Annotated in this window: 39 protein-coding genes and 10 pseudogenes (1 of these 49 running past the window's edge); 27 read left to right on the top strand and 22 right to left on the bottom strand. The window is 67.7% G+C overall.

Translation table 11 applies throughout. The features are described 5' to 3' along the window. Positions 1–757, bottom strand: the 5' portion of a protein-coding gene (locus ACIA8E_RS35710) for a maleylacetate reductase (RefSeq protein ID WP_399304588.1). The gene continues 299 nt to the left of window position 1, outside the view; only the first 757 of its 1,056 coding nucleotides appear in the window; it begins with the start codon at positions 755–757; its stop codon lies off the left edge, out of view. Between the two features lie 210 nt (positions 758–967). Here ACIA8E_RS35710 and istA point away from each other — a divergent pair. The 3 genes and pseudogenes from istA to ACIA8E_RS35695 form a co-directional block, all read left to right on the top strand. Continuing rightward, positions 968–2,616 (top strand): annotated as a pseudogene (gene istA, locus ACIA8E_RS35705) (IS21 family transposase). Further along, positions 2,613–3,362 (top strand): ATP-binding protein, encoded by a 750-nt coding sequence (locus tag ACIA8E_RS35700; RefSeq protein WP_399304586.1) that lies wholly within the window; start codon positions 2,613–2,615, stop codon positions 3,360–3,362. The pseudogene istA and the gene ACIA8E_RS35700 overlap by 4 nt, the downstream one beginning before the upstream one ends. Continuing rightward, positions 3,362–3,544 (top strand): annotated as a pseudogene (locus ACIA8E_RS35695) (CoA-transferase); the annotation flags it as partial. The gene ACIA8E_RS35700 and the pseudogene ACIA8E_RS35695, both read left to right, overlap by 1 nt. A 268-nt stretch (positions 3,545–3,812) precedes the next feature. Here the strand turns inward: ACIA8E_RS35695 and ACIA8E_RS35690 are convergent. Further along, positions 3,813–6,314: a SpoIIE family protein phosphatase gene (locus ACIA8E_RS35690; RefSeq protein WP_399304584.1), complete on the bottom strand. Its 2,502-nt coding sequence runs from the start codon at positions 6,312–6,314 to the stop codon at positions 3,813–3,815. A gap of 493 nt (positions 6,315–6,807) precedes the next feature. Between ACIA8E_RS35690 and ACIA8E_RS35685 the strand changes: the two genes are divergently transcribed. Together ACIA8E_RS35685 and ACIA8E_RS35680 are read left to right on the top strand one after the other, a co-directional pair. Continuing rightward, a complete protein-coding gene (locus tag ACIA8E_RS35685; protein ID WP_399304583.1) occupies positions 6,808–6,957 on the top strand; it encodes a hypothetical protein in 150 nt (49 codons plus the stop codon). Then, the gene (locus tag ACIA8E_RS35680; protein ID WP_399304581.1) at positions 6,954–7,136 is read left to right on the top strand and encodes a hypothetical protein; all 183 of its coding nucleotides are present in this window, start codon (positions 6,954–6,956) and stop codon (positions 7,134–7,136) included. The genes ACIA8E_RS35685 and ACIA8E_RS35680 overlap by 4 nt, the downstream gene beginning before the upstream one ends. Positions 7,137–7,254: 118 nt before the next feature. Here the strand turns inward: ACIA8E_RS35680 and ACIA8E_RS35675 are convergent. Then, a pseudogene (locus ACIA8E_RS35675) lies at positions 7,255–7,400 on the bottom strand (transposase); the annotation flags it as partial. 75 nt (positions 7,401–7,475) lie between these two features. Next, positions 7,476–8,225, bottom strand: coding sequence for an SDR family oxidoreductase (locus ACIA8E_RS35670; protein ID WP_399304613.1), 750 nt, complete (start codon positions 8,223–8,225; stop codon positions 7,476–7,478). A 269-nt stretch (positions 8,226–8,494) separates the two neighbouring features. Here ACIA8E_RS35670 and ACIA8E_RS35665 point away from each other — a divergent pair, with 269 nt between their 5' ends. From ACIA8E_RS35665 to ACIA8E_RS35655, 3 genes are all read left to right on the top strand, one after another. Then, a complete protein-coding gene (locus ACIA8E_RS35665; protein ID WP_399304579.1) occupies positions 8,495–8,698 on the top strand; it encodes a hypothetical protein in 204 nt (67 codons plus the stop codon). A 1,001-nt stretch (positions 8,699–9,699) separates the two neighbouring features. Next, complete coding sequence (locus ACIA8E_RS35660) at positions 9,700–10,281, top strand: alpha/beta fold hydrolase (protein ID WP_399304577.1); 582 nt, start codon at positions 9,700–9,702, stop codon at positions 10,279–10,281. 28 nt (positions 10,282–10,309) lie between these two features. Continuing rightward, on the top strand, positions 10,310–10,447 hold the full coding sequence (locus ACIA8E_RS35655; RefSeq protein WP_399304575.1) for an alpha/beta fold hydrolase: 138 nt from the start codon (positions 10,310–10,312) through the stop codon (positions 10,445–10,447). Positions 10,448–10,624: 177 nt separating this feature from the next. On the opposite strand, the gene ACIA8E_RS35650 is transcribed toward ACIA8E_RS35655, so the two are convergent. Further along, positions 10,625–11,395: an ABC transporter ATP-binding protein gene (locus ACIA8E_RS35650; RefSeq protein ID WP_399304573.1), complete on the bottom strand. Its 771-nt coding sequence runs from the start codon at positions 11,393–11,395 to the stop codon at positions 10,625–10,627. A 348-nt stretch (positions 11,396–11,743) separates the two neighbouring features. Between ACIA8E_RS35650 and ACIA8E_RS35645 the strand changes: the two genes are divergently transcribed. The 3 genes from ACIA8E_RS35645 to ACIA8E_RS35635 are packed head-to-tail and all read left to right on the top strand — an operon-like array spanning position 11,744 to position 18,844. After that, complete coding sequence (locus ACIA8E_RS35645) at positions 11,744–15,112, top strand: FtsX-like permease family protein (RefSeq protein WP_399304611.1); 3,369 nt, start codon at positions 11,744–11,746, stop codon at positions 15,110–15,112. A 1-nt stretch (position 15,113) separates the two neighbouring features. After that, on the top strand, positions 15,114–17,897 hold the full coding sequence (locus ACIA8E_RS35640; protein WP_399304571.1) for an FtsX-like permease family protein: 2,784 nt from the start codon (positions 15,114–15,116) through the stop codon (positions 17,895–17,897). Continuing rightward, positions 17,894–18,844 carry an ABC transporter ATP-binding protein gene (locus ACIA8E_RS35635; RefSeq protein ID WP_399304569.1) on the top strand — a complete coding sequence of 317 codons (951 nt, stop codon included), beginning with the start codon at positions 17,894–17,896 and terminating at the stop codon, positions 18,842–18,844. Before ACIA8E_RS35640 ends, ACIA8E_RS35635 begins: the two co-directional genes overlap by 4 nt. Positions 18,845–18,986: 142 nt before the next feature. On the opposite strand, the pseudogene ACIA8E_RS35630 reads toward ACIA8E_RS35635, so the two are convergent. The 3 genes and pseudogenes from ACIA8E_RS35630 to ACIA8E_RS35620 form a co-directional block, all read right to left on the bottom strand. After that, a pseudogene (locus tag ACIA8E_RS35630) lies at positions 18,987–19,247 on the bottom strand (S9 family peptidase); the annotation flags it as partial. 379 nt (positions 19,248–19,626) lie between these two features. After that, positions 19,627–20,217: a hypothetical protein gene (locus tag ACIA8E_RS35625; protein WP_399304567.1), complete on the bottom strand. Its 591-nt coding sequence runs from the start codon at positions 20,215–20,217 to the stop codon at positions 19,627–19,629. Between the two features lie 1,505 nt (positions 20,218–21,722). Beyond that, entirely contained in the window at positions 21,723–25,445 is a 3,723-nt protein-coding gene (locus ACIA8E_RS35620; protein ID WP_399304565.1) for a S8 family peptidase, read from the bottom strand. A gap of 891 nt (positions 25,446–26,336) precedes the next feature. On the opposite strand from ACIA8E_RS35620, the gene ACIA8E_RS35615 reads away from it, so the two are divergent. Next, positions 26,337–28,232 carry an N-acetylmuramoyl-L-alanine amidase gene (locus ACIA8E_RS35615; RefSeq protein WP_399304563.1) on the top strand — a complete coding sequence of 632 codons (1,896 nt, stop codon included), beginning with the start codon at positions 26,337–26,339 and terminating at the stop codon, positions 28,230–28,232. Positions 28,233–29,501: 1,269 nt separating this feature from the next. On the opposite strand, the gene ACIA8E_RS35610 is transcribed toward ACIA8E_RS35615, so the two are convergent. The 8 genes from ACIA8E_RS35610 to ACIA8E_RS35575 form a co-directional block, all read right to left on the bottom strand. Then, positions 29,502–30,410, bottom strand: a complete 909-nt coding sequence (locus ACIA8E_RS35610; protein ID WP_399304561.1) for an RNA polymerase subunit sigma — start codon at positions 30,408–30,410, stop codon at positions 29,502–29,504. Positions 30,411–31,171: 761 nt separating this feature from the next. Beyond that, entirely contained in the window at positions 31,172–31,417 is a 246-nt protein-coding gene (locus tag ACIA8E_RS35605) for a hypothetical protein (RefSeq protein ID WP_399304559.1), read from the bottom strand. Between the two features lie 905 nt (positions 31,418–32,322). Further along, positions 32,323–32,502: a hypothetical protein gene (locus tag ACIA8E_RS35600; RefSeq protein WP_399304557.1), complete on the bottom strand. Its 180-nt coding sequence runs from the start codon at positions 32,500–32,502 to the stop codon at positions 32,323–32,325. 378 nt (positions 32,503–32,880) lie between these two features. Then, entirely contained in the window at positions 32,881–33,279 is a 399-nt protein-coding gene (locus ACIA8E_RS35595) for a YceI family protein (RefSeq protein WP_399304555.1), read from the bottom strand. A 253-nt stretch (positions 33,280–33,532) separates the two neighbouring features. Further along, on the bottom strand, positions 33,533–34,279 hold the full coding sequence (locus tag ACIA8E_RS35590) for an SDR family oxidoreductase (RefSeq protein WP_399304553.1): 747 nt from the start codon (positions 34,277–34,279) through the stop codon (positions 33,533–33,535). A 292-nt stretch (positions 34,280–34,571) separates the two neighbouring features. Beyond that, complete coding sequence (locus ACIA8E_RS35585; RefSeq protein WP_399304609.1) at positions 34,572–36,272, bottom strand: L-aspartate oxidase; 1,701 nt, start codon at positions 36,270–36,272, stop codon at positions 34,572–34,574. A 203-nt stretch (positions 36,273–36,475) separates the two neighbouring features. After that, positions 36,476–36,790 (bottom strand): oxidoreductase C-terminal domain-containing protein, encoded by a 315-nt coding sequence (locus ACIA8E_RS35580; protein ID WP_399304551.1) that lies wholly within the window; start codon positions 36,788–36,790, stop codon positions 36,476–36,478. 482 nt (positions 36,791–37,272) lie between these two features. After that, on the bottom strand, positions 37,273–38,169 hold the full coding sequence (locus ACIA8E_RS35575) for an RNA polymerase sigma-70 factor (RefSeq protein ID WP_399304607.1): 897 nt from the start codon (positions 38,167–38,169) through the stop codon (positions 37,273–37,275). A 413-nt stretch (positions 38,170–38,582) separates the two neighbouring features. Here ACIA8E_RS35575 and ACIA8E_RS35570 point away from each other — a divergent pair, with 413 nt between their 5' ends. Further along, positions 38,583–38,711 (top strand): hypothetical protein, encoded by a 129-nt coding sequence (locus ACIA8E_RS35570; RefSeq protein ID WP_399304549.1) that lies wholly within the window; start codon positions 38,583–38,585, stop codon positions 38,709–38,711. Between the two features lie 60 nt (positions 38,712–38,771). Here ACIA8E_RS35570 and ACIA8E_RS35565 read toward each other — a convergent pair whose 3' ends face one another. Continuing rightward, complete coding sequence (locus ACIA8E_RS35565; RefSeq protein ID WP_399304605.1) at positions 38,772–39,695, bottom strand: alpha/beta hydrolase; 924 nt, start codon at positions 39,693–39,695, stop codon at positions 38,772–38,774. A 190-nt stretch (positions 39,696–39,885) separates the two neighbouring features. Between ACIA8E_RS35565 and ACIA8E_RS35560 the strand changes: the two genes are divergently transcribed. Genes ACIA8E_RS35560 through ACIA8E_RS35550 form a run of 3 tightly spaced genes read left to right on the top strand, consistent with a single transcriptional unit; the run spans position 39,886 to position 41,816 of the window. Continuing rightward, positions 39,886–40,800, top strand: a complete 915-nt coding sequence (locus ACIA8E_RS35560) for a helix-turn-helix domain-containing protein (RefSeq protein WP_399304547.1) — start codon at positions 39,886–39,888, stop codon at positions 40,798–40,800. 34 nt (positions 40,801–40,834) lie between these two features. After that, a complete protein-coding gene (locus ACIA8E_RS35555) occupies positions 40,835–41,605 on the top strand; it encodes a polysaccharide lyase family 8 super-sandwich domain-containing protein (protein WP_399304546.1) in 771 nt (256 codons plus the stop codon). Next, positions 41,532–41,816 carry a polysaccharide lyase beta-sandwich domain-containing protein gene (locus tag ACIA8E_RS35550; RefSeq protein WP_399304545.1) on the top strand — a complete coding sequence of 95 codons (285 nt, stop codon included), beginning with the start codon at positions 41,532–41,534 and terminating at the stop codon, positions 41,814–41,816. The genes ACIA8E_RS35555 and ACIA8E_RS35550 overlap by 74 nt, the downstream gene beginning before the upstream one ends. A gap of 224 nt (positions 41,817–42,040) precedes the next feature. Here ACIA8E_RS35550 and ACIA8E_RS35545 read toward each other — a convergent pair whose 3' ends face one another. Beyond that, a complete protein-coding gene (locus tag ACIA8E_RS35545) occupies positions 42,041–42,223 on the bottom strand; it encodes a hypothetical protein (RefSeq protein WP_399304544.1) in 183 nt (60 codons plus the stop codon). A 378-nt stretch (positions 42,224–42,601) separates the two neighbouring features. Between ACIA8E_RS35545 and ACIA8E_RS35540 the strand changes: the two genes are divergently transcribed. The 6 genes and pseudogenes from ACIA8E_RS35540 to ACIA8E_RS35515 all read left to right on the top strand — a co-directional run bounded on the left by ACIA8E_RS35540 (position 42,602) and on the right by ACIA8E_RS35515 (position 50,213). Further along, complete coding sequence (locus tag ACIA8E_RS35540) at positions 42,602–45,712, top strand: alpha-N-acetylglucosaminidase (protein ID WP_399304542.1); 3,111 nt, start codon at positions 42,602–42,604, stop codon at positions 45,710–45,712. A gap of 36 nt (positions 45,713–45,748) precedes the next feature. After that, positions 45,749–46,542 (top strand): annotated as a pseudogene (locus tag ACIA8E_RS35535) (IS5 family transposase); the annotation flags it as partial. A 167-nt stretch (positions 46,543–46,709) separates the two neighbouring features. After that, positions 46,710–47,534, top strand: a complete 825-nt coding sequence (locus ACIA8E_RS35530) for a glutamate racemase (RefSeq protein ID WP_399304540.1) — start codon at positions 46,710–46,712, stop codon at positions 47,532–47,534. Positions 47,535–47,847: 313 nt separating this feature from the next. Next, positions 47,848–48,071: pseudogene (locus ACIA8E_RS35525) on the top strand (IS5/IS1182 family transposase); the annotation flags it as partial. A gap of 662 nt (positions 48,072–48,733) precedes the next feature. Continuing rightward, entirely contained in the window at positions 48,734–49,693 is a 960-nt protein-coding gene (pip, locus tag ACIA8E_RS35520) for a prolyl aminopeptidase (protein ID WP_399304538.1), read from the top strand. Between the two features lie 4 nt (positions 49,694–49,697). Beyond that, positions 49,698–50,213, top strand: coding sequence for a hypothetical protein (locus ACIA8E_RS35515; RefSeq protein WP_399304537.1), 516 nt, complete (start codon positions 49,698–49,700; stop codon positions 50,211–50,213). A gap of 197 nt (positions 50,214–50,410) precedes the next feature. Here ACIA8E_RS35515 and ACIA8E_RS35510 read toward each other — a convergent pair. Together ACIA8E_RS35510 and ACIA8E_RS35505 are read right to left on the bottom strand one after the other, a co-directional pair. Next, positions 50,411–50,569, bottom strand: a pseudogene (locus ACIA8E_RS35510) (RidA family protein); the annotation flags it as partial. 260 nt (positions 50,570–50,829) lie between these two features. Continuing rightward, positions 50,830–51,071 (bottom strand): annotated as a pseudogene (locus ACIA8E_RS35505) (GNAT family N-acetyltransferase); the annotation flags it as partial. A gap of 18 nt (positions 51,072–51,089) precedes the next feature. On the opposite strand from ACIA8E_RS35505, the pseudogene ACIA8E_RS35500 reads away from it, so the two are divergent. Both ACIA8E_RS35500 and ACIA8E_RS35495 read left to right on the top strand, forming a co-directional pair. Beyond that, positions 51,090–51,376 (top strand): annotated as a pseudogene (locus tag ACIA8E_RS35500) (esterase); the annotation flags it as partial. Positions 51,377–51,513: 137 nt separating this feature from the next. Further along, a complete protein-coding gene (locus ACIA8E_RS35495) occupies positions 51,514–53,712 on the top strand; it encodes a glycosyltransferase family 4 protein (RefSeq protein WP_399304535.1) in 2,199 nt (732 codons plus the stop codon). Between the two features lie 186 nt (positions 53,713–53,898). Here the strand turns inward: ACIA8E_RS35495 and ACIA8E_RS35490 are convergent, their stop codons facing one another. Next, entirely contained in the window at positions 53,899–54,261 is a 363-nt protein-coding gene (locus tag ACIA8E_RS35490; protein ID WP_399304533.1) for a nuclear transport factor 2 family protein, read from the bottom strand. Positions 54,262–54,499: 238 nt separating this feature from the next. On the opposite strand from ACIA8E_RS35490, the gene ACIA8E_RS35485 reads away from it, so the two are divergent. From ACIA8E_RS35485 to ACIA8E_RS35475, 3 genes and pseudogenes are all read left to right on the top strand, one after another. Continuing rightward, positions 54,500–55,084, top strand: a complete 585-nt coding sequence (locus tag ACIA8E_RS35485; protein ID WP_399304531.1) for a DinB family protein — start codon at positions 54,500–54,502, stop codon at positions 55,082–55,084. Positions 55,085–55,127: 43 nt separating this feature from the next. Continuing rightward, positions 55,128–55,340 (top strand): annotated as a pseudogene (locus tag ACIA8E_RS35480) (transposase); the annotation flags it as partial. Positions 55,341–55,366: 26 nt separating this feature from the next. Beyond that, the gene (locus ACIA8E_RS35475) at positions 55,367–55,957 is read left to right on the top strand and encodes a TetR/AcrR family transcriptional regulator (protein ID WP_399304529.1); all 591 of its coding nucleotides are present in this window, start codon (positions 55,367–55,369) and stop codon (positions 55,955–55,957) included. A 217-nt stretch (positions 55,958–56,174) separates the two neighbouring features. On the opposite strand, the gene ACIA8E_RS35470 is transcribed toward ACIA8E_RS35475, so the two are convergent. Beyond that, complete coding sequence (locus tag ACIA8E_RS35470) at positions 56,175–57,317, bottom strand: FAD-dependent monooxygenase (RefSeq protein ID WP_399304527.1); 1,143 nt, start codon at positions 57,315–57,317, stop codon at positions 56,175–56,177. Positions 57,318–57,671: the final 354 nt, after the last annotated feature.

Here is a 57,671-nt window from a genome sequence, read left to right as displayed (position 1 = left end):
GCGGAAGCCCGAACGTGCCGCCCAGCACATGGCACACCTTGTGATGCAGTGCCATGCCCACCGTGCCGAGACACGTGCCCGCCAGCCACGCACCGTACAACGCATCCGCCCGCGCCTCGCCGTCGTCCGGACGCCGCGCGATGACCGGAAGGGATCGTGTAAGAGCATCGAGGGCCTCACCGGCCATCAGGAAGGCGACCGGGTCCTGGTCCTGTGCGTAGAGGGCTTCCACGGCGTGCGCCATCGCGTTGATGCCGCTGACCACCGATACCGCCACGGGAAGCGTGAGCGTCAGGTCGATGTCGTACACCACCGTGTCGAGCAGCACTTCCGGCAGCCGCCGGGTCGTCTTTCTGCGGCCTTCGGTCTCTCCGAGGACCGGGGTCATTTCCGAGCCGGCATAGGTGGTGGGCAGCGCCAGCTGCGGCAGACCGGTCCGCACGGCGATCGCCTTGCCGAGGCCGATGGTCGATCCACCGCCCAAGGCGAGCACGGAGTCCGCTCCCACGGTTCCGGCGTACGCGACCGCCTTCTCCGTGACCTCGACAGGGGTATGGGCGGCCGCTTCGGCGAAAGTTCCCACTGCTGCGGCACCGAGCAGATCGCGCGTCCTTGCCGCCTGGTCCACTTGGCCAGGTGTGCACAAGATGAGCACTCGATGGCAGCCGAGAGCATCGACCTCTTCAGGTATACGGCCGGACGTACCGCTGCCGAAGACCACCTTGGTGACCTGTCCCCGATGCACGAATGTCTTCATGAGGATTTCCTCGGTCCCGCCGCTCCTCTTTTCATGGAAGAAAGCGTCAGGACTCGGATGATTGGCTTTGTAGGTGAGAGTTGAGGCCAGGTGTTGGTGGGTTGTGACTCCAGTGCTGTCGGCGGAGAGTTGATGTCGGTGAGTTTTGACTCCGCTGAGGGCCTTGCGGTGGGAGTATCGGGGTGCATCAGCTAGCCCTGGGTGGCTCAAGTGCCCCTTTCGAAGGTCGAGTTGTACGCGGCGATACGCCATGACGCTCGGGTCGAAGGGCTGTCCAGCAGGGCTTTGTCGGCCAAGTACGGGGTGGGCCGCAGGACGGTGGCGCTGGCGCTGGAGTCGGTGTGGCCGGCGCCGCGCAAGCAGCTTCCGCCCCGGATCTCGCGCCTGGATCCGTTCAAGGCGACAATCGACGAGATCCTGCGGGAGGACCTGGACGCGCCGCGCACACCGTCAAGCGGGTCTTCGACCGGCTGATCGACGAGCACGACGCCCGGGGCATCACGTATTCGATGGTCCGCGCCTACATCGCCGGACGCCGTCCGGAGATCCGGGTGGAGGAGGGCCGGGGGCCGCCGCAGGCGTTCGTGCCGCAGACCCACCGTCCCGGGGATGAGGCGGAGGTCGACTTCGGGGACGTGTGGATCCACCTGGACGGCGTGTCGACCAAGGTGTTCCTGTTCTCGCTGCGCCTTTCGTTCAGTGGGAAGGCCGTGCACAAGATTTTTGCTTCGTGCGGGCAGGAAGCTTTTCTGGAAGGCCACGTCCACGCGCTTCAGGTGCTGGGCGGCGTGCCGCGCGGCAAGGTCCGCTACGACAATCTGCGGGCCGCGGTCAGCCAGGTTCTGGGCCGCACCCGGGGCCGGGTGGAAAGTGACCGCTGGACGGCGTTCCGCTCGCATTTCTCGATCAACAGTTTCTACTGCAATCCCGGCATCGAGGGCGCCCACGAGAAGGGCGGCGTCGAGGGCCAGATCGGCTGGTTCCGCAGGAACCACCTGGTCCCCGTCCCGAAGGTCGCCTCGCTGGCCGAGCTGAACGCGATGGTGGAGCGCTGGGACGCGGAGGACGACGCCCGCCGGATCATGCAACGGGCGCTGACCATCGGCGAGATGTTCGCCGTCGAGCGCCCGCTGCTGGTCCCGCTGCCCGAGGAGGAGTTCGAGACCGGGCTGGTGTCCTCGCTACGGGTGAACCGCTACAGCCAGGTCAGCGTGCGCACCAACCGCTACTCGGTGCCGGTCAGGTTGATCGGCCGGATGGTGCGGGTCGTGCTGCACGCCTCCGAACTCGTGGTCTACGACGCGCACAAAGAAGTCGCCCGCCACGAGCGGCTGATCGCCAAGGGCGGCGCCCGACTGGAGCTGGACCACTACCTGGAGGCGCTGGTACGCAAACCGGGCGCGCTGCCCGGGGCGACCGCGCTGGACCAGGCCAGGTCGGCGGGCAAGTTCACCCCGGTGCACGACGCCTGGTGGCAGGCGGCCTGCACCGCCCACGGCGACGCGGAGGGCACCCGGGCGCTCATCTCCGTCCTGCTGCTGCACCGGCACATGGTCCACGAGCACGTGGTGGCCGGGATCGCGACCGCGCTGCGGGCCGGCGCGCTGACCGCCGACGCGGTCGCCCTGGAGGCCCGCAAGTGGGGCGAGGCCGACCAGGGCGCCGAACAGCTGGCCGACCAGGACATCCCACCGCGGCGGGTGGACGGCGGGGCGACGGTGACCTCGCTGACCGAGCGGCGCCTGGCCGCGCTGCCGCCCGACCCCAGGCCGCTGCCGTCGGTGGCCGCCTACGACCAGCTGCTGCGATTCCGCCGGCGTCCCGCCGACGGCCAGGCATACAAGGAAGAGGCACCGTGACCGCCAAGCGCAACCGCGGACTGACCGAACAGGCCGCCGACACCGCCGTGGACCAGGCATGCCGGATGCTCCGGCTGCCCACCATCCGCACCCAGTACCCCGAACTCGCCGAAGCCGCCGCCCGTGACCAGATGACGTATCGCGGGTTCCTGGCCGAACTCCTGCTGTCCGAATGCGACGACCGGGCCCGCAGGCGTTCCGAGCGGCGGATCAAGGCGGCCGGCTTTCCGCGCGAGAAGTCGATCCGGCAGTTCGACTTCGACGCCAACCCCGTCATCGACCCGGCAGCCATCCACACCCTCGCCAAGTGCGACTGGGTCAAGAAGGGCCTGCCGCTGTGTCTGATCGGCGACAGCGGAACCGGCAAGTCGCACCTGCTCATCGCGCTGGGCACCGAGGCCGCGATGCACGAGTACCGGGTGAAGTACGTGCTGGCCACCAAGCTTGTCAACGAGCTCGTGGAGGCCGCGGACGAGAAGCTGCTGGCCAAGACCATCGCGCGCTACGGCCGCGTCGACCTTCTCTGCATCGACGAGCTGGGATACATGGAGCTCGACCGGCGAGGCGCCGAACTGCTGTTCCAGGTTCTGACGGAACGGGAGGAAAAGAACGACCCGGATGCGGTGCAGCTGCCGGGGGTCTTCGTGCAGCGGGTGGTGGTCCTCACAGCGGAGCAGGCGGCGGACAAGAAGATCGAGCAGCGCACGGTGTCCGTGCCTGCGGCACGAGAGTCGGTGAGCGGCTGATGGGCTGGAGTCGTGAGGAAATGGCCGCCCGGGCCGCGCGTGAGCTGGACGACGGCCAGTACGTCAACCTCGGCTTCGGGCTGCCGACACTGATCCCCAACTATCTGTCCGAGGGCGTGGAAGTGGTCCTGGAGTCGGAGAACGGGATCCTGGGCACCGGCCCCTGCCCCACCGAGGACCGCACTCTGCGTTCGGGGCATCCGTTCGCTGACAGTCCACAGACCTTGCCGCTGACCCCGTCCTGCCCGACGGCGTGACCCTCCGCCGTGTCACCGTCCGGTCCGATCCCCAGCGCATCGGCGCCAGGGAGACCACCGTCTGGGGCGAGGACTGGAGCTGGCTCGCCGCTGAACATGCTCCAGTAGATCTGGCCCTCGGCATCAGCGTCGGCCTGGACAGCGCGCAGGATCCTCTCCCAGGACGGCTGGGACGACGGCGCCTCCGCGGGCCTCACCTGACCCCGGCCTCGGCCAGAGCCGCACTCTCACACGCACGGGCCTTCGGTACGCCGGGGGCCAGGTCCTCTTCGGCCCAGACGACCTTGCCGCCCGATACCGAGCGGGCGCCCCACCTGCGGGACAGCTGACCGACCAGGAAGAGGCCGCGGCCGTTCTCGTCGGTAGTGCGTGCGCGACGCAGCTGCGGGGAGCCGACGTTGGTGTCGAATACTTCGCAGCTCAGGACTTGATGCTGGATCAGACGCAGACCGATCAGGCCGGAGCCGTGGCGGACAGCGTTGGTGACCAGTTCGCTGACGATCAGCTTCGTGGTGTCCTCGAGACCGTCCAGGCCCCATTCGGCCAGCTGACAGGCTGCCAGGTGCCGGGCGTCGCGGACCGCGGTCTCGTCACTCGGCAGCGTCCAGGAGGCGACCTTCGCTGGGCTGATCGAGCGGGTGCGGACCAGGAGCAGTGTGACGTCGTCGCACGGTGCCTGCCCCGGGATGGTCTCCGTCGCGCGGGTGCAGAGGTCTTCCAGGGACCGATCCGGTTGTGCCAGGGCGGCGCCCAGGCGATCCATTCCCACGTCGATGTCGTGGTCGCGGGTCTCGATCAGGCCGTCGGTGTACAGAGCGAGGAGACTTCCCTCGGGCAGCTCCACCTCCACGGCCTCGAAGGGGACCCCCAGCCCGGTGCCGAGCGGGGTTCCGGTGGGAAGATCAGGGAAGGAGACTCGGCCCTGCGGGTCGACGATCGCGGGCGGCGGGTGCCCGGCCCGCGCCATGGTGCACTTCCGGGTGACCGGGTCGTAGACGGCGTACAGACAGGTGGCGCCGACCACCGTGGGGGTCTCGTCCGGGGCATCGGCGTCTTCCTCGGCCAGTCGCTGGACCGTGTCATCGAGGTGGGCCAGCAGCTCGTCGGGGGGCAGTTCCATGTCGGCGAGCGTGTGGACGGCGGTACGGAGCCTGCCCATGGTCGCGGCGGCGTTGATGCCGTGTCCGACCACATCGCCGACGACGAGAGCCACCCGGGCGCCGGACAGCGGGATCACATCGAACCAGTCGCCCCCGACGCCGTGGTCCATGTCGGCGGGCAGGTAGCGTGAGGCAGCCTCGACCGCCGCGCCGCCCTTCAAACGGTGAGGGAGCAGGTTGCGTTGCAGCGCGAGGGCCGCGGTGTGTTCGCGCGCGTACTGGCGAGCGTTGTCAATCGACATCGCAGCGCGAGAGACGAGTTCTTCGGCGAGGAGCAGATCGAACTCCTGGAACGGCACCGGGTCCTCGGTGCGTACGAACAACGCCACGCCCAGCAGGGCGCGCCGCGCCTGGATGGGTACGATCATCAGGGAGTGCATGCTGTTCTCACGGATCTTCTGCGCTCGTGCCGGGTCCTCGTCGATCCACGTGCCCGGAGCGGTGTCCAGGATCGCCTCCAGGTGGGACCTCCCGGTGCGCAGGACGTCGGTGATGGGTGAGGTGGGCGTCACGGGGACCGACTCCCCGCGCATCCACGGGGATTCCGGGACCCCTTGGTGGATCGAGGCCAGACCGGTACGTCGGAACGCGGGGAGGCGCCCGTCCATCGGGCCGATGCGGACCGGGGGCCCCTCGCCGAACGGGACTGACTGCTCCAGGTCGACGATGGCGTAGTCGGCGAGCAGGGGCACGGCAAGGTCGGCCAGTTCCTGGCTGGTCTGCATCACGTCCAGGGTGCTGCCAAGGCGCGTACTGGCCTCGCTGAGGATGGCGAGGCGCTCGAGCGCCTGCCGGCTCTCGGTGACATCGACGTTGATGGTGCACACCCCCAGTGCTTGTCCGTCGGCGTCCTGAAGGCAGAAGAACGAAGCCGCCATGGTGTGCTCCTGGCGTGGATTCGTAGGCGGCCACGTCCGGTACTGGTGGACCTTGGTGGTGCCGCTGTGGAGTACCTGCCGCATCACTGCCTCGACTGCTTCGGCCTTGACATCGGGTCGCGCATCGGTGAATCGGCGTCCGAGCCGTCGGTCACGGGAAATGCCGTCGTGGCGCTCCATCGTGTCGTTCACCCAGGTGCAGCGCAGCTGCGAGTCACGAACGACGATGCCGATCGGTGCGCGGGTGAGCAGCGCCTCCCGCACCGATCCGTCCGCTGCCTCGCTGGAGAGCGTGCCGATGTCGGTCACGGAGATGAGCCATCGGACTGTTCCGTCCTGCCCCCACAACATCGAGATCCGCAGGTTGATGTTGAGCATGTGGCCGTCTCGGTGGCGCACCGCAGTCGTGCCCGACCAGCCATTCTGAGCACGGCACTGTTCGATGAACGCCGATATCGTCGGCGCTTCCTCGGAAAATGGCAGAACGAGTGCGGTCGAGCGGCCCACTGCGTCCCTGGCGGAGTACCCGACGAGCCGCTCGGCGGCCTGCGTCCATGCGACCACCGTCCCATGCCCGTCGAACATCGCGACTGCCGACTCGGAGGTCTCGTATGTGTTCAGTTGATCACTGAGTGTTACATTGCCCTTGCTGATCATCGTACTGTTGCCCTCAGGTAGGTGGGGAGAGGTGGCGTGGAGGTGCAGGAAACTGGTGCACGGACGGCTGTGGTGACCGGGACCGACGGGGCGGGATGGAGGCATCGATCCGACCCGATTTGCACCTTTTGACTAAAAGACCGGACAGCGCTCTGATCTGTGACAGGGCCGCAGCCTTGACTGATGCCAACTCGGTCACCAAGGCCGCTGTCGGCCTGCGAGGAACCGGACGTGCCTGCCGCCCTGCTGCGGCCGGAGGGCCACGGAGCGTGGGTCGGTGAAGATCAGCAGAAACTGCTCAGCCGGCTGCCAAAGCGGTTCGGCTCTGCCGTCAGCTGAGCGCAGTGGCGGCCGAAAGGGTGGGGCCTTGACCGGCAACTCGCCCACGGCACCGCTGAGCCCCGGCTGCACAGGAGGGCTGGGATGCGCGTCCGCTGCAACGCTTGGTGCGGCTCTCACAGACCAGGACAGCCTCCGGTATCTCCAGCGCCTGATGGCCGCGCGCCTGCAGAAGATCGGCAAGCGCGACGCACTGCAAGTCACCTGGCAACGGGACGAAACCACCGATGACCAGCCGACGATTCCGCCACCGCTGCTCCCGCCCCGGCGGAGAAAGCCGTCCCCCATCCGCGACGGCGCGTGACGCTCGGCGTCATAGCCATCATCGTGCTGGTCGTGGCCGTCCACGTGGGCCTGGCCGGACTTCTGCCGGCGTCCGGTCCGTGGAAGCACTGGGTCATCGGAACCGTCCTGGGAGTCATCCCGCTGAAGGCCAGCTATGTCTTCGGCCGCCTCGCGATACGCCGCAGCAAAACTCGCTGACCGCACAACCGCCAGGCCCCGGCATTCCGTCACCCAGCGACCACAGGGCTTCTCAGCCCTCGCAGATTCGTATATGGCGATCTCTCGTCAGCCGATCTCTGCCATATATGGGGTCCCGACAAAGGCGTTGGACGTGTCGGGGGGTGATGAGGCAGGTGGCGAGTCCGAGAAAAGCCTCGTGGATGTCGTCGCGTCGCTCCATCGGACGCGGAGGCGTCGGAATCCGTGGAGCCAGGGGATGGTGCGCTCAACGACCCAGCGGTGAAGCCGAGGCCGGATGCGTGCGGCACTCACGGCGGGCGATCACAGAAGTGCTGCACCTTCACATTGCGGGGCGGGCTACTTGGCGGAGGCTTCGAGCCAGGCGTCGAGGGTGATTTCGCCACGAGGGGAGACCCCCTCGGGGATGAGGGATCGCTCGCTCACGTGGGCTCCGAAGTACGGGGCGGCCGGGTCTGCGACGACCCTTCGGCGGTCGTTGCGGCTCTGAAGGACGCGGCCGACGATTTCGTCGAAGCGGCCGACTTCGGGTCCGGCGATGTCGACGATGCCGTTCACGGGCGCGCCGACCGCCGTCCGTCCGACGGCAGCCGCGACGTCATCGGCGGCGACCGGCTGGAACGACACGGGCGGAAGCGTGACGGTCTCGCCGTCGGTCGCGGTGTCGGCGATGCCACCGAGGAACTCGAAGAATTGCGTCGCATGCACAATCGAGTACGGCATTCCCGAGTCCCGGATCAGCTGTTCCTGCGCGGCTTTGGCCTTGAAATAGCCCCCGTCCGAAGGGCGCTCGACACCGACGATGGAGAGGGCGACGTGATGGTTGACGCCCGCTTCCTTCTCCGCAGCGATCAGGTGCGCCGTCGATGTGGTGAAGAAGTCCATGACAGCCTGGTCTTCGAACGACGGTGAATTCGTCACGTCGACCACCACGTCCGCGCCGGCCAGCGCTTCGGAAAGGCCTTCGCCGGTAATGGTATTGACGCCGGTGTTCGGAGACGCGGCAACCGCATCGTGGCCGTGCGCTTTGAGCTTGGTGATCAGTTTCGAGCCGATGAGTCCGGTCCCGCCGATAATTACGATCTTCATGGTGCCCCCATTCATTGCATGCCCGAGTCGTGCAGACCACTGATGTCCCAAGTCGGCCTGTGCATGTGACGATGACCATCACTCCGCCGGTTCTCCCGGATTCTGCCAAATCCGAAGCGGTTTCACGACGGGAACCCGCCGACGTCACGGCCAGTTTGCGGACGGGAGGGCTGAGAGTGGAGCCGATCTTGATGACGAAATCTCGAACAACCGGAACCGAGTGCCGATTACCATTTCGGTGTCCCCGAACGTGAGTTCTCATCGCGGGTATGGCCCTCGGAGCCTTACCCGGTCCCTTTCTGGGCATTGCGGGGCTTGTGACGCTGATGGCGAGGGCTATAGCGGCAGCCACTGTGCTCCTGATCCGGATCTTCGGCCCGATCGGAGTTCTGGCGGCGTCGATTTTCACGATGGTGATGGAGAACGCCAGCAGCAGCGGGGTGCTGCGCCCGAATTTCTGCCCGGTTGGCTGAAATCTCCTACCCAAGAGCTTGCAGATCGTCAACACGTTGTCTTGATCTTGCTTTCGGGATCACCGCTCTGGGCGAGGACCCGAGCCTGGAGGGACACGAGGGCAGCGGGCTGGGTGTGTGCCGGTGGGATGACACGGTGGAAGCTCCCCGGCGGCATCCGTGCCGGGAGCCTGCTGGGTGAGGCGCTAGGCGCTGCGCCTGTGGGGAGCGGGGGCACGGGAAAGCCGTGGACAGGGGGCGCTGCCCGTCCTGGGTGCCGCCTGCACCGGCTCGGAGCGTCTGGCCGGCTGTGGGCCTCGCCAGGCCTGCCCGGCGCACCAGCACGAGGCCAAACTCCGCTTGTGTCCACTGCCGACCGAGGCGCTTCGTGCCGGCCGGCCTCGGGAATCGAGCAGTCCGGTTCGCCGTCGTCGTGTCCGTGGGTCGCTCAGTGCATGACCTCACCGCTCAGCGCGGGCCGTGGATGTCAACGCGTTTCGGACGCCTTCACGGGGGATCGTGCGCATGGCGTCCGAAACGCTGTGATCAGCCTACCAAAGCTTTTCTTCACCCCGCACACGCCCACGGCTGCTTGTGACATATGTTGGGTGACAGTGTCACTTCTCCCGTGACCACGGATACTGTCCACGACCGATCGGTCCGCTGCCTGCTGTAACTCGATCACCGCGGGCCGCGGAACCAGTATGAAACGGGCGTCAGTTGCATGTGTGCGATCACCCAGCTCCCCACAAGTCGGGTAAAACATGGTGATGACGAGCATCACAATATCTTGAGTGGTCACTGTTCTTGATGCAACATCTGGGAAGTGTGAACGTCTCGCCTGAGCCATGGCTGTTCCCTGCCCTCCCGAGGACCCTGCGCCGCCGCTCGCCCCCGGCACTCACACGATCACTGTCCGGCACGAATCGTCACGCATCGAACAGCGGTACCACGTCGCCGGCACCGGCCCGGTGCGCATTGCCCACTCCGGTGGACCCGGCGTCAGTTGGGAATATCTGCGTATGCCTCTGCTCGAGCGCAGCCTGACCATGGTCTATATCGAGCCTGTCGGAACTGGCGCATCCGGCTTCCGGACCGATCCTCGCGAATACACCCCGGCCACGTACACCCATTTTCTGCACGCTGTGATCCGGCACCTCGCGCTGCCGGACGTCGTGCTTCTCGGCCACTCGCACGGAGGGTTCGTTGCCCAGCGGTACGCCCTCGATCACCCGGGGCGCGTCGCAGCTCTGATCCTGTACGACACCTCGCCGGTGACGGACGAGGGGTTCTGGTCGGCCGCAGTCGCCAACCTGGAACGATTCGTGCAGCGCCACATCAACGAACACCCCGAGGTAGCCGGTTACGTCGCTGCTCTCACCGCTCGGCTCGATCAGCTGACCGACGACGGCACGACTGCCGTACTGCGCAAGATCACGCCGGCCCACTTCTACGACTACTGGGTCGTGAGGAGGAATTCGGACCCGCCCGACAGTTGCTGCGGATGTACGCCGCGCCCGCCCAGTGCGGAGGTCACCCTTTCGACGTCCGCGATGAACTGTCCGCTGTCACAGCCCCACGTCGGTACTGGTCGGAAAGGATGACTTCATCTGCGGGCCGCATTGGGCGCGGATGATCCACCAGGGCATCGCCAAGGCACAGCTCGTGGTCCTGGACGAGACCGGCCACATGGCGCACCTTGAGCGTCCGGACGAGTTCCGCGCCGAGGTGACCGGGTTCCTCGCGTTGAAGCGCGAGGACGCCCAGTGAACTCAGAGGGGAGTGACGAGCCGGCGGCTCAACGGCCTGAGTCGGCTCAGGGTGGGTGAGGAGCGGTCTTCCGGACGGCCGCATGAGTGGTTCCGGTGCTCCGGGCCTGGCAGCTTGTGCAACTCCTCGCGTGCGTACGGTTGTTGTCATCCCGGTAGTGGACTGGTCGTGCGCCGATCAGTGTTCGGTGATCACACCGTCGCTCAGTTCGAGCACCCGGTCAGCCAGGCCCAGCAGCTGAGCGTCGTGCGTGGCCACCAGCGCGGTCACGCCCTCGCTCCGCACGACGGCACGCAGCAGCTCCATCACCGCGAGGCCTGTCTCCGCGTCGAGCTGGCCGGTCGGCTCGTCGGCGATCAGCAGGGCCGGGCGGTTGGCGAGCGCCCGGGCGATGGCCACGCGCTGCTGCTGCCCGCCGGAGAGTTCGCCGGGGCGCTGTGCCGCGTGGTCGGCGAGGCCGACGAGCGAGAGCAGCAGCGCGACGCGCCCCTCGCGCCGGCGGGGACTCACCTTGCTCAACCGCATCGGTACACCGACGTTCTCGGCAGCGTTGAGGATGGGTATCAGACCGAAGGACTGGAAGATGAAGCCGACGCGGTCGCGGCGTAGCGCCAGCAGGCCGTCCTCGCAGAGCCCGGCGAGGTCCGTGCCGTCGACGGTGACGCGTCCCTCGTCCGGGCTGTCGAGGCCGCCGACCAGATTGAGCAGCGTGGTCTTACCGGACCCGGACCGGCCCTTCAGCGCGACGAGCTCGCCCCGCGGGATCTCGAAGGACACCCCGCGCAGGGCATGCACGGCCGCGGCGCCGCTGCTGTACGAGCGGTGCAGGTTCTCGACGCGAACTATCGGCGCGCGGGCGGGCTCCTCCACACCGGCCTGACCGTTGCCGCGCAGCGCCGGCGCTGCGGTCGAGCTGCCGGTCGTGCTCCCACTCGAGCTCCTCGACATACGGATCTCCTGTCCTGATGCGGTGCGGCGCCCCGGTCTGGGGCAGGAACCGCGACGGTGCGCGGTGCCAACCACGCCTACGATGCCTGTTCGGAATTGATCGTGGCAGGACGCCATGGAGAGCAGGCCGTGCCTCCGAGCGACGGAGGTTCGGATGGCCGAGAAGGCCTGGTTCGCAGCTCAAGCGTCGTCGCCTGTGGGTGCGCGGACACGGTCGCCGGCCCCGTACAGGTTCAGATCGCGATCACACGAGTCTTGAACACTCAACCGTTTCCTGTCCAGTGTCACATGTTATGTTTCCGTGCGACAAAACGTGGTCAGGTCCTGAGAGAAGAGGCAGGAAGCAGTGTGACGGGGTTCATTCTTCTACGTGTCAGAGCCCACCGTCTGCTCCTGGCAGCTTCCCTGCTGGCTGTTTTCCTGACTACGTGCGTCCTTGCCGTGCTTGTCGCGTTCTCCGGCGCCGTGGGCAAAGCCGCGTTGCAACACAGTCTCGGCCACCGGGATGCGGGGGCCGCCGCTCTCGTCGTCAGCGCGCACGTCCCGTCCGATCGGCAGCACGCGGCCGCGGAGGCCGTGGAGCGGGGCGCACGGCAGACCTTCGACGGTCTGCCGGTCACAGTGCATGACCTCGAGCGCTCGGGGTCCTATGCGCTGCCGCGTGAACTGACGGGTGCGGTCGCCGGCGCCGAGCTCCCCGACCTCACGGAGTTCGCGGTGCTGGACCGGTCGCGGATCGAACTCGTCGAGGGAAAGCTGCCCGGGCCCGTCGGGACAGCGGCGCAGCCTCTGCCGGTCGCCCTCCCCGAGGCAGCCGCGAAACAACTGAGGCTCCGGCCGGGTGCCCAGTTGACGCTTGCCGACCGGGTGTCGGACAAGACGGTGGACATACGCATCACCGGCTTCTATCGGGCCGCCGACGCGACCGACCCGTACTGGCAGCTGGACAGCCTCGGCGGGCGCGGGGTGCGTACCCTCGCCTTCACCACGTACGGGCCGCTGATGGCCGATCCGTCCGTGCTCGCCTCGCCTCGGACATCGCAGGGGGCCACTGCCTGGTTGGCCACGGCCGACTTACGCGGGCTCGGCACCGAACGGATCGAAGCGCTGCGATCCGCTGCCGAACGCGGATCTACTGCGCTGCGCAAGGACCCGGTGTTCGCCGGGTCGGTCACCGTACGCACCGGCCTGCCGACGGTACTTGTGCAGGCTGAGCGCACCCTGACGGTGTCCCGCTCCACTCTGGTGATCGTCGCAGTGCAGCTGGTGGTGCTGGCTGCGTGCGCGCTGATGCTGGTCGCTCGCCTGCTGAGCAGCGAGCGGGCCGGGGAGACCGAACTGCTGCGGGCCCGCGGAGGTTCGCGCCGCCGGATCACGGGCCTCGTCGCGCTGGAGGCGGTGCTGCTGGCCCTGCCGGCGGCCGTGTGCGCACCGCTGCTCGCGGGTCCGCTGTCCCGACAGCTGGTGGAACGTTCCTCGCTCGGCCGCATCGGGTTGCGATTCGATGACGCCGATGGACCTTCCGTCTGGCTGGTGGCGGGTCTGGTCGCGGTATGCTGTGCCGCGGCGGTGGTGGCACCCGTCGTGTCAGCCGGCGCCGACCGGCGCCGAGGTCGGGCCGCAGCGCTGCCCGCACCGCTGCGTGCAGGAGCGGACATCGCGCTGTTGGCCGTCGCCGCTGTGGCGTACTGGCAATTGAACCGTCAGACGTCAGACTCCGGCACGGGTGTACTCAGTGATGACCGGAGCGGCCGCCTGGGCGTCGATCCGTTGCTGGTCGTCACGCCCGCGCTGGCGTTGCTGGCGGGCACGGTACTGATCCTCCGCCTGATGCCGCCCGCTGCGCGGTTCGTCGAGCGCAGGGCGGCGGGCGGACGCAAGCTGTCCGCCGCACTTGCGGCTTGGCAGTTCAGCCGTCGACCACAGCGCGGCGCGGGGCCGGTCCTGCTGTTGGTGCTCGCGGTGTCGATGGGCATGCTGGCCATCGGGCAGAGCGCTTCGTGGGACCGCTCGCAGGGCGATCAGGCCGACTTTCGTGTCGGGGCCTCGATGCGGGTACGGGACAACGATCTCGTCAGCCCGGGTGACGCCGGTCAGTACGCGTCCCAGCCAGGAGTCCTGGCCGCCGCGCCCGCTCACCGCACCGCACTTGGCTTGTCGGGCAACCGCGTCGCCACCGTGTTGGCTCTGGACACTGCACAAGCAGAACAGCACTTGCTGCTGCGAGAGGACCAATCCGAGGGGAAGGCCGGTCGGCTGCTGGCCGCCGTCCGCTCCCACGGGGCCGACGCCCGGCCTGGTCTCGTGCTGCCCGACGGCACCAGCCGGATCACCCTCCGTCTACGCCTTCATGACGAGCGGACGAAATCGGCGCCGAAGGGATTCGTCGCCACAGCCACCGTGGTGGTGGAGGACGGCTACGGGCTGGTGCACAGGCTGCCCGCAGGGACGGTCGCGGCCGACGGCGCGGTCCACGCACGCACCCTGGATCTCGACAGGACGGGCGGGGGCGGGCGCGCTGCCCCTGTGGGGCCCCTGACGATCACGGGGCTGAGGCTGGACGGCCAAGTGCTGCCGGGTATGAACAGCAACCTGCGCTTCAGCGTGGAGCAGGTGCTCGCCCAGGGCCCGGACCGTGCGAGGTCGCGTGCTGTCGCCGTGCCGAACGGGCTGCGCTGGCAGGGCAGCAGCACCGGCACTCTGAACGGCATCGCGCAGCCGCCGACGGCATGGCGGCCCTCGGCGGCGCGGCCGCTGACCGCTGCGTACCGCGTTGCATCGACAGTGGACAAGGATGCTCCGTATCCCCCTACAGAGAGCACGGAGTTCCGCCTCACGGCCGAGCGGCCCACCCCACCCCGGCAGCTCGCCGCGATCGCGACGGACGCGTTCCTGCGGGCGGCGGGCGCGCGGCGGGGCCAGAGCGTCGACGTCACCCTGGCCGGCGAGGACGTGCGGGTGAAGGTCGTCGGGACCGTAAGGCAGCTGCCGATCACTGGCCCCGAGGCGAACGCCAATGCCCCGGAAGGCTCCGACGAATCCACCTCCACCACAGGCCCGGCCGCCACGGACACCGACGGCGGCGCGTTGCTGCTGGATCTCCGCGCCGTCGACGAGCTGTTCGCACGTCGTGGGAGCGCCCCGCCCGCCCCCACAGAATGGTGGCTGAGAGCCGCTCCCGGAAAGACCGCCGCGGTCGCCGACGCGTTGCGCGAGCGGCCCGATGCCGATCCTGCCGACGTTCTGGTGCGCGACGAGGTCGCCGAGGAGCTGTTCGACGACCCGCTCGGTGCAGGGCCGCGCCAGGCGCTGCCGGCTGTCGCGCTCGCGGCCGCGGTGCTCGCCGCGATCGGGTTCGCCGTCGGCGCGGTCGGCTCTCTGCGCGAACGCTCCGCAGAGCTGGCCGTTCTGAACGCCCTGGGCGCATCGCGGCGTCGACTTGCCTGGTCGGTCGCTGCCGAGCAGAGTGTACTGATCGCCATGGCGCTGTTGGCCGGCGCCGCCTTGGGGACAGCACTGACCCGCGCGGTGGTGCCGCTGATCGTCCTCACCGGACGCGCCACCCGGCCGGCCCCCGGCATTCTGGTCGAACTACCCCTGTCCCACGTGACGTTGCTGCTGGCCGGGGTCGCCTTCCTGCCGCTGCTGACTGTTGCCGTCACCGCTCTGCGCCGCGCCGAACCCGCAGTGACGCTGCGCCACCAGGGAGATGCCTGAGATGACCACCCGTACGGGCGGGCCGCACATCACGCCTCAGCGCCCGATCGCGCCATGGACCAGGACACGGTTGCGCACCGCGCCGGGCTCCGCACTCGCCTTCGCTGCGCTCGTCCTGCTGACGGCGTTCCTGGCCGCCGCGTTCCCGCGAGCCATCGACACCAACGAGTCCAGCAGCCTGCGGCAGGACGTCTCCGGCGCGCGTCCGGCCCGCAGCATGCTGGAGCTGTCCACGCCGCAACCCGGCCTCGAACTTCCGCAGTCCGCCAGGGAAGACGCACTGCGTCCACAGGTGATCGCGGCTGCGTACCGCAAGGTTCTGCCGCTCCTGCCCGCACCGGTACGCGCCGACACGACGCAGTCCGCGTACGGCGTCCAGACCAGCGAGTTTCTGGTCGGCCAGGAGGCCTGGCTGCCGCGCCCCGATGGGCTCCCGCCCGAGTTCACCCTCGCCGCACAGGCCGGTCTCGCCCGTCACTCCACCATCCGCACAGGACGGCTGCCGACCGCCCCGGCCGGCCTGACGATGCGGACGAAGGAGCTCGAGGCCGTCGTGACACCCGTAACGGCCAAAGTGATGCGGATGCACGTAGGCTCCCTGGTTCACATCGGTACGTCAGACAGTCAAGCTCTGGCCGTGCGCATCACCGGCGTCGTCGACCCCATACGACCCAAGGGCAACTACTGGTCAGCCGACCAGACTCTGCGCAACCCTGGCTTGGCCTCCAAGGGCGGTCGTCCTCCGCTCGTGTACTGGAAGGCGGGGCTGCTCATCGCCCCCGAAGCGGCGCCCGCGCTGCTGGGTACCCTCGGCGAGCCGCATGCCTATTGGCGCATCGCGCCGGACGTCTCCAGGCTGACGGCTCAACAGCTCCCCCTCCTCAGCGACCGCGTGGCCTCGCTCGAGAGCGGACCGGATCTACTCCGCCTCAAGGAAGCGGCCGGCCGACACGCTTCCTTGACCACCGACATGGACGACATCCTCGCGTCCCACAGGGAGATGCGCTCCGCAGTCCGCCCCGTCGTGGCGGTGGCAGCGATCGGGACCGGCACGGTAGCGGCAGTGACCTTGGCGATGACCGGTGGGCTGTCGGCTGCACGGCGCGGCGCCGAGCTGGCGTTGCTGCGGGCGCGCGGTGGGTCGCTGCGCGGCATCGGGGGCAGGCTGCTCATCGAGTCGGGCGTCGTCGCCCTGCCGGCATCCGGCGCCGGCCTGGTCGCCGCCATCCTGTCGGTGCCCGAAGGGCGGCTGGTGCCGGCGGTCGTGGGGGTGGTGGCGGTCACGGTGCTCGCCTGCCTGGCGCTGCCGGTCTGTGCGCTTGTGCTGCACCGCAGGCCCCGGATCCGCGCGGAGCGAGCCGACGCCGTCAAGGCCCGGCCCGGCCGTCGGCGTACCGTCGCCGAACTGAGCCTGCTGCTCCTCGCCGTAGGTGCCGTGGTGACCCTTCGCCGCCGCGGCACGAGCGACTCGGGCGACCACTTGGCGAGCGCGGGCCCGGTGCTGGTCGGGCTGATCGCGGCACTGGTGCTCGCACGGTTGTACCCCCTGCCCCTGCGGTGGACGGCTCGACCGGCCGGACGGCTGCGCGGAGCGCTCGGCTTCCTCTCGCTGGCTCGGGCCGGCCGGTCCTCGGCGACAGGTGTCCTGCCATTGCTGGCCCTGCTGATCGCCCTCACCACGGCGGCGTTCGGAGGTGCTGTGTTGTCGGGGGTCGCCGACGCACGGGACCACGGCGCGCTGCTGACGGTGGGCGCGGACGCAAGGATCTCCCGCCCGGGCCCGTCCGGGACGGGGACCCTTCCGGACGGCCTCGAACAGGCGGTGCGGGACGTCCCCGGGGTCCGGACGGTTGCCCCTGTGCGGATCGGACCCACGTTCGACCTGCCCCGAGCCCACCCGATCAAGGGCGATCTGTCCCCTGCACTGGTCGGGGTGGAACCGCAGTCCTACGCACGGATCACCCGTGAACTGGGGTCCGACACGTTCCCCGACCGAGCACGTCAGGAGAGCCCGGGCGCGGTCCTGAACGCGATCGCCTCGCCAGGCGTAGCCGAGACGCTTGGCCGCGAACCGCAGCTGATCCGGCTGGTCGGCGAAGACTTCACCGTCCGGGTGGTGGCGGTGCGCAGCCGCATGCCCGGGGTCGTCGTACCCGAATTCCTCCTCGTGGATGCCTCCAAGCTGAGGCAACGTGTCGCGACCACGGTCCTCCTGGCCTCTGGTGACGAGTTGGACGGCAGAGCGCTGCAGGCAGCCGCACGCGCCGGGGGAAAAGATGTCGACGTGCAGCTGCGCAGTGAGGTGCGAGCCTCGTTCGCCGACTTGCCCCTGCAGACCGGGACCGAACGGATCTACGCGGCGGCGATCGCCGCGGGTGCGGGCTACGCCGTGCTGGCGCTGCTGCTCTCGCTGCTCCAGTCCGCGCCGGAACGGATCGCTCTCCTGGCCCGGTTGCGCACCATGGGCCTCACCCGTCGACAGGGCCGCCGGCTCCTTCTTCTGGAGGCGTTGCCGCAGGCGGCCGTGGCCGCTCTGGGCGGCCTCCTGGTGGGCTGGGCAACGGTTTGGCTGCTGGCACCGGGAGTGGATCTGACCCAACTGGCGCTCGCTTCCGTTCCGGGCCTCGCTTCCGAGGCCGATGTCTCGTTGCGTGCCGACGCGTGGTCGCTGACATTGCCCGCGTTGGGTGCGGTGGCGCTGGCGGGGGCGGTGGCTGCGGGACAGGCATGGTGGGCGGGGCGCTGCGGATCGATCACTGAACTCAGGGCAGGAGATATGCGATGACCGACACGACGACGACCACGCTGGCGGAGCTGGAGCAGCAGGCGGCTGCGCGCCGTGACCGGCCCGCGTACGGGCACGACGCGCTGATCGCCTGCGACCGGCTCGTACGGATCTTCTCCACGGACGGCGTGGAGGTGCAAGCGCTCCAGGGGCTCGATCTCCTCGTCGAGGAGGGCGAGTTGATGGCCCTGGTCGGCGCGTCCGGGAGCGGCAAGTCGACACTGATGAACATCCTCGCGGGCCTGGACGTCCCCACCGCGGGCGCCGCGAAGGTCGCGGGCTGCGACCTGCTCACGATGGGCGCACAGGCCCGGCTGCGCTACCGCCGCGACGTCGTCGGATTCGTCTGGCAGCAGACGGCGCGCAACCTGTTGCCGTATCTGACGGCGGCCCAGAACGTGGCCCTTCCGATGCAGCTGCGCGGCCGTACGGGGAAGAAGGCCGAACGCGCGCAGGAGCTGCTGTCCATGCTCGGTGTCGCCGACTGCCGTGACCACCGCCCACAGCAGATGTCCGGCGGCCAGCAGCAGCGCGTCGCGATCGCCGTCGCCCTCGCCAACTCCCCGTCCGTCCTCCTCGCCGACGAGCCCACCGGCGAGCTGGACTCCGCGACCGGAGAGCAGGTCTTTGCAGCCTTCCGCCGCGCCAACGACGAGCTGGGCACAACGATCGTGATCGTCACGCACGACCAGGGGGTCGCGAGCGAGGTCCGCCGAACCGTTGCGATCCGTGACGGCCGTACGTCGTCGGAGGTGCTGCGCCGCACCGAAATCGACGCTGAGGGACACGAGTCCGTGGTGGCACGCGAGTACGCGACACTGGACCGGGCCGGCCGGCTACAGCTGCCCGCCGAGTACACGGCGGCCCTGGCCATGGAACACCGGGTGATGCTGGAGCTGGAACAGGACCACATCGGAGTCTGGCCCGGCGACGCGGAGAAGCGCTGAAAACGACGCGTTCCGTGAAGCCAGACCCATCACGGTGTGGGGCCGGCACTTCGACGCCAGCGAGTCCCGGTCGTTCCGGCTGATGCGCAGGACACCGAGGTCAGCGGCAGAGCGCTGCGCAGATCCCGCTCGACGCGGAAACGTACAGCCGCTGGTCCCCGCCCTGGACAAAGACGACAAGCGTTCCCGTCCCGCTTCTCGCGGCGGCCCAGGGGTGGCCGCCGTACTCGATGACCCGGCTGCGCACATCCCAGGGCGCAGGCAGCAGCGACTCCGTCACACCGTCCGCGCGTCAGCGAGCGAACGCCGTGCGGCCGTCTTCCTCGGGACGCGGTTCCACCCGCCACACCTCGTTGCCGACCATGCCGACGTACGACGGTGCCGCGATCTGCCCGTCGGCCAACCTGAAGTGGCTGTCCGGCCGCTGATGGGGGAGTGTCACGAGCCAAAGGGGGACGCCGTCCTGACAGGACAGCCACCTGGAAAATTACCGCAGTACACCGGGCAAGGATGTTGATGAGGCTCCAGCTCGGTCATGCCTGCCAGGTTGCAGCGCATTCCATCGATATGGCTCCTGCCCGCAGCCTTCGCACAGGCCAAGGCCTCCTCCTCGCAACCGGCAGCAGACGGTACGAAAAGAAGACAGCTGCAACGACCGAGCCTCGCGTCGAGTGTCACACGCGCAAAAGGTGTGTTCATCACCTTCTCGGGTGCCGCACATTCAGACTCGGCGGTGAGGACCGTTTGCCGTCTGTGTCCGTGCATCGGCCAGGAGGGTACGCCTAGGAACGCTTGGCGCGGTAGAGGCCTCGGCCGGTCCGCTGGACACGGGACGCACCGACAAGACGGTCGAGTGTGCTGCGGACGCCGTTGATGCTTCCGCTGTCGGTGTCACGACCGAGAGCCGCGGCAACGTCACGGGCCCGTACGTCGGCGTCACCGACTTCGGCGAAGTACTCCATGATCTGTTCGGTGAGCTGGCCGTACTTCTTGTGCCCGTCCGAGTCGGTGCCGACGGCAGCGGAACGTTCGGCGTCCTTGCCGCTCTCCGGCTTCTGAGCCCGCAGCGCGGACTTCGCCGTGACGTCAGCAAGCCCGGAGGAGGCACTGTCTGTCTGCGGTTCGATGGGCGTCGCACCCTGGCCCCGTTCCGGGGCTGCAGCACCGGCCGTGCGCGTCGAGGCCGTAGCGACTGGGTTGAGCATCAGGGTCTCAAGGGCACTGAGGGCCCGCTGCACCGAGCCGAGATGCGCCACGACCGCAGCCAGTTCTCTTTCCAGCGCCTGCTTCTGGACCTGCAGGCGAGCGAGGTCCTCTTGAAGGCCATCAGCGGTGATCTCGATGTCATGCGTCGCGTGGGTTACAGAGACCATGTGTTCCTCTCATCCTCAACCCTTCGTACCGCGCCCCGGCACACTTACGGTGCCGCTCGGTCTGGACGCGGGAATGGGTAACCACGACATCATATGCAGCGACCTCACCGGGATGTAGCTGTACCAGACGGGTCCCAAGGGTTCGGTAGGAGACTGATCTCACTGATAATGGGGCACGAGGCAGCCCAGGTCGCCTGCCCCAGGAAGGCTGCGCCGTGGCGGCAGGAGCGGCCAGCACGCACTAAAAGCTATGCCGCCAATTATTGCCACTGTTCGCGGCAAAGGCAATGGATAGGGAAACACTCGCTGTCAGCAATCTGAGGGTACTCTGCCCACCGTCCCGGCGGCGCTGCCCCCAAACCGGGGGGCCACGCCGATACTGGTTTCGGGGGCCGAGTCCTGCTGCCCGCCTGCCCCTTCACGGCCGGCAGGTCATGGAACGTTCTGGCCGCTCCCCGCACGCGTTGTCTGTGAGACCGCCGGTGTCCTTTCGGCCAGGTGATCCGCTGTGATCCTCACTGTCTGCAGCTCCGGTGGAGGCGGCGGGTGCCCGGCGCAGCAGCCGCAGCGCGTCGGAGGATTCCTTGATGCGTGCGTCGACAGTGTCAATTGTCTCTCGGAGTATATGGAGACGGGCCTCGAGCAACGCGGCCTCGGTTGCCAGAGACACACTGGCTGCGGCAGGGTCGGCGTGCTCGCCATGGTCTTGTCGTGGCATCATGCGTCTTTCTGCGGCTCAAGCCTGGAGTCGTACGAAAACGGGGCGGGTGCGGACGGGCACAAGAGCACCGTGCGGTGGGGCCATTCCCTGCTGCGGGCGGCCTGCAGCCGGTACCGCGAACCGGATGCGCGCCACCCGGACATCAGCAGCATCCGCGGTGCGGGAGCCTGGACGCGCGCCGGACAGGAGACATAGACGGCGGCCTTCGGACGGTCAGGGGCGACGGCTGGGACCTGGGGATGCGAATGCCTTGAGGCCGTCCCTGCCCGCCAAGGAAAGCGCGAGCAGTTGTCGTGCGACATCGGTGGACTGCGTCCTCCCTTCATTGCTGTGAGCGGTTCCACCACCCGCATTTACCGAACAGCTGCGGAAGGTGTGACAGCCACACAGCGGTACGTGGCCCCAGGAAGAGACGAACCTGCGAGTAGAGCGCAACGGCTCCTGTACGGCACAGATGTGCATACTCTTGTCGTCTCGTGGTGAGTGCGGCGGATGTTGGTTCCCATGCAGATCGCTGCCTGCTCAATGACGTCACACGCTTGCTGTTCGGTATCTTGCCGCCGATCTTCTTCGGAGCGTCCTTGCTGATCGCGGGATCGAACCGGACACCACTTGGCCAATAGACGGACACCCGCCAGGCCGAAGCGACCTCGCATGCCCCACGCGGACTTGACGAAGCGCATGGAGGCACCCTTCCCGAAGCCCGGGGGAGGGTCCGTCCGCGGTGGGACGACCACCGCGGACGAACTGCCTGCCTGTTCTGCGGGCCCTGGACCGCCGTGCCTCAGCGCAGGCCGAAGGCCCGGATCACCGTCTGGTGAATCGCGTTGCCCGCCGAGTCCTTGGCGCTCGCCCTCATCGAGACGTATGGCGCCTTCTTCGGAGCGTTCAGTCGGAACCTCCCGTCGCTGCCGCAGGCGGCCTTGTGCCAGGTCCGGCCGTCGTCGTAGGACAGCTCCAGGCCGACCGCGCCGATCTTGCCGGCAAGGCTGGCGCCCGGCAGGTGAGCGGCGGTGACGGACAGGATGTCGTGCCGCCCGGCGCGTCCTGCCGCGTCCGTGCCGATCCGGTAGTCGAGCTGCACCAGCGGCAGCACCACGGTGGCGGCGTCGGTCGGCGCCGCCGACGTGAAGTCCCACTCGGTGCGCGTGCGGGAGGAGTACGGGGTGTAGGTCACATCGCGTTCACCGGTGACGACCAGCTTGTACGACAGCCTGCCGCGGCTGGGGGCGTCGCCCCAGACGTTCGTGAAGTTCCCCTGACCCAGCTGGGTGGTCCCCTGGTACAGGGTCTGCTGCTGGGTTACGGCCGGGTCCTGGTTCCACCCGACGTGGTTGCTGCTGCCCCAGGCCGGAATGTCGATGTACAGGAGGCTGCCGTTGCGGGTGGGCGGGAGGTTGTTGAAGAAGGCGTCGTTCAGGAAGGGGCGTTGGATCGGCTTGAACCACTCCTCGGACTGCCTGCTGCCGGCCCGGTATGCGGTCTTCGCTCCCTCCTCGAAGCCCACGGACTGAACGAATGCCTCCTGGTGCCAGTGGACGCCGGTGGTGGACACCCAGTCGGTCCGCTTCCCGTTCGTGGGCTCCGGCATGAGGGGACCGGAGGTCCAGTCGACGCCGTCAAGCCATTCGAAGCGGAACTCGCTGCCGGGAACGTCCGGCTTCGGGCCGGCGAAGGTGACGTCGATCCGGGCCAGGTTCTCGGTGTCGCCCTTGACCGTCATCTTCGACGGGATCTCGTTGTGCCAGACGTGCGCGAGGTCGTACACGTACGGGCTCGCGGTCTCGGAGTCCACGGTGATCCTGGCCCCACCGTCCTCGGCCTGCCGGATCAGCTTCTCGCCCTCCTCGGTACCGAGCAGGCCGACGTCGAGTGCGACGGGCCGCTGGCCCAGCGGTGCGTAGGAACGCACCGGGCGGCCGTACCCGTTCTCCACGACCAGCATGAGTTTCGCGCCCGCGGCGATCGCGTCGGCCGCCTGGTCGATGTCGCTGACGTCGTCGCTGTGGCGGACCACCACGGCCTTGCCGTGCGCGTCGAGGTGGGCGTAGTCCGCACTCGACCCCTGACCGGCGAAGACCAGCAGCAGCTTGTAGGTGCCCTTGGCCAGCGGCGTGATGCCTTCCTGGCGCAGGATGCCGGTGAACTCGGTCGTACGGGTGGAGACCGCCAGCGCCGGCTTCTCGCCGCGCCAACGGGCGGTCAGCTGGAAGTCCCCGTGGGTGACCTTGTGGGTGGTCGGCTGCGCCCAGATGCTGTCGTAGTAGACACTCTCGGCGGACAGACCCGACCTGACGCCGTTCAGGACGCGGTTGTAGCCCAGCTTCTGGAACGTCACGTCGCTTTGCTGCGGGGTGGTCATGTCGATGCGCTTGGCCTTGGAGGCGTCGAACGTGACAGTGGTGTCACGGTCCACAAGCACGTCGGGGTCGCCGAGCAGGGCCAGGCCTCTGGAATGGGGGCCGTGGACGCCCTGGATCTCCTGGTAGGACAGGGCCGAGTACACGTCGTCGGGCACGAAGAGTTCCTCGGTGCCGGAGGGACCGACGGGGATCACGAAGGGGTCCTTGCGGCCTGCCTTGAGCAGCATGACTTCGCCGGACGTGGGATTGCCCTCGGAGTCCTTGTACGTAAGGGTCAGTTTGTGCATCGTCGCGAAGCCGAGGGAGACGGCGGTGTGCGCCACTGCCCTGCCGGCCGTGTCCGTTGCGAGAACCTGGCCCGAGTAGTGGTCCTTGGCGGTGCCCGCGGAGCCGTCGATCGTCACCGTGACGCCGGCGGTCCCGTGCGCGGGGACGACCACGTGGGAGGCCGACAGGCGGAACATCCCGGACGGGGCGTGCGTCGCGTCGACGGACAGCGTGAGCGCGACCGGCGCGTCGGTGACGTTGGTGTAGGTCACCGGGCGCTGGAGGGCGCCGCCCTTGTACTGGGCCGCGTAGGCGGTCGCCGAGGCGAAGACTCCGGCCTGCGCTGCCGCGGCGACGTCAAGCCGGCCGCTCCCGGCCTCGAAGGCGTCGTACGCCGGGGTCTGCCGGGAACTGCTGGCCAGCAGGTCCTTCAACTCGCCCCCGGTGAGGTCCGGTTGGGCCGCGGCGAGCAGGGCGGCGGCGCCCGCGACGTGCGGTGTGGCCATGGAGGTGCCGCTCATGGACTGGTAGGCGCCCTGGCCGTTCCCGTCGAACTGGGAGTTGGCCGCCAGGATGTCGACTCCGGGGGCGGTGATCTCCGGCTTCAGCGCGCCGTCGATACGGGGGCCCCTGCTGGAGAACGAGGCGAGCGAGTCGGTGGAGTCGACCGCGCCAACGGTCAGCGCCGAGGTGGCCGCTCCTGGTGCGACGATCGTGCTCGGATCCTCCCCGAAATTGCCCGCGGCGACCACGAACAACGCGCCGGTCCGGGCGCTCAGCCGGTCGATGGCCTGGCTCATCGGGTCGGTTCCGTCGGACACCTCGCTGGTGCCGAGGCTCATGTTGATGATCTTGGCGTGCTGGTCGACGGCCGCCCACTCCATGCCGGCCAGGGCGTAGGAGATCTGTCCGCCGCCGTGGTTGTCCAGCACCTTGCCGATGTGCAGCCGGGCGCCCAGGGCGACGCCCTTCTCCTTGCCGTCGGAGGCCGCACCGGTTCCGGCGATGATGGACGCGACGTGGGTGCCGTGTCCGGCCTGGTCGTCGGTGTTCTCGTCCGGTACGAAGCTCTGGCGGGTCGCGATGCGGTCCGCCAGGTCCGGGTGGCCGGCGTCGACGCCGGTGTCGAGGACGGCGACGTCCACGCCTTGCCCGGTGTCGCCGCCCTGCCAGACCTGCGGGGCGCCGATCTGCGCGGTGCTGTCGGCGAGGTCGGCGTGGATGGGGGCGTCGAGCCAGATGTGCGAGATGCCGCCGCCGAAGGAAGGCTGGACCTTCTGCGCCCGGGCGCCGTCGGTCGTCGCCGTCCCGGCCACGGACTTCCAGAAGTCCGCGGAGTGCGCGCGGTCCGCGGCCAGGGCGGCGCCCTGGATGCTGTCCAGGTTCCGCACCCGGGTCGCGCCCTCGGGGACGGCGGATGCGCGATGCGCGGCGCCGGCCTGCGTGTAGGAGACGATCAGCGGCAGCCGGTTGCGGTGTGCGTCGTCGTACCCGTCCGCGATCAGGTCCGTGATGTTGAACAGCTGCCGGTCCAGGGTGCCCTGGGCCACGAAGGGAAGGGCGGACTCGGGGTAGACGTACAGGTTGTCGCCCGATGTCGAGATGCGGGTCCGCGCCGGTAGCCCGTCCGCGTCGCGGACGGTGACGACGCCCCCGGGCTTGCCGTCGGCGCCGGGGCTCTGACGGGTGGTGACCACGTCACCGGTAATCAGTGTGACGGTGTGTTCGCCGGCGGGTACCTGGTCCGCGGTGGCCGCCAACGGCGGAGCGGGGGCCTTGGGGAAGGCCGCGGCCTGCGCGCTGAACGGGCTCGTCAGTGCGAACACCGAAGCGGCGGCGATGACCGGCACGCTCCAGCGTCTCTCGTGTGGTTTCAAGAGTGTGTCCCTGCGATGGGTTCGGGCAGGGGACGGTTGCCCCCTGCCGTCCAACGGTGCCAACCGGAACGGTGGGTGTCACCGGGGCGACGTGATCGTATGCCCACACGATTGGGATGTGAAGGGTTGGAATTCGTGGTGAACCTCGTGACAATGGTGTGCCCGTCGATGTGCTGCGGGATTCGGCTTCCGCGACGGGGACGGACGCCGCACCGGACGATCGCCCGCCGTGCTCCACGCAGGAGATCAGGGCTCTGCCAGAGGCGCAGACTTGACGCCCCGCATGGCGGGGGAGGCCTTGACCGCATGGCCGTGTCATCCCCGATGACCGCGTCAATGCGTGACATGCGGGAGGAAGAATCTGTGCTGAACCTGTACCCGGCCGCGGGCTTCTCAGTACCTGAGGCTGGTCCATGGGGAGCGAACACCCGATTCACACAGTGTGTGACAGCGTACGGTACTGCATCGCCGTCCTCCTCCAGGCACCGCACCACCGTTCCGGTCCCTGGGAAGCATCGCACCCTCGTCCAGGTTCTCAGCTGAGGACCATTCTACGCGAACTCTCCCTCGGCACCTCGGGTTTCCTCGGAACGGCCTTCGCAGTTCGCAGTCGTTTCAATGTGAATGTTGTGTGAGTGGGATTTGTCACGCAGGGCTTTCCGTACTGTCCAGCGCCGCGAAACTATCCGGGGCTGCGAATTCGAGCCGCGCAACCATCGCGAGACAGTGTGATTTGTTTGTGCGGGGCAAGCGGCGCGTCACATCATGTACAGTCCACATGCCCGGCATCCAACAGCAGGTCTCTGGCACCTAGTTCGGCCCCAGCGATGCCGTGGTGCACCTAATGACTACTCAGAGCTCATCACCATCATGTGAAAGCAAGGTATTGCAGTGCATAAGCGCAAGCCGCGGTGGCGGCTGCCACTCACGATCACGGCAGGTGCGCTGGCAGCGGCGAGCGTCACAGCCGTTCCGCTGCTCGCCCACGGGTCCACACCGGAGAGGCAAACCGCCGGCCGCCAGCAGGCGTTCGAGCAGGCCGCAGCCGAGTACGACGTGCCCCTGCCGGTCCTTCTCGGTGTGTCGTACCACGAGTCGACCTGGGAAGCACATCCCGGTGAACACAGCACCAGCGGCGGCTACGGTCCGATGCATCTGACGGACGTGACGCCCGAGATGATTGCCGGCGGCGACACGGGAGCGGCTGGGCGCGGAGATTTGAAGGAGATGGCTGCCGACCCTTCCCTGCACACCGTCCAGGCAGCGGCGAAGCTGACCGGATTGCCTGCCGGGAAGCTGCGCGACGATGAGGTCGCCAACATCCGCGGCGGCGCTGCTCTGCTGGCCTCCTACGCAAAGGCCACGACCGGGCGCACGCCGGTAGATCCGGGCCAGTGGTATGCCGCTGTGGCCCGCTACGGCGGCTCCAAGCAGGAGCGCGGGGCAAAGGCGTTCGCCGACCGCGTCTTTGCGACGGTCAAGAAGGGGGTCGGCGAAACAACCCAGGACGGGCAGCAAGTCCGGCTGAACGCCGTCGCGGATGTCCGGCCGGCCACGGGCCAGCTGACCGGCCTTCGTCTGAAAGCAACGGCCGCTGCGGATACCGAGTGCCCGCCAACACTCGACTGCGCCTTCGTTCCCGCTGCGTCTGCCAACGGCCAGGTGTCCAACCGGCCCGCCAACGACATCCGGATTGATTCCATCGTCATCCATGACACCGAGTCGTCCTACGAGTCGGCCATCAGTAGCTTCCAGACGCCCGGCGGCGGTTCAGCGCACTACGTGATCCGGTCGTCTGACGGTGCCGTGACCCAAATGGTGCCCACCAAGGACCTCTCCTTCCACGCGGGCAACTATTCGACCAACATGCATTCGATCGGTATCGAGCATGAGGGCTACGCTGCATCCGGAGGCACCTGGTACACCCAGGCCCAGTACGAGACCAGCGCGGAACTCGTCGCGTACCTGGCCGACCGCTTCGACATTCCGCTGGATCGGCAGCACATCATCGGGCACGACAACGTCCCTGGCCCGAATTCTTCCCTCGTCTCCGGCATGCACTGGGACCCGGGTCCGTCCTGGGACTGGGAGCGGTACATGCGTCTCCTTCATGCTCCCGCGAACGGCGTTCACGGCGTCGGGCCGATCGGATCGGCGGTCACCATCACCCCCAGCTTCGCCCAGAACCAGCAGACGGTGCAGGTCTGTCCGACTGACGATCCGACGGGTGCCACGCCCGAATGCGCTGAACGGCGCCAGCCGTCCAACTTCGTCTACCTGCACACAGCACCCAGCCGCACTGCCCCGCTCTTCGGCGACCAGGCCATTCACGCGGACGGTATCGGGACCAACCGGGTCAACGACTGGGGCAGCACTGCACAGGCAGGGCAACAGTTCGTCGTCGCAGGCCGGCGGGGCGATTGGACAGCCATTTGGTACAGCGGTACCAAGGTGTGGTTCCACAACCCGTACGGACGCAACACGACCCCGGCCCGCGGCGTGACCGTGGTCAAGGCTGCCGGGGACCCACCCGTAGCGGTGTACGGCAGCAGCTACCCGGACAAGGACGAATATCCTGCGGGGCTTTCGCCCTCCACCCAGGCTCCGCTGAGCTTCTACAGCGTCCCCGCCGGCCAGGCGTATGTCGCGACCAGTGAGGCCGCGGCCACCGACGACTACTTCCCCTCCAGCGGCAGCGTCGTGATCGGCGGCAAAAAGATGTACACCATTCAATACAACCACCGAGTCGGGCTGGTGTACGAGTCCGACGTGACGACAGCGCCCTGATCGTCCGACTGTAAACGTCTGGCCGGCCAGGGCCGACGAGCGACCATCCGGATGCCGGTCAGTCGCCACCGCTCCTTCCCCCCGGACGCACCGATCGAAGTCAGGACGGCGAGGGAGCCCTCCGTTACCGACTTCGTGGCTCCGCAACGGGCCCCGGCCTTCGGGTCCGGTATGACTTCGCCCTTGGTATTGATGATCTGGGAGTCACCGGGCCCGGAGGCCTCGGCAGAACGCTGACGAGCGGCTTGGACACCGGCTTCACAAAGCACTGGACTGTGCTCATCGTGGTCGACCAACCCGACTCGATCGGGCTCTACCGCTGGCGGGGCCCGGGACAATGGCTGCCCCGTCACTATCTGCCGGGCTGACGATGCGGCGGAGCGCCGGCCCCTGCTCGGGTGACGCCAAGGCCGACGCGAAGGATGCATTCATCATCGCCAACGGCCGCCGCAGCGATGCCTCACACGCTTCGGGCCATGGACGGGGAGGACGAGACGATCGTCGAGATGGAGTGATCGTAGGCTTCGACGGCCTCGCACGCGAGGCCGCCCGGGTCGCCGACCGGCTCTACGGCCTGCGCACCGGCTTGGCCTCCACGCTCGATCACACAAACCTACTGGTCGCCGACCTTGGCCAAACACATAGGCCCCCGGGTTCTGCCCGGTGGACACATGCGGGCGGCCTCCAAGTGGGTTGCCGCTCTGCCCATTCCGGCAGATTGGAGAGGCCACGGTCTGCTTGCACCGTGTTACCGACATCTGTGTTGCGGTGACACGCATCGTCGCGATGCGGCCGTTCTTCAGGGGCGACTCAGTGTCGGTGGCGCGAAAACGCCACAGCGGCGTGATGATCTACCGAGATGGCGAGCCCACCACGTTCCTGACGATAGCCGCCTCGAAGGAACACATCCACCAGGTGATGTGGGTATTTGACGCAAGCACGATCGCCGCGTTCCTGGAGTCGCGCTCCCGCTTCGCAGTGGCTCTCCGCTCTGCGCCGGGGTCTGTTGCACGGCCAGGGAGACGAGGAGGCATGCGGGAGAACAACGAAGGGACCCGACCGAGCCTGATGCCGGACCACACGGGCAGGACACGTGACCGATGAGGCCACACGCGCCCTTCCGCGGCGTGGAGTGCCGGCAGGAACAGCTGTCGAGGGGCCACGACCGCCGGACACTTCCCACGGACGGCGTCCGGCTGCCGCACATGGTTGCTGTCGTGTTGCTGCAGTCGTGAGGCAGACTTCTCAGGCGTGATCAGGACCCAGCCGTCACCCTTGCCGAGAGGGGCTCGGGTGCGAGCTGGGGCTGCCAGGGGTGGGGGGCTGGTTCCAGGAATGCAGTTTGTCGGGGTTGAGTACGACCCACACTTGTGCGACGTGGTGGTCGGCTACGTCGAGGCTGATGACGGCGGCGACCTGGTGGTCGTAGCGGGCGACGAGGCCGGTGAGGCCGTTCACGGACTGGGTGGTCAGTGTGGTGCGCGGGTGGCGAGCCAGGAGCGTCAGCAGGCAGTGTGTGACCTGCTGGCTGCCGTGGACGGGCCTGACCAGCGCCCGGACCTTGCCGCCGCCGTCGAAGAACGCCGTGGCGTCCGTGCAGAGAAGCGAGACCAGCAGCGCGGCATCCTCCGTCAGACAGGCTTGGCGGACGGCGCGGGCGAGAGCTTCGTGCTGTTCCGGCGTCGTGGGGCGTGAGCGCTGCACCCGCAGGCGGTGGCAGGCCCGGTCGGCGAGTTCGGCGCACTCCGGCTCGGTGCGTCCCACGATGTCGGCGACTGCATCGGGGGGCATTCCGGCGTTCTTGAGCACGAATGCCGCCCGCTCGGCCGGGGACAGAGAATCCAGAGCATTCAGCAGAACCCGGCTGACCTCCTCCTCCAGCCTCTGCTGCGGCCCCTCAGCATCCTGCGCCTGCGCACGGACGCCCCCTCTTCGTCCGGCCGCACCCCGGTTGGGCAAGCGGTCCAGACAAATCCCGCCCACGGTCTTCGCAAGCCAGGACCGGGGCGCCGTGATCTGCCGACGCGCCGCGCCGGACAGCTCGTACCACCGGCGGTAGGTCTCATCGACAACGCTCTCCGCCTCACCGCTGTTGCCCAGCATCCAGTAGGCAACATCCAGCAGAAGCCGACGCTCGTTGAGCAACTCCGCGATCGGCACCGCGTCAGCATGGTCCATACGGCATCCGTCCTCTCGCACGGCACCACGCGACGCGGCCGCATGCATTCATCTTGTCGCAGTTCAGGAGGGCTTCAGCGGTATCGGCGGACCGATGGCACGATGCCACCACGCACGCCCCCTCTGCCCGGGGGAGACGGCTGTAGTAGCCGACGGCCGAGTGCTCGCGCACGGGATACCTCCTTGATTTCTCGGCTCAACCGTTAGACCGGGCAGGCATGAATCTTGTGACATGAGCTTCCACGCCTGATCCCGAAGACTCAGGCACCGTCCTTTCGCCAGCGGCGGGCTCTCACAGCACGTTGTCCCGCAGGCTGCCCCAGAGGAAATGGGCAGTTCGCCGGTGAGCGGGGCGCGTCCCGACAGCCGAGCGGCTGTTGGCGTGAAGGCTCTGTAAACCGGGGCACCGTCGTGCTGCGATCGCTGGGCGGGGTGGACACCGGCGTCCATGTACAGCGCAGACGGTGTCTTGCGGCCTGCGGGCCGAGCCGCGGCCAGTAACGGCGCAGTAAGATCCGGTCGACGCCCGGGTTCGAGACCCCGAGCAAGGCATGGGCGTCTGAGCGCAGGCGGGGTGCGCCAGGCCCTGCTGGGCATCGCTCGGCTGCACAGCCCCTCTCGCTGCCGGGATCGTGCCCCTGCGGCCGGGCGCGTGAGGGCAGAGCCTCCTGAATAGCTCGGGGGGGGCAGGACCGGGGGACCGGCGGGCAGGTCCGCGAAGGGAAACATGTGAGACTCCGCGCAAACCCTCGCCTGAAAGATCAGAGACAACGGGTCAGACTGAAACGGCCGATACCATCCCGATGTATCTGCTGGACTTCGACCTGATCCGCCTCGGCCTGGACCCCGCCCCGGGTCACCCGCTCCGGGTCACTGTTGGCTCGCTGGATGGCCATGGGTACCGCGTGAGTCGTGTCGAAGACCTCATCGACAACGTAGTACAGCCAAACGCATTGGCAGTTGGCAGTGTGGAACTGCAGGCCCACCAGCCACTTGTCATGATCCATGAGGCGCGAGCCAGAGGGAACTCGCTCACTGTCTGCAGGATCACGCCCGCTCCGATCAGGGAATCCGGCCCCCGGAACTCTCTCGGCAGCAGGAGCACCGACCATGGATGCGCCCTGTGCAAGATACCTGTCCGTCTGCGACATGCTGTTTCATCTCCATTCCGACCAGGGCAATCACGTCGGAGGTGCGGCGTACCGTCCAGAAGTAGACATGATTGGGGCGATTTACCCTTCTGCATATTTGACTGGATGGCAGGCTGTTTTGTGACACCTGCAGGTCGGCCTTACAGCACTTTTGAGACTCTCCCGCCGGGTGCGCAAAGGTGCTTGTGGTCGCGGGCCGGCCGGTCGAGATTCGTCGTCGGCCTCGGCGCAATATGTCCCGCTCGACAGCCTCGGTCGGCGCCCGCACCGGCTCGAGGGCGAGCCACGGCTTGACGCGACGCAGAGTCATCGTGCGGAGCACGACCGAGATGGTTGCCACAGCCGAGCCCACGTCGATGACATGCTCGTCACCACTGCTGTCGGCGCAGAACATCCAGAACGTTCCCCGCCAGGGGGTTTTCGGCCCGTCCGGACCGTATTTGCCTTTCCAGACCTCCACACGTATCGCCTGTACCTCGGCGATCTACTGTGCGGAGTAGGGCCCGGGTGCGGTGTGCCGTCGATTCCGCCGAGGCCGGGCCGGGCGCCGTACTCCCGCCGTCGCGCATGACGGGCGCGTGAGGAGAACGCACCGCCGGCCGTGGTCGAGGGGGGAGCAGTTGCTGCCGCCCGTCGTGGGCGCTCCGCTCAGCGCGGCACCGTTGAGCGGACCCGTCCGGCGAACTGGGAGACTTGGGGGCCTTGTTCATCAGTCGCAGCCGTCACCTACGCAGCCACAGGCGCACCGACGGCTGCGTTGCTTACGGCTGCTGAACTGGGGGAAGCTGGTACAGAGCGTTGGAGATGGCTCTCATCCGGTCGTTGAGGTCTATGAGTTCCTGGCGAAGTTCGTTGACGCGGGCCTCCAGTTCGGTGGCTTCGGCGGCTAGCGACATGACTGTGGCCGCGATGTCGATTTGGTTCTCAGTGGATCGGGTCATCGTGCGTCCTTCTGTGGCAGAGACCGGATGAATGTGGCCGCCACGACCCCGCGGAGTCATCTGGCGTGTGGGAAGGCCTGCCCCGCCGGGACGGCAGTCGCGGACCCCATGGGGGTGCCCGGGAAGTGCTGCTGGCGCATCACGCTCCCTGAGCCAGGTAACTGCTGAGCCGACAGACATCTGCCGGTCCAGGCAGCTTCTGCCTGGTCCAGCTGTACAGCAGAGATATCGAGGAGCAGCTCCCCCTGGCTGATCTGGACCCCGCTTGTGTCCAGTGCTGTGTTCCAGCCAAGTCCCCCGTCGCAGCGCTGCAGGGTGGCCCTACCCTCGAAGCCGACACGGTTCTGTCCGTAGGCATTCCGGCTCACTACACCGAACTCAAGGCTGTGTATGTGCAGCTCGACGTCCTTGAGTCGGAGGTACCCCGCCATGCGGAAACCCGTCGACTCCGGCGACGATGCCGGTGGATCGGAAGGTCATGAGAGGGAATGTCGCTGAGTCGAGGAAATCCGGGCCGGTGACATGCGCGTCCCGCTCACGAGAACCGGTGACCACACTTCCGGTCTGGACGCTCAGGTAGGCCTCGGACCGGGCGGGACAGACTTCGTCGAGCTTGAGCATCCCTTCGAAGGCTGTGAATTTTCCGCACACGTTGGTGATCATGGAGTCTCGGACGGAGAAACCGATTGTGCTGTGGCCCAGATCAATGGCGTAGACGCCGGTCAGCCCTTTATATGGGACCGTAAGCGAGACAGTGGTTTCCTTGCGTTTGATCATGTCGAGCCGGTTCCTTCGTGCGGGGATCTGAGGTAATGGGATGAATTCCGGCAATGTGGTCGCGCAGTCGAATTCAGGGCTGCTGCTCAAGCGAAGTGGTCCGGTCATGAACGTCGGGCCTGGACCCGCGTGGGATTAACCGGAACGGCTAATTTCGGCAAGGAAGGTCAACGCAGCGTTTGTGTGTGCGGTGGAGTGAACCTGTGGCCGGAGTGCAGGGTGGCCCCTGCCGGCAGGGGCCACCCTGCAGGACTTACTGCTGCTGCGCGAGCCAGTCGACGAACTGGGTCTCGGCGATGTGCGCGTCCGAATCCGGCAGGAGTGTGGTCTCATTCAGCCCGGCGCCAAAGTACGGGGCGCTCAGATCCGTGACCACCGTGCGGGGGTCGTTCTTGGCGGCGAGTCCCTTACGGATGAGCTGGTCGAGCCGGAACTCCTCCGGGCCCGCGACCTCCACCACGCCGTTGACCGGGGTACCGATCGCCGCCAGGCCGACAGCCGTGGCCACGTCGTCGGATCCGATGGGCTGGATCTTGACCGGGGGGAGACGCACGGTGTCGCCGTCAGTGGCCGCAGCGGCGATCTCGTTCATGAACTCGAAGAACTGGGTGGCGTGGACGATGGAGTAGGGAATGCCGGACGCCACTATCAGCTCTTCCTGAGCCTGCTTGGCGCGGAAGTACCCGCTCTCCTGGAGGCGCTCGGTGCCGACCACGGACAGCGCCACGTGGTGCGTCACGCCCGGCCCGGCCTCCGCCTTCAGGAGGTTGCTCGTCGAGGTACGGAAGAAGTCCATGACGGCCTCGTCCTCGAACGAAGGGGGGTTGGACACGTCGATCACGACCGACGCGCCTTCCAGTGCCTCGGCCAGACCCTTGCCCGTCAGCGTATTGACGCCCGTGCTGGGCGCGGCCGCGACCGCCTCGTGTCCGTGCTCGTTGAGCTTGCCGACCAGCTTCGAGCCGATGAGCCCGGTTCCACCAATCACAACGACCTTCATTACGGATTCCTCTCAGAAGTGTTCATGTTGCGGCGCGCATCCTGCGATGAGCTGTTCGCCTGCACCGGGCGAATTCCTTCTGCACCGAAAGAGACAGCGCAGCAGCTCTGCTTGTGACAGGGTCGCAGGAATCGAAAGAGTCTTTCCCGATGCGGCCTTCAGGGGCATTCCTGCACGAGACAATGTGGCTGTTCACTCGCTCGCGTCACGGACCCGCCTGTGGTCACATGACGTGCTCGCAGCAGAGCACCCGGACATGTCGGCATTGCGCGCCTCGTCTGGTTGTGCGAGGTCATTCGGCAAGCTTTCCGTCGGTCGAGACCTCCTCCATCAAGGAGGAAACCTCGTCCGGGATGGCTGGAATACTTTCGCGGGTGATACCAGCTGTCGGGGACCACACGAGATTGACCTGCAGAGCGGGATCCAAGTCGGGGTAGTCGCTGCGATTGTGACAGCCACGAGACTCACGACGCTCCAGTGCGGCTTCGAGGGTGGCCCGGGCTGCCAGGGCGGCGGACATGAGATCAAAGGCGTGCGCGAGGTCCTGATAGCCGGCGATGTCCGGGTGCACGCCGACGTCCGCCATCCTCTTGTCGATGGCTGTGAGCTCCGCCAGTCCGGCGCGCAGGCCTTCTTCGTCGCGTACGACTCCCGCATGCTCGGTCATGGTGTTGCGGATGGCGCGCTGCAGGGCGCGAACGTTTTCCGGTCCGTCGGCCGCGAGAAGGTCGTCGATCTCCGCCCGAGCATGCGCTATCGCCGAGGCCGACCGCGGCTGCGCGGTCAGTGACTGCGAGTAGGCGGCGGCTGCCTGGCCTGTGATGCGGCCGTAGACCAGCAGCTCTATGAGACTGTTCCCACCGAGGCGATTGGCGCCGTGCAGCCCGCTCGACGCTTCACCGATGGCGTACAGGCCACGGACGTCAGTGCTGTGGTCCTCGGGACGTACCCACACCCCGCCCATCGAATAGTGCGCAGTGGGCGCGATCTCGATCGGTTCGCGGGTGATGTCCAGCATCTGCAGGTCCAGAAGAGTCTGGTAGACGCGGGGGAGCCGCGTCATGATCGTCTGCCGTGGCAGGTGCGAGACGTCGAGCCACACACCTCCCTTGGGAGTCCCCCGCCCTTCCTTGATCTCCGTGTAGGCAGCCAGGGCCACGCGGTCGCGGGTGGACAACTCCATACGGTCAGGGTCGTAGCGGGCCATGAACCGTTCCCCGAGCATGTTGCGCAGGGTCCCGCCCTCACCCCGAGCGGCCTCGCTGACCAGTGTGCCGGCCGCGTTCTCCGGCTCGATGATCCCGGAAGGGTGGAACTGGACCAGCTCAGGGTCGCGCAGGCGGGATCCGGCCTCCACGGCCAGGCGGAAGGAGTCGCCCATGTTCTCGTCGCGCCGCGAGGACGTGCGCCGCCAGATGCGGGTATGGCCGCCCGCAGCAAGAATGACGGCGTCGGCGTGGATCAGGTAGCGCGTACCGTGCGTGAGATCGAAGCCGTAGGCACCGAAAACGGCGCCGTCATGCACCAGGAGCCGGGTGATGTAGATACCGTCGAGCACGGGGATATCGAGCTGATCCGCACGCCTGATGAGCGTGCGCTGGATCTCCAGACCGGTGTAGTCGCCGGCGAAGGCAGTCCGTCGGAACTTGTGCGCCCCGAAGAAGCGCTGGGAGATACGGCCGTCCTCTTCCCTCGCGAAGGCCATGCCGTAGCGTTCCAGGTCGTCGATGCCTCGGGCGGCGCCCTGAGTGACGATCTGGGCGGTACGAGGGTCGGCGAGCAGATAACTCTCCTTGAGAGTGTCGGCTGCGTGCTGTTGCCAGCTGTCCTCGGGGTCCACGGTGGCCAAGGCTGCGTTGATTCCTCCAGCAGCAAGTGCCGTATGGGCATCCTCCTTGGGGCGCTTGCCGACCGCGAGGACATCGATACCAGCCTCAGCCAGTTCTATTGCTGCTCGCAGCCCAGCACCTCCGGTGCCGATCACCAGCACCATGGTGGAAAGACGCTGTTCAGTGATAGCCACGGTCTACTCCGATCGCCTGGGTTGTCACTCACTACGACCAGGCGATCCCGGGATCTGTGACATCCCTCCGTTGCTGGTGCGTCAGTGGTGAACCCCTGGTGGGTGGCGGCGACTGACAGCACAGAGGGCGAGAGACGGTGTGGGATCCACGCACTCTCGCCCGAGCCGGGACGTCACGGCAGGATGCGGTCCAGGGGTACGTCCGGGTCGGAGAGGGGCATGTCGTCGACGTCCGACCCGGACGTGATGAGGGAACGGATCGGGTCCATGACATCCCACACGTCGACACTCATGCCTGCTGGCACGCGTTTCCCCGCCGTCCGGAACGCGGTGAACCGTCGCTCGGACGGCCACGCGTAAGACGACGCGGTTGTAGCCCTCTGGTTTCGTGTCACCGTGTACTCCATTCCGAGGTCGTACTGATCTGTGTAGAAGTACCGCAGCCTGTCGTAGACAGCGTCCTTGCCGAGCATGCTGAGCGCCGCCACGTTCGGCTGATGCAATGCATTGGCCCAGTGTTCGACCCGGAGGTGGCGACCAGCAGCGGGTGGTAAGCGTCGGTGACGTTGCCGTTCTGTACGTCCAGGCCTGCCTCTTGGGCAAGTTGGACATCGGGAGTGATGCCGACGCCCACGACCACGGCGTCCGTGGCAAGGTGGCTGCGGCGAACAACTGCTCGGGATTGGAACCCGGCCGTCTCCTCCCAGTTCGGCAGGCATGCGCAGGTTGAGATCCAAGGCTGCGTCGGCCGATCGTGCTTTCCCCGAGACCCGCCCGTGACTTGCTATCCCATCGCTCACCGTCAGCGTCGTGCTGTAGATGGGGGCGAAGGACTCTCCATCGAGGTCCTTGTCGGTGGACAGACTGGGCAATTGGAACTGTTCGGTCACCGCCTGACTCCGTCAACGCTGCAGTACACGGCTGGGTGCGGGACCGGCGGGCGCTCAGACGCAGCCCGTGGAAGGTTGTGTCAGTTGCCCAGCGAAGCCACGTAAGGAGCCAGTTTGGCTGGATTCATTACCCACATGATGCGTTCGATGCCTCGTGCCGACACATCGACAGACAGCAAAGCCACAGCGTTCCCATGGGTCGAGACAAGGACGGCCGGTCTGCCGTTGGCCTCGACCCAGCGAACGTCTGCCTGAGGCCAGAAACGTGGGGCGAAGGCGGCAAGGTACTTGGAGACGTGCGGACGCCCGACGACCGGAATCTTGGATGCCCCGCGCACCCCTCCGCCGTCGGAGTAGCTGACCACGTCCTCAGTGAGAACTTCCTCGAGCGCCGACAGACTGCCTGTCTGCGCCGCGGCGAGGAACACCTCCAGCAGCCGCCGGTGAGCGGTAGAGCTGACCGGATCCCGGTGTTCTGCTGACAGATGCTTCCGGGCGCGGCTCACCAACTGACGCGAATTGGCTTCGCTCGTCTCCAGAATGTCCGCGATCTGCTTGTACGGGTAGTCGAAGGCTTCCCTCAGGACGTAAGCAGCCCGTTCCGCGGGGTTCAGCTTCTCCAGGATGAAGAGAACCGCCATGTCGAGCGCCTCTGCCCGTTCCGCACCCACCTGCGGATCCATGCTTGTATCGATTGGCTCGGGAAGCCAGGGCCCGATGTACGACTCACGCCGCATCCTGGCGGACTGGGCGAAGTTGATTGCCAGACGGACGGTGACGGTAGCCAGGAACGCGGCGGGCTCGTGGATGTCGGCACGGTTGGCGTTCTGCCACCGCAGCCACGCCTCCTGGACGATGTCCTCGGCTTCCACAGCACTACCGAGGACGCGGTACGCGATGCCGAAGAGTTGGGGACGCGCTGCGATGAATTCCCTCGTTGCCCGGTCAAGGGAGTCTGCGTCATCTCCGGCGCGCATAGATGTCCTCCAGTTCTTGATCACGATGCTACAAGCCGTCACAGCAGGACGCGCGCCGCAACGCGGGGCATGTGATCGTGGGGGACGCAGCAGCTACGGCTCCACCAAGGTCCCCTGGGTACCCGCCAGGTCGCGTAACCACTCATCCCCAGGACGAGACCGCCGAAGCGCAGGCACCCGCCGATGCGCGCGATTGGCCGCGGGGCTGCAGCAAGACCTCGACGACGGTGCGCTTCAAGGACCTGCGGGCGTAGTTCCACGACCCGCCCGCCGCCATCGGCACGCCGGACAAGATCACACGACCAGCCAGATCTTGATCGCAGGGAAGGTGGGAGATCAACCGAGCACGTTTGGCCTGGCTCTGACCAGCGGGTGAGGGGCCGGTTTCCGTCGCCGGTGTAGCCGCCGCCTGCGTGCAGGCTCTGCTCAGTCCAGCGGCTCGGAGCAAGACCTTCGAGCTGTACAACGACCCCACGCTGTCGGCGGACACCGACTGGCTGCAGCAGTTCGTTGCTCTCACGTCCGACTCCGGGACCGGCTGAGACCGGCCGACTCCCTGGGCCGGCCGGTCTCACCTTCGGGCTGCCGTCCCGGGCGCCGGGTCAGGCAGCGGCCAGGTTCTCCTTGAAGAAGCCGGTCAGCTTCGCGACCGTCGCCGGCACGTATTCGTCCTTGTCGTAGAGGTCGATGTGCGTGGCGCCGTCGATCCAGAACAGTTCCTTGGGCTCACGGGCCTTGCCGATCGCCTCACGGCTGAAGTACGCGGTGTCCGCCTCGGTGCCGGCGATCATCAGCAGGGGGCGCGGGGAGATCAGGTCGATCAGGTCGTACGACGAGTACTGGGCGATCTGGTCGACGCTGCGGAGCAGGTACCGGTTGGGGGAGTTCGGGTGCTGCGCGCGCGGGGTGCGGTAGTAGTCGTGTCCCTCCTGGTAGAGGGTCGGCCAGCCGCGGGCCTCTTCCTGGGTCTCCGGGACGACCGGGCCCAGCTGGACGGTGCCGTCCGTGGCTTCGTCGGTACGGGCCTGGGCCGCGGCGTCGAGCATGTCCCGCAGGACCTGCTCGTCCTGGCCGCCGCCCAGCCCCTCGCGGAACAGAGCGCCGATGTCCGCCGCGCTGACGGTTGCCACCGCCTTGATGCGGTGGTCGGTCGTCGCCGCGAAGGGGACGTAGCCGCCTGCGGCGCAGATGCCGAGCGCGCCGATGCGCTGCGGGTCGACCGCATCGCGGGTGGTCAGAAAGGTTGCCGCGCTCTTGATGTCTTCCGCACGGGCGAACGGGTTCTCCAGGAATCGAGGCTCCCCTGCGCTCTCGCCTTGGTAGGCGGCGTCGAAGGCGAGCGTGACGAAGCCCTGTGAGGCGAGCTTCTGCGCGTACAGTCCGGCCGTCTGCTCCTTCACACCGCCGAAGGGGTGCGCGATGAGCACCGCCGGCAGCCGGTCACCTTCGACGTGGTCCTCGGGGACGAACAGGTTTCCGGCAAGCGTGATGCCGTTGCTCTGGAATTCCACACTGATCGGCTGCATTTTCATGCCCTTCTTGATATCGGTAAATTTCCATGATGGTTTGTGTCTGCGAGGCCTCTCGGGGAGGCGCTTCCATCACGATCACACGCCGGAAAGGGGGCAACAAGAGAGAGCTATTTCCTGGGAAAGGGCGTTCCTGGGAAAGATTCCTCCCCCTCACAGGAGGCGAACCGCCTGCCACACTGGGGACATGGCTACCGCAGACGCACAGCGCAACGAGCTCGGGGAATTCCTCAAGGCGCGGCGGGCCGAACTGACCCCCGCACAAGTAGGTCTTCCCCAGTCCGGAGCCGCCCGCCGGGTCCCCGGCCTGCGCCGTGAGGAAGTGGCACAGCTGGCTGCCATCAGCACGGACTACTACACCCGCGTCGAGCAGGGCCGGCTCCAGGCATCCGAACCGGTCCTGACCTCCCTGGCACGCGCTCTGCACCTCGACGAGGACCAGACCGCCTACGTGAGGGGCCTGCACGGTGCCAAGCGCAGGGGGCGCCCGCAGCGGTGGCCCGCCCAGCGAGTCCGGCCCCAGCTGCAGCGCCTGCTGGATCAGCTCACCGACGCGCCAGCCCTGGTCCTGGGGCGGCACATGGACATCCTGGCCTGGAATTCACTCGCAGCCGCTCTCATCACAGATTTCTCGGCCTTGCCCCCGGCGGAACGCAACTATCTCAGACTGGCTTTCGTCGATCCGCACGTCCGTGGACTCTTCGCGGACTGGGAATCCACAGCCCGCACCTGTGTGGCCTACCTCAGAATGGACGCCCTTCAATACCCGGACGATCCCCGCCTGGCCACACTGGTCGGCGAGCTCTCCGTACGCGACCCCGATTTCCGGCAGTGGTGGGCCGCCCACGACGTCGCACACAAGACGTGCGGCACCAAGACGCTCAATCATCCCGTCGTCGGAGAGCTGCCCCTCGACTGGGAGATCCTCGGCTGCGCCACCGATTCCGACCAGCAGCTCATGGTCATGACCGCCGTACCGGGATCCGCCGCGCAGGAAGGCCTCCGGTTCCTCGCGTCCTGGACCGGCCCCGGGAGCCCTCGGCCGTGGGAACCGAGCGCACCCGCGGCCGACCGGCCCGGGGAGTCGCACCCCCGCCCGTAGGGCTGCGGCGGCACGACGGCACCCCGTGCGGCCGATGAAGTCAGCGGCCGCCGGACCGGATTTGAACAGCGGTCGACTGCTGTGGCGACGGCTTCGTCGTATGCGGCGAGGGTGCGTACAGGGTGGAGCGGCCGGCGCCGAGGTGTGCTGCCGGCTGACGTGGGTCGGTGGCACCACCGACGGCGAGTTCGCCGCGATCGGCCGGCACCTCAGGGGCGTCGAGTCGACCCTGGTGGCCAAGGAGTCGTGGTTCTGTCTGAATGACTCGATCGTGTGCCTGGGAGCGGGCATCACCGACTCCGGCGGGGAGATCACCGAGACCGTGGTCGACAACCGCAACCTCGGGACCGCCGGCACCAACGCCGTCACTGTCGACGGGCTCCGGCAGCCCGTTGACCAGGGCTGGAGCGCCGCCCGCGACGATGTCGGCTGGGCGCACATTGAGGGCCACGGCGGCTGTGTCTTCCCCGGCCGCGCCGAACTCAAGGCACTGCGTGAGGAGCGGACCGGCGCTTGGAAGGACATCAACATCGGCCAGGCCGCAGATCCGTACACCCATCGCTACCTGACCCTGTGGGCCGACCATGGCACCGACCCGACGGATGCCGGCTACGCGTACATCCTCATGCCGGGCAGCCGACACCGCCCGCCGAGCCCACGAGAAGCACTGGCTGAAAGTGTTGGCCAACACCACCGACCAGCAAGGCATCCAAGTTCCCGAGTTTCAGGTCATGGCGGTCAACTGGAACCCGGGCACGCTCGGCAGACTCACCGTCAGCGCGGCCGCCAGTGCACTGATCCGTGAGGACTGCGACGGCACCGCAACGATCTGCGTCTCCGATCCGACGCAGATCGCGACATCCATCGAACTCATCCGGAACCGGCGGGTCCGCAGCATCATCTCCAAGTCTTCCACGGTCACGGGAGCCACGACCGGATCCGCTCTGAAGCTCACCATCCCTGATCTCGGCGGTACGGCGGGTGCCACGCAGAAGATCAAGGTCCGACTCGGCTGACCCGCCTCGGTGTGTCCTTCCGGCCAGGGAGGGCACATAGGTTTCGGAACCCGGTTGCCATTCCGCTGAACACCGTCCCGCTATCCGCTCACGCCGCATCGTCAAGGAGCCGTCCGACCGCGGGTACACCGACGCCTGGACCGGGCAGGCCGCGGGGTGCGACGGACTCCTCCTCCCGCGTAGGGCGATGAACATTCAGGACGTAGAAGGCTGAAGGGACGGATTCACCGCATCCGCACCACCGTGAGTGTTCCGTGTCGGCCCGGTCCCGCCAGAATTTCCACCGTCACGTCGGTCCGCATCCCGGTGTACATCTCGCCTTCCGCCCGTCGCTCACCCATCGCCTCCGCATCGGCCAGGGCGGCACCGATGTGTGCGGCGAGGACGGGATCGAGACGGGTGGACACGGACCCACGTCGCGGTGGTCCCACCGGGGTTACTCGCCCGCGCGACCTGCGCGGTCAGGACCGGGATCTGTTCACCGGAGCGGGGGTACAAGGACATCGGGGCACCTCGGGGACGACGAACGGCCTTCACTTCCGAGCCCGAGCATGCCTCTCGATCACGCTGATCCACCTGCGAACCCCAGGATCCCCGACGGAGGCGTTCACGGTTCGACCTGTCACGCCACGCGGGTCGTTGAAGGCTTCGAAATCAGCGGCCGCGTCCGTGACTGAAGAGCATTCGCCTCCTTGCCCCCTATCACGTACCGACATTAACGTTCGCGCCACATGCACGAGTTCGCACATGGCGCAACATCCCATGGTCGCATCCAAGGAGTGTCAGTGGCCGAGTGGTCGAGACGTACAGTGCTGGGCACCGCCGGAGCGGTCGGAGTCGCCGCAGCTCTCGGCGGTCAGGTCCCGGCCATGGTGGCCCCGAAGCAGGAGCAGGAGCAGGCCCCGGCCACCGCCCCCGCCCGGGCCGCCCTGGAGCGGCTGCTGCCCGAGCACGCGGACCAGTTCCGCCTCACCCTGCTCACCGAGGGTGCCGAGCGCTTCACCGTCGTCGGCGGCCGCGGCCGTATTGAGGTCGCGGGGACTTCGCCGGCCGTGATCCTCGCGGGCGTCCACTGGTACCTCAAATACGAGTGCGACGCGGTCATCTCCTGGGCGGGCAGCCAGCTCGACCTGCCCCGCCGACTCCCGGCGCCGAGCGCGCCGATGGAGCGCGCGGCCACCGTCGCGCACCGCTTCGTCTTCAACGACACCTACGACGGCTACACCGCCCCGTACGCCGACTGGGCCCGCTGGGAGCGCACGCTCGACGTGCTCGCCCTGCATGGCTGCAACGAGGTCTTCCTCACCGCAGGGCACGAGGCCGTCTACCAGCGGATGCTCCAGGAGTTCGGCTACTCCGACGCCGAGATACGCGCCTGGGTCCCGGCCCCCACCCACCAGCCCTGGTGGCTGCTCCAGAACATGAGCGTGTACGGAGGCCCCATCAGCCCCGAACTCATCGCCAAGCGCGCCGAGTTCGGCCGCAAGGCCGCCGACCGGCTGCGCGAGCTGGGCATGGCCCCGGTCTTCCCCGGCTACTACGGCACGGTGCCGCCGGGGTTCACCACCCGTAACCCCGGCGCGAAGGTCGTCCCGCAGGGCATCTGGTCCGGCTTCCAGCGGCCCGACTGGCTCGACCCGCGCACCGACACCTTCGCCACCGTCGCGGCCTCCTTCTACAAGCACCAGCGGGACCTCTTCGGGGCGACCGGCTCGTACAAGATGGACATCCTGCACGAGGGCGGCAGTGCGGGCGACGTCAATATCTCCGATGCCGCCCTCGGTATCGAGAAGGCGCTGCAGGCCGCCCGCCCCGGCGCCAAGTGGGTGATCCTGGGCTGGCAGGGCAATCCGCGGCCCGCGCTGCTCGACCCGCTCGACAAGAAGCACGTGTTGATCGTCGACGGGCGTTCAGAGCTGGACGAGGCCGTCGACCGCGAGACGGACTGGAAGGGCGCCCCGTACTGCTTCGGTGCGATCCCCAACTTCGGCGGCCGTACCACCCTGGGAGCCCTTGCCTCCGCCTGGACCGAGAAGTTCCCCAAGTGGCGTGACAAGGCGGGCAGTTCCTGCGTCGGCACCGCATATATGCCCGTGTCCACCGACCGTGACCCGGCTGCCCTTGAGCTCTTCACGGAGATGGCCTGGCGCGAGGAGACCATCGACCACGCGCAGTGGTTCGAGCGGTACGCGCAAGTGCGGTACGGGCGACCCGACCAGCACGCGGCCGACGCTTTCGCCGCCCTGCGCGACACGGTCTACCAGATCAAGTCCACCGACGGCCGCCCGCACGACTCGATCTTCGCCGCCCGCCCGGATCTGTCGGCCAACTCCGGAACCCACTGGGCGACCCACAAGCTGACCTCCGATCCGGCCCGGTTCGACGCGGCGTTCGGGGGACTCCTCGCAGTGCATGAGTCGCTGCGGAACTCGGAGGCGTACCGGTACGACCTTACCGATGTGGCCCGCCAGTCCCTAGCCAACCGGTCCTGGCAGCTGCTGCCGCAGCTGGAGGCAGCATACGGACGGAAGGATCTGGCCGCCTTCAAGGTGCTGGCCGCGCTGTGGCTGAAGCTGATGCGCCTGAGTGAGGAGATGACCGGCGGGCACAGCATTTTTATGCTCGGCCCGTGGCTGGAGGAGGCCAAGCGGATGGCCTCCACGCCGGATGAGTCCGCGCAGCTGGAGCGCACGGCACGCGTCCTGATCACCACCTGGGGCGACCGGGCCAGTGCCAACGATGGGCTCCTCGCCAACTATGCCAACCGCGACTGGCAGGGACTGATCGGTGACTTCCATCTGCCGCAGTGGCAGGCGTACCTGGACGAGCTGGAGGACGCGCTGACGGAGGGGCGTGCGGCGAAGAGCTTCGACTGGTACGCGATCGAGAATCCCTGGACCTATGAGCGCAAGACCTATCCGTTGCGTGCCATGACCTCGGCCGCCACCCACCGCACCGCGCAACGGGTCCACGACACCCTCGCCAGGGCGCCGTACCAGGGCACGGTCACCGCCGCCCTGGACAAGACGGTGATTCCGGCGGGCGGCACCGCCCTGCTGACGGCCGGTTTCCGCAACGTCAACGGGCTCCGTGCCACGGGCCGCGTCCGCTTCGCGCTCACCGGCCTGGACGCTGTCGCCCAGTCTCCGACCTCGGTGGGGAGCGTGCCCACAGGTGGCATCACCTCGGTGGGCTGGCAGGTCGCCGCGCCGGCAGGTGAGGTGAAGGAGCCGCTGGAGAAGCACCCGTACGAGCTGCGCACGGAGTACGGGCCCCGGGGCGAGAAGCCGGTGACCGACGTCCAGCAGGGCAGTGTGTACGTCGCCGGGCCGCTGGCCGAGGGCTGGAAGACGTACACCGGCAACGATGCCTACTTCGGCCAGGTGGGCGAGCGTTTCGCGATCGATGGCGCGGGCCGCGACATGTGGGGCTCGCTGGTGGAGTTCGGCACGATCTACCGGAAGGGCGTCTTCAAGGACGGCACGTCCATCAGCGTCGCCGTCGACTCCCAGGCGAACACGGGCGGTTGGGCGCGCGCGGGCCTCGCCGTACGCAATGCGATGGCCACGCCCGGCTCCAAGGGCTTCATCAGCCTGGCGGTGACACCCGCGAACGGGGTTGCACTGTCGTTCGACTCCAACGGTGACGGCACGCTGGACAAGTATCAGCGCGTCACCGGCGTCACTGCCCCGGTGCGGCTGCGGCTGACGCGCACCGGCACCACGTACACCGGCGCATACTCGACCGACGGCGGAACCACCTGGACGACGGTTGGCACGGTGACCGGGACGGGGGCGGCGGCCGTACAGGACGCCGGGTTCTTCATGAGCGCGGTGAACGGTGGCAGCGGCGCACGCGGTCGGGTCGGCTTCAGCGGGTGGTCGCTCAGCGGCTGACACGGATAGCGCCGAGCGACTGCCTGCCGCCAGCACATAGTTGGAGCCCGGCTGCTGTATGACGACGTCTGCCCGCCGCTCGCTGCTTCACCCAAGAGTCCGGAGGCTTACCGCAAGGCAGAGGTGCCGCCGCGCGGTCCTCATCGAGGCCAGTTCCAGGGCATCCTGTTCGTGCTGCATACCGGGAACGCCTGGGAACACCTGCCGCAGGAGCTTGGTTTCGGCTCGGGCGTGACGGGCTGGCGCCGCCTGACCGAGTGGACCGGGGCCGGCGTGTGGCTCCGGCTCCACGAGTTCCTCCTCGCCAAGCTCCGCGCTGCGAACGCCCTGGACTTCTCCCGGGCTGCGGTCGACGGCTCCCACATCCGGGCGCTAAAGGGGGGAGCCAGGACCGGACGAAGCCCCGTCGACCGGGGCAGGACGGGCAGCAAACATCACCTGGTCACCGATGCCACCGGCATCCCCTCGCCGTCACGCTGATCGGCGGCAACCGCAACGACGTCACCCAGTTCATTCCTCTGCTCGAAGCGGTGCCGCCGGTACGCGGCAGGCGCGGCCGCCCCCGGCGTCGCCCGGACCTCGCTCTCGCCGACCGCGGCTACGACCACGACGAGTACCGCCGCCTTGTCCGGGACCTCGGTGTGGAGCCCGTGATCGTACGACGCGGCATCGAGCACGGCTCCGGGCTGGGCACCCAACGCTGGGTCGTCGAGACCGCCTTCGCCTACCTGCACTGGCTCTGCCGCCTGCAGATCCGCTGGGAGATCCGCGACGACATCCACGAAGCCTTCCTCACCCTCGGATGCGCCCTGATCTGCTGGAGGCGTCTTGCCGCGTCACGACAGCAGCCGTCCCTGCACGAGAAGGTCCTTGAAGCGCTGGGGCCAGTCAGTGCACGCGATCCCCGCACTCCGCCGGAAACAGCATGGCTTTCACAGTGGTCCATGGGCCGTAACAGTCCAGCCAGGCGGCAAGACCTGGCTGGTAACTTGACCCCATGACGGTCGCATTGATCGACTCAGGACTTGGCCTCGTTTCCACTACAGGCTGGCTTCGGCACCTCGCCCCGGAAGTCGATCTGCTTCTGCTTCTGGACCCGGACGGCGCCCCCTGGGGATCGAGGACGGCCTCCTTCGTCACGGACCGTCTGTTCACCGCCGCTCAATCGGCCGTCCAGCGGGGCGCAGAGGCCATCGTGGTTCCCTGCAACACCGCCACCGTCACCGCGATCGACGCTCTGCGCGAGAGGTTCGAGCCGCGCGTGCCCGTGATCGGAACCGTGCCCGCCGTGAAATCGGCCGCGGCAACCGGCCAAGGCATCGCCGTGTGGGCAACCGTCCGGACCACGTCGAGTGACTACCAGGATCGCCTGATCGCGGACTACGCGAACGGTCGGCCTGTCGCGCGTGTCGCATGCCCCGGTCTGGCCGAGGCGATCGACCACGGCGACATGACCGCAGCAACACAAGCGATCGCCGACGCGGCCGAGCGAACCCCCAAAAATTGCGACTCCGTGGTGCTGGGATGCACGCACTACCCCCTGGTGGCGCCAGAGATTCTGCAGAGCCTGCCCGCCGGAACCACCCTCTACGACAGCGCGGAGGCAGTCGCTCGCCAAACACTGCGGCGATTGGACCGAACCAGGGAATCGCACAGCACGACGGGTTCCATCGACGTGGTACTCAGCGGTCGCCGCGGAAACCTCCCGGTAGGCGCCCACGCCTACCCGGTGGGCCGCGCCCTTGCCGCAGCAGGGCGGGTACCCCGCGATATTCTCATCTCCGCCGCAACTCGCTTCCCGATGGCTGCACCGGCGATCTGAGCAAGCCCCAGATCTTCTGCACCTTCTCGGCCAGGCGTACAGCCCCTCCGTCCGAGGCAGACCCCGGGTGATCACAGAGCGTGGCAACTACGTGGTTGCCCAGGGCCTGTGCCTGTCTCGCGACAGGACTCCCCACTGCGCCTATCTGCACGCCCTAAGCGTGACGACTATGCACTTCACCCACCGGCCGCCTGTCCTGGCGGAGCAGATACGGCAGTTGCCCGCCCGGGACGTCGCCCTTTTGCATGCGTAGCACCCCGCGAGCAGCAGCACTCCGCTCCTGCAGTTCGACGGGCTGATCGGGTCGGCACGCCAGGACTGGACCGACGCCGGCGTCTGGCCCCGACTGCACGAAGTGCTGCTGGCCGAGCTTCGAGCGACGGGTCTGCTGGACATGGAGGACGCTGCGATTGACGGCTCCCACGTCAGGGCGTTGAAAGGGGGGATCACGTCGGCCCGTCGCCCGTCGCCCGTCGCCTGTCGACCGCGGCCGCCTCGGATGCGGTTGGCGAACCGGTCGCTCTGCCAAGGCGAGGTCGGCGCTTCTTCGGGCGGAGTGGGTTCGTCGGTTGCTTTCCTGGCCGGTGCGGCGACGAGGACGCGCAGGCACTGCCGGTGGCGGGCGACGGCCTGCTCGGCGGCTTCGCCGAGGTGGTTCCACAGGGGCCACCGGTCAGCGACCTGGATCGCCTGGGGTGCCCCGGCTGTGGCGCCTTCCGCGAAGAACGGAGCCCGGTCCCGGCAGACCACCTCGTTCCCTGGCCGCTTCGCCAGCCACTTGGCCGGACTGGATGCTTCCCGGCCGGGTAACAGATCCACCGGCCGACGGGTCTCGACATCTTCAATGGACCACGGCGACCTTGTCGAGGCCCGCACGGCGCTCAAACGCGCCCACGAGCCGGCCGAGGCGTAGCCGTGCCTGGCGGCGACACGTGCGACCTGGACAAGAACCGGGCCTTGGCCGACTGGCTGCGCTATCAACTGTGGCAGGCCGAGAACCGGGTCCGTGAGCTTGAGGTCAAGGGGTGGGGCCGCCTTCCCGCGCGATGTCGAACTGCCCTTGCCACAAGGGGAGTTGTACCCCCGTTCTCGAGGCCGCGGTAGGAGAGGACGTCCGGATGGCTGTGGTGCCGCCGCCGGACGCCGCGGGTGGTCAATTCAGATTGGCCGACCGCGATCTGCCCCTAGGATCGACGGTCATGGTCGATTTCTACCCTCCGACAAGTCCCTACGATTCCGGGTTCCTCGACACCGGAGACGGCAACCGTGTCTACTACGAGCAGCTCGGCAACCCCGAGGGCAAGCCCGCCCTGATCGTCCACGGCGGTCCGGGGGGCGGTGCGATGCGGCGGCCGACGAGAGCCTGGGACCCCGAGGCCTACCGGATCATCCGCTACGACCAGCGCAACTGCGGCCGCAGCACCCCGCACGCCAGCGATCCGGCCGCCGACATGAGCCTCAACACCACGCGGCACCTGATCGGCGACATGGAGCGGCTGCGCGAACACCTCGGCATCGAGAAGTGGCTGCTCAACGGCGCCTCCTGGGGCCCGACGCTCGTCCTGGCCTACGCACAGCAGTACCCCGAGCGGGTCACCGAGATCGTCATCCAGGCGGTCATGACGACCCGCCGCTCGGAGATCGACTGGCTCTACCGGGGCGCCGGGCAGTTCCGCCCCGAGGCGTGGGACCGGTTCCGCGAGGGCGTTCCCGAGGACGAGCGGGACGGCGACCTGCTCGCGGCTTACGCACGGCTGATGGAGAACCCCGACCGGGCGGTCCGCGAGAAGGCCGCTGCCGACTGGCTCGCCTGGGAAGACGCGGTCATCACGGGCGAACCCAACGGCGTCCCCGGCATGTACAGCAACCGCGAGGTCGACGCACGGATCGCGTTCGTCCGGATATGCGCGCACATCTTCAGCAACGGCGCCTGGCTGGAGGAGGACCAGCTGATCCGGAACGCGCACAAGCTGGCCGGGATCCCGGGGGTGATCGTGCATGGTCGGCACGATATGGGCTGCCCGGTCCAGACGGCGTGGGAGCTGACGAAGGCGTGGCCGGGCGCGCGGCTCCACATCATGGAGGACGCCGGGCACGCCGGAAGCGACGCGGCGGGTGAGGTGGTCAGGGACGCGATCGAGGAGTTCAAGAACCGCTGACTCCATGACACGGGGCGGACGCCGAACCCGACCCGGGCTTCCGCCCCGCGTGCTGCTCGCGCTCGCCTTTGATCCCGAGGACGCCGGGCGCCCTGCCGTTGCGGACGGCCGTTTCATTGACTGCGGCCGCGGCGAGGGCTACACGCAGGCGCGGCTCCAGGAGCTGCACCGGCTGGCCGAGGACGCCCAGGCCCGCGGCGCCTGGGTGTACTCCAGCTACGACCCGAAGCGGGTCGGTTGGGACGTCTACGTCGGGACCAGCGAGGCCAGCCCGCTCTTCGCGGGCATCGTGGCCCTGGCCGACCAGGTCGCCGGGCACCGGCTGGGCGACATCCACCAGGCGCTGTACGCGCAGTCCTCGCGGAACACGTCCACCGGGATCGTGGATGTGAAGGGCGGCACGAACAACAGCTACGCGGGAGTCACCGGCTACACCGCGGTGAAGGGTTACGACATGGCGACCGGTGTCGGCATGATCGACGCGACCCGCTTCGTCCCGGCTTTCGCCAAGGAGGGCTGAACGCATCCCGTCCCCGAGGGCGGGCGCCTGCCGCAGACCGCCAGACCCCGCGCCGCGACGGCGGCTTCTGCGCCTTCTTCGACGCCCTCTCGCTTGCCCCGATCTCGCCCTCACATTCTCTCGCCGCACGATGCGGGGGCACCGCCCATCGCGTCGGCGTGGGTGGTACGCGGGTTCTCCCCGACGGCGGTCCGTTGCTACTCAGTGGCCCGCCATGCGTACACCTCGATCTCGATCTTCATGCGGGGGTCGACGAGACCGCACATAAGCATCGTGGCGGCCGGACGGACCTGGCCGAAGGCGCGACGCAGCACCGGCCAGCAGGGCTCGAAGTCGGCCCGGTCAGGCACCAGATAGAGGTGCCCCAGGCTCCGCCTGGACCTGGCTCAGGAACCCCGGCTGCTGGAGATCGAAGTCAACACCGGCCAGCGCCTCGGAGAGGCTCAACGGATGCAGTGGCTCGGTGAGGTCGCCGGCCTGCAGGGGGCCTGCGACACATCGCCGACAAGAAGCAGCAGGCCGAACGCCTGCGAGCCCAAACCGACCGAGGGGAAGATGGGGTCGCCGCCCTTGGGCAGGCGATCACGCCTGCGCGATGATTCGGGCCTTCAGCCGGTCAAGCGGGCGGCGTGACCGGGGACCACACGCCCATCCACTGTTCAGCGCCCCACGCCTCGTACCGCGTTGCACCTCGGTGAACCCCAGCTTCGCCGCGAGGCGCATCGAGCGGTCGTTGGCGGTCTGGGTGCAGAGCACCACCGGCTCGCCGGGAAGCGCGTCGGCGAACCAGCCGAGCGCCGCCGCGCACGCCTCGGCGGCGTACCCGCGTCCCCATGCGTCTGGCAGGAGCAGGTAGCCGTAAAACCGTTCGGGGCAGCACTCATCGGCGCGGCTGGTGACAACGATCGCTGGACCGAGACCGGCGACGGCGACGGCATCCCTGGCACCCCCGGCGCCAACCAGTACCTGGGCAAGAGCATCCATTTCACCGGCACGAAACTCTACGCCGGCGTGCCCTACGGCCCGTCCAGCTACGGCGCCCTGTACGCACTGCCGATGTCCAATGTGGCCGCGGGCGGAACGGTCGCCGCGGTGACTACGCACGAGCCCGGCCGGGCGGCCTCCCGGCTGCCGGCGGCCGCTTCGGCTACACGGCACAGTAGTCAGCTGCCGCTGAACCAGGAGCCCCCGAATCCCGACGGGCCTGCAGCTCCTGCCAGGAGTGCACCTCGATCACGCCGAGAGCCAGCTGTCATTTCTCGACATGGGCCCACTTCGAGGGGGGGGAGAGAGAGAACCTGTGAAGATCGTCTTTCTGATCAACAATGGCTACGGCATCGGCGGGACCATCCGCTCAACAGTGAACCTGTCCGCTGCACTCGCCGACCGGCACGATGTCGAGGTCGTCAGCGTTCACCGGGTAGCCGATGAGCCCGCTCTCCCTCTCGACCCCAGGGTGACGCTGACCCCGCTGATCGACATGCGCGAGGACAGCCCCACCTACGACGGCACACACCCGCTCACCCACCAGCCGTGCACGATGTTCCCCGACACCGGCGCGGCCGCGAACTCCGCCCGGCTGCCCTACTCGGCACTCCAGGACGAGCGCATCGGCGCCTTCCTCCAGAGCACCGACGCAGACGTTGTCATAGCCACCCGCCCGGACCTCAACGGCTACCTGGCGCGCGACGGTCAGCACCACTACCTGCGCATCGGCCAGGAACACCTGAGCCTGGACGCCCACAACGACCGGCTGCGCGAACACCAGAATGCCGCAGTGACCCAGCTGGATGCGTTCGTCACCGTCTCCGAAGCAGACGCCGCGCAATACCGGACCGCGCTGCCGAATGCGACCACGACCATCGTGTGCGTTCCCAACGGCGTCCCCACCCCCGCCACGGCTCCCTCGACGCTCGAGTCGAAGCTGATCGTGGCCGCCGGGCGGCTGGTGGAAGTCAAGCGGTACGACCGGCTGATCGCAGCCTTCGCCAAGGTCACTGCCGAGCACCCGGACTGGACACTGAGAATCTACGGGCGGGGCCCGGAGAAGACCCGACTTCGGCAGCAGATCGAGCAACTCGGCCTGCACGAAAGGGCCTTCCTCATGGGCACGGTCTCTCCAATCGAGACCGAGTGGGCCAAGGGCGCCATCGCAGCCGTCTCCTCCGACATGGAATCCTTCGGCATGACCATCGTCGAGGCCATGCACTGCGGCGTACCCGTCGTGGCCACCGACTGCCCGCACGGCCCCGGCGAGATCATCACCCACGGCGCCGACGGCCTCCTCGTCCCCCTCTCGGCCGGCTCGGACGGCCACGCCCAAGCCCTCAAGCAGCTCATCACCGACGACACATTGCGCCGGCGGCTGGGGGCTGCAGCACGCAGCACAGCAGCCACGTACGAACCGTTTGCCATCGCGCGACGTTACGAAGAGCTCATCGGCGACCTGACCCGTAAGCGCCGCCGCACACGCACCGCCTACGCCGCACTGCTGGACGCAGGACGGGCGCTGCAGAATCTGAAGAAGCTGCCTCAGACCTTGCGCGTGCCCCGCACCACCCCCGCGACGGCCGCTACGACCACTGTGTCTTCGGATGCCGCGCTGGCCCCGCAGCCGGCGCCCGCAGCCCACGCCCGCGCAACCGTCGACGGCGGCATGTCCGTCGTCCTCGAGCTCGCCACCCTGCCACCCGGTCCGCTCGACTTCGTCATGCGGCTGCGCCGCGACCTCGATCGACGGGAAGTCCGCATACCGGTTCCCTCACCGGCCACCTCCTCCCACCTAAAGCTCGAGGTGCCCCTCATACGCGGTGAGCACCATCTCGCCGAGGGCCGCTGGGACTGCTACATCGCCCCCCGCGGCACCAATCAGCGCCGACGCCTTCTCGCCCGTCTCGTCGAACAGGCCCACCTGGTAGCCGTACCCCCGCACAGCGGCCCTCATGGCGCCAGCTCATGGATCCCTTACACCACTTCCGACGGGTTCCTCGCCCTGCGCACGTGGCTCCGGGCCGCCCACGCCGAAGTGACCCACCTCGTCGTCAGCGACCACGAGGCCCACATCACCGCCACCCTTCACGGCGACGTCCCACTTCCCACCGCCGAAAACGACGGCTACGTCAGCGTCATCGCGCGCTCCGCCCCCGCCGAGGGCTTCCGCGTCCCCGTCCACACCCACGGCGACAGTGTCCACTTCGCCATCCCTCACCACGAAATGTTCACGCGCCGACACGCAGACCACGACCTGTGGGACCTCCACCTGCACCCCACCCCCACAGCGCCCCCCATTGCAGTGGGCCGCATCGGCGGCGACATCGCCGACCGCAAGAAGACCGACATCTATCCCGCGGTACTGCATCAAGACGCTGACCTCGACCTCACTCGGCTGAGGCCCTACTACACCCACACCAACGATCTCTCCTTCAGCCTCCGCACCACCCCACTCACAGCGGACGGGATCGAGGCGGCGCCCGGCCCCAAGCCGGTTGCCGCGGAGTAAGATTTGCGGGGTGTCCGGGCGTGGTCAGGTTTGCTGGCGGGCGGCAGTCGCCGTCACTCACCTGACGAATTTCGTGGTGCCCTCGGGCGCGTGAACGGCCGATCGCAGCGTCTGCGCCGTGCCGGACGGGATGATTCCAATTGCGCTCAGTAACACGTGTTTTCGCCAGGCATTGCCGAATCGCTGTCATCTGCCGACCTTGCGGTATGCATCTTTGAGGCAGATCTTCCCCTCGCGGAACCGCCACAGATCGATGCCGCGTTCGCAGCGCTGCGGACCGTCGGCAACCACGAAACGATAGGTCCATGTGCTAACGGCCCAGTCGCCCATGACGACCGGTTCGTCTTGCTCTATGACGGCGTCGGCGTCATGTTCGAACATCGCCCGGAAGCCACCGGCCAACTCAAGATGACCGCGAAACGTTCGGCCGGGTTCCGGACCCACGGACGCGGCGTAGACGGCATCGTCGGTCATCAAGTCCAGCAGACCGGCGACATCGCGTTCGGATTCACCGCCAGCGGGTCCTCCGACGACTGCCGCGAGCCCCACGTCACCACCGCAATCTCACCCACTTACGCCGCCCAGACACTCCAGCTCCAGGAACATGGTGCGACGGAGGAGGAGCTGCATCCGATCGTCGCCAAGAGGTTGTCTCACGTGGCAAGTTTTGCGAGCTTCTTGTAGCAGGTCAGGGCGGCGGCCATGGCCAGGCCTCGGCTCTGCCGACCGTTGCGGACCACGTACCGGATCTTGAGACTACGAGCAGCCCATGGCAGGCTCATGCCGCATGATCGATGAATTCGCGAAAGACAACCTGCACGGGAGACTGCGGCGGGACCGCCAGGCGCTGCTCTGGAAACTCGACGGCTTGTCCGAATACGACGCCCGCCGACCTTTGACAGCGACCGGGACCAACCTCCTCGGCCTGGTCAAACACGTGGCTCTGGTCGAGGCCAGGTACTTCGGCGAGGTCTTCGACCGCCCTTCCCCGGAACCGCTGTCCCGGTGGCAGGACTCCGACGGCAGCGATCAGTGGGCGACCGAGGACGAGACCCGCGATCAGATCATCGGGTTCTACCGGCGCACGTGGGAACACTCGGACGCGACGATCAACGAGCTTCCCCTCGACGCTCCCGGCCACGTGCCGTGGTGGCCGGAGCCTTACCACAACACGAACCTGTTCGCTGTCATGACCCATGTCCTCAGCGAGACCGTCCGGCATGCCGGGCACGCCGACATCCTGCGCGAGGGCCTCGACGGCCGGACCGGGCTGCGCGCCGAACACGAGCAGCAGATCGACGAGGATGCCCGTGCAGCCTACTGCGCGAAGATCGAGCAGGCCGCCAGGTCGGCCGCACCAATCAAGGCTTAGAGGGGCTTAGAGGTTGTCTCACGTGACTTGATGTTCGTGCGGCATGATGCCGGTCGTGGGTGCTGATCTATCGAAGCGTCTGGTTCCTGATGAACTCTGGGAGCTGGCCGCCCCGTTGCTGCCGTCGTTCGCTGCTCGTCCGCAAGGTGGTGGGACCGCTCCGTGTGACGAGCGGGCCGTGTTCACGGCAGTGGTGTACGCGCTGACCAGCGGCTGTGCCTGGCGGCATCTGCCGCCGACGTTCGGCACGTCGCCCGCCACCGCGCATCGCCGCTTCACGGTATGGACCGAGGCCGGCCTGTGGCGTCGGCTGCACCGGGCGGTGTGCAGCGCCCCCACCGAGCGGATGCACGGCGTAATTTCGACGCGCTCCTGGAAGCGGCTCGTGCGGCGTTCGCCGAGAAGGGTACAGACGCTTCCTTGGAGCACATCGCCCGCAGCGTGGGCGTGGGGATCGGCACGTTGTACCGCAACTTCCCCACCCGTCAGGATCTGTTCGACGCCGTATACGTGGGCGAGGTGGAGCAGCTGTGCCAGGCGGCGGAGGAGGTCGCCGACCTTCCGCCGTGGGAGGCGTTCGTGGCCTGGCTGCGGCGTTTCGTGGGCTATGTCGCGACCAAGCGAGCCATCTATGAGGCCCTGAACCGGGATTCGGAGATGTTCAGCTCCTGCAGGGTGGCGATGTATGCCGCGGGGGAGCCGCTGCTAGAGCGGGCCCAGCAGGCTGGTCTGGCACGTGCGGACGCCAGCTTCGATGATGTGTTGCGCATGATCACCGGTATTACCGCGGCCGGTTTCGTTGATGATGCCCAGCGCGAGCGAGTCCTGCGCATCGCCCTTGACGGCGTGCGTATCCAGCCCGCAAACACTTGAGATCAATGCGGCGGACCGCCCCAGGGTGTGCCAGGTCGCGCAGGCGCCGGTCCGCAGGCGGACGTCGTAGTGGCAGGCGGATCACCGTCGGCTGGATGTAGTCTGCAGCCCTCCTGGTGTGACACGTTGTAACTTGCAGTGTCTCAACGATGTTTGGCGCGCTGTGCCTCGGGACTCGGACCGCGCGGTACCCGGACCGAGGGGATCTTAAGGGAGCTCAGGCGGCTTGACCGGCGAAGGTGCGGCTGAACTGCTGTCCTGACTGAACCATGTGTCGGACGTGGCTGAGCCGCTTCTTTTCGTACCCTCGGAGGGCCTGCGCCAGCGCTGATCCGTGGACACCGACTGCGACGGATTCGGCGATGGCCTCGGCGTCGTGCAGCGACGTGCTGAAGCCCGAACCAGTCATGGGGGTTGGCACATGGGCAGCGTCTCCCACGAGGGCAAGGCGTCCGTTGACGAGCCTGTCGGGAACGTACTCGGCGATCGGAGTGCCGATGACGGCATGCCGCTTAATGCTGTCGAGGATGGCGTCGCGCCAGAGTGCTGGCCAGAGGTCATTGGCCTCGACTGCGAGTTCGCGGAAAGTCGCTTCTGGTATGTCGGCAGAGGTGAGTGAATGGTGCACGACGTTGCCGACGATGCAGCCCTTGTCGCGGAGGAGTTCATTGCGGCTGGTTTCGTACCAGGCCCAGCCGATCTGGCGGGAGCCCGGAACGAAAGAACCATCGCGGCCGGGCAGCGGGTAGCCGAATAGATAGTCGTCCTCGCTGTGCAGGATGTCGATGTCCTGAGGCCAGCGGTGCCGCGATGGTATCGCGGACTCATCGGCCAGGCCGATCCAGATCACGTAGCCGGCGAAGGTCGCGTCGGGCTTCTCAGGTGAGACGCTGCTGCGTACGACGCTTCTGTGGCCATCGGCACCGATTACGACATCACCCCGGAACACCTTGTGGTCCGAGGTGGTCGCCCACGCGGAATGAGCGTCCTGGTCGACGCTCTGCACGGATGTGTTGTGGCGAAGCTCGATGTGGGGATGGGCATCGACGGCCGCACGCAGCCGGGCATGGATGGCGGTCCAGGTCTGCACACGGGGGGCCAAGGGACCGTGCGCCGTCGAATCCCTTTCCGAGCGCTTGCGTCCGGTGATTCTTTCGAGGAGAGCCTCATCCACCCCGCCGAGAGAAGCCCCTGTCCGAGGGAATGCGCCCGCTCGCTCCAGCATCGTGACGTCGACTCCGGCGCGCGAGAGGGCGAGCCCGGTCATCAAGCCCGAGAGAGACGCGCCGACGATGACGGCGGTGCCCTGGTGCTCGTGCCGTTCTCCAGCCGGGTTCATTTCATGTGGTTGTGTGTTCATGATGTTGCTTTCCTCGTTCGGTCCCGGTGTCGACCTGGGGCATCCCTCCGTCGACGGTGAGGGCGTTTTCCGGTGATGTAGTTGCTGGCGTCGGATGCGAGTAGGGCGGAGGCATCACTGATGCCTCGGGGCTTCCGGCGAGGTGTGCATGGTGCTCATTGGGGCCCTCGACGTGGTCGGCCGGCGGCGCGGAGCTATGAGCGGCAGCTTTTTTTGGGGACTTAAGGCGATCTGATGTTTGAATCGCTCCGGGGTACGGTGAGCTTGTTCCGCTTTGACGGACACCATTGGTGTGGTGGTCAGGCTGCGAGTGCGGTCTCGTACTCGGCGGGGCTGAGGTAGCCGAGGCTGCTG

The organism is Streptomyces sp. NPDC051664 (genome assembly GCF_044453545.1).
In the GTDB taxonomy this organism is placed as follows: Bacteria; Actinomycetota; Actinomycetes; order Streptomycetales; family Streptomycetaceae; genus Streptomyces.
Note: the sequence above shows the minus strand (reverse complement) of the source record. Positions and strands in the feature narration are given on the sequence as shown.

What these genes read in the sequence shown, in the direction of transcription:
- ACIA8E_RS35690 (WP_399304584.1), bottom strand. Translation starts at nt 6,314, where the DNA reads ATGATCAGCAAGGGCAATGTAACACTCAGTGATCAACTGAACACATAC.
- ACIA8E_RS35685 (WP_399304583.1), top strand. Translation starts at nt 6,808, where the DNA reads ATGGCCGCGCGCCTGCAGAAGATCGGCAAGCGCGACGCACTGCAAGTC.
- ACIA8E_RS35670 (WP_399304613.1), bottom strand. Translation starts at nt 8,225, where the DNA reads ATGAAGATCGTAATTATCGGCGGGACCGGACTCATCGGCTCGAAACTG.
- ACIA8E_RS35665 (WP_399304579.1), top strand. Translation starts at nt 8,495, where the DNA reads ATGGCCCTCGGAGCCTTACCCGGTCCCTTTCTGGGCATTGCGGGGCTT.
- ACIA8E_RS35660 (WP_399304577.1), top strand. Translation starts at nt 9,700, where the DNA reads ATGCCTCTGCTCGAGCGCAGCCTGACCATGGTCTATATCGAGCCTGTC.
- ACIA8E_RS35655 (WP_399304575.1), top strand. Translation starts at nt 10,310, where the DNA reads ATGATCCACCAGGGCATCGCCAAGGCACAGCTCGTGGTCCTGGACGAG.
- ACIA8E_RS35650 (WP_399304573.1), bottom strand. Translation starts at nt 11,395, where the DNA reads ATGTCGAGGAGCTCGAGTGGGAGCACGACCGGCAGCTCGACCGCAGCG.
- ACIA8E_RS35640 (WP_399304571.1), top strand. Translation starts at nt 15,114, where the DNA reads ATGACCACCCGTACGGGCGGGCCGCACATCACGCCTCAGCGCCCGATC.
- ACIA8E_RS35635 (WP_399304569.1), top strand. Translation starts at nt 17,894, where the DNA reads ATGACCGACACGACGACGACCACGCTGGCGGAGCTGGAGCAGCAGGCG.
- ACIA8E_RS35625 (WP_399304567.1), bottom strand. Translation starts at nt 20,217, where the DNA reads ATGGTCTCTGTAACCCACGCGACGCATGACATCGAGATCACCGCTGAT.
- ACIA8E_RS35610 (WP_399304561.1), bottom strand. Translation starts at nt 30,410, where the DNA reads ATGGACCATGCTGACGCGGTGCCGATCGCGGAGTTGCTCAACGAGCGT.
- ACIA8E_RS35605 (WP_399304559.1), bottom strand. Translation starts at nt 31,417, where the DNA reads ATGGATCATGACAAGTGGCTGGTGGGCCTGCAGTTCCACACTGCCAAC.
- ACIA8E_RS35600 (WP_399304557.1), bottom strand. Translation starts at nt 32,502, where the DNA reads ATGACCCGATCCACTGAGAACCAAATCGACATCGCGGCCACAGTCATG.
- ACIA8E_RS35595 (WP_399304555.1), bottom strand. Translation starts at nt 33,279, where the DNA reads ATGATCAAACGCAAGGAAACCACTGTCTCGCTTACGGTCCCATATAAA.
- ACIA8E_RS35590 (WP_399304553.1), bottom strand. Translation starts at nt 34,279, where the DNA reads ATGAAGGTCGTTGTGATTGGTGGAACCGGGCTCATCGGCTCGAAGCTG.
- ACIA8E_RS35585 (WP_399304609.1), bottom strand. Translation starts at nt 36,272, where the DNA reads ATGGTGCTGGTGATCGGCACCGGAGGTGCTGGGCTGCGAGCAGCAATA.
- ACIA8E_RS35575 (WP_399304607.1), bottom strand. Translation starts at nt 38,169, where the DNA reads ATGCGCGCCGGAGATGACGCAGACTCCCTTGACCGGGCAACGAGGGAA.
- ACIA8E_RS35565 (WP_399304605.1), bottom strand. Translation starts at nt 39,695, where the DNA reads ATGCAGCCGATCAGTGTGGAATTCCAGAGCAACGGCATCACGCTTGCC.
- ACIA8E_RS35560 (WP_399304547.1), top strand. Translation starts at nt 39,886, where the DNA reads ATGGCTACCGCAGACGCACAGCGCAACGAGCTCGGGGAATTCCTCAAG.
- ACIA8E_RS35555 (WP_399304546.1), top strand. Translation starts at nt 40,835, where the DNA reads ATGAAGTCAGCGGCCGCCGGACCGGATTTGAACAGCGGTCGACTGCTG.
- ACIA8E_RS35550 (WP_399304545.1), top strand. Translation starts at nt 41,532, where the DNA reads ATGGCGGTCAACTGGAACCCGGGCACGCTCGGCAGACTCACCGTCAGC.
- ACIA8E_RS35530 (WP_399304540.1), top strand. Translation starts at nt 46,710, where the DNA reads ATGACGGTCGCATTGATCGACTCAGGACTTGGCCTCGTTTCCACTACA.
- pip (WP_399304538.1), top strand. Translation starts at nt 48,734, where the DNA reads ATGGTCGATTTCTACCCTCCGACAAGTCCCTACGATTCCGGGTTCCTC.
- ACIA8E_RS35515 (WP_399304537.1), top strand. Translation starts at nt 49,698, where the DNA reads ATGACACGGGGCGGACGCCGAACCCGACCCGGGCTTCCGCCCCGCGTG.
- ACIA8E_RS35485 (WP_399304531.1), top strand. Translation starts at nt 54,500, where the DNA reads ATGATCGATGAATTCGCGAAAGACAACCTGCACGGGAGACTGCGGCGG.
- ACIA8E_RS35475 (WP_399304529.1), top strand. Translation starts at nt 55,367, where the DNA reads ATGGACCGAGGCCGGCCTGTGGCGTCGGCTGCACCGGGCGGTGTGCAG.
- ACIA8E_RS35470 (WP_399304527.1), bottom strand. Translation starts at nt 57,317, where the DNA reads ATGAACACACAACCACATGAAATGAACCCGGCTGGAGAACGGCACGAG.